Raw genomic sequence first — 57,671 nt, forward strand, 5'->3', positions numbered from 1 at the left:
TAATTTTAAATAATTGATAATTAATTCATTGAAATTTATTGTTGAGGAGGTTTTGTGCTTTATTTAACTACTGTTTATTTCTGTTATTTCTTCTTTGGCTACAGCCAAATCAAATGTGATGAATAATTTTTTTTCGAAATATTTAATTATCGATTAGATAGTTCTATTTTTGCACCAACAACACTACAACCATGTATAAAGTATTCATTCGTCCATTTCTATTTTTGTTTGATCCGGAAAAAGTTCATTATTTTACTTTTTCATTAATTCGATTTTTGTCCAAAATTCCAGGTTTTACTGCCCTTTTTAGATTGCTTTACGAAGTAAAAGATACACGATTAGAGACTGAGGTTTTTGGTTTAAAATTTAGAAATCCTGTTGGACTTGCTGCCGGGTTTGATAAGGACGCTAAGTTATATAAAGAATTATCTAATTTTGGTTTTGGTTTTATCGAAATAGGAACGATAACTCCAAAAGGTCAGGATGGAAATCCTAAAAAACGATTGTTTCGTCTGAAAGAAGACAGCGCAATTATTAATAGAATGGGTTTCAATAACGGCGGAGTTCAAGAAGCGGTAGAACGTTTGAAACAAAATAAAGACGTTCTAATAGGTGGAAACATTGGTAAAAATAAGTTGACACCAAACGAAGAAGCGACTTCAGATTATGAGTTTTGTTTTGATGCTTTGTATGATTATGTTGATTATTTTGTGGTGAATGTAAGTTCTCCAAACACGCCAAATCTTCGAGCGTTACAAGACAAAGAACCGTTGACACAATTGTTACAAACATTACAAAATAAGAATTTGGCAAGGCCAAAGCAAAAGCCTATACTCTTAAAAATCGCTCCTGATTTGACTGATGAGCAATTATTGGATATTATCGATATTATCAGGGAAACTAAAATTGCAGGAGTTATTGCGACTAATACCACGATTTCTCGTGAAGGATTGCAATCTGAAAATAAAACAGAAATAGGTGGATTATCTGGAAAACCATTGACAAAACGTTCTACTGAAGTCATCCGATTTTTATCTGAAAAAAGTAATAAAGCCTTCCCAATTATTGGAGTAGGAGGAATCCATTCTGCAGAAGATGCACTAGAAAAATTAGACGCAGGAGCAAGTTTAATTCAGTTGTACACCGGTTTTATCTATGAAGGTCCGGCTTTGGTGAAAGCCATAAACAAAAAGATTTTAGAAAGATTGTAATACTCCATATTTCACTAAAATCCCTGTCAATAAAGCAATGCCAAAGCTCAATAAGGTTCCAATAAGAACATATTCAGTAAGTTTTCGGTCTTTGGCTTCTTTTAAATCTCCAAATCGGAAAATAGATTTTGCAGCCAATAAAAAACCAATGGCTTCAAAATTGGCACTTACGACAAAATAAAAAACAAATAAACGTTCTAATATTCCAATGTAATTTCCAGCATTCGATAAGGAATCGTCACTTGTTTTGTTTTCAGGAGTCCAAATCGAAATGATATTTTTTATAAGTATCGATGTAGGTTTTGTCAATAAAAGTATTCCAGTTGCAAAGATCCAAAATTGGTTGTCGAATGCTGTAAAATTAATGCTTTCGTTATTGTAAAATAGTGTAATTCCCATGATTACAATAAGATGCAACAGTTGGTCAATTACAAACCAGTTGCGTTTTGTTTTATTTTTTTGAAAATGTAATTTCAAAAAATCAATTCCTCCATGCGTTACCGCCAGCACAACTGCAAACCAAATAAAATCGGTTCCGCCAACTAAAATCCAAGCCAGAATAAAATGAAGGAGTGTATGGATATAAAGATAAATGCTTTTGTGTTTCCTGTTTTCTTTGTCTAAAACCCAAGATGTAGGCTGTAACAAAAAATCACCAAGTAAATGTGCCAATAATAGTTTTACAAAAATAATCATACACTTAGGGTTTTAATTTTTTTTCTGAAATGATTATCTAATTCCAATACCAAATCAAACTGCGCTCGTTTTCGTCTGCGACTTACTGCGGCTTGATTTATGCCAAGTTTAAAACCTATTTCTTCTTGAGAAAGCGATTCGTTTGCTATGGATACCAAAACAAATTCAGCCGATTGTACTAGCCAACTATCCATAAAGGTCAGCCCTAAACGAAGCATTAAATTTATTTCAGTATCTAAATCGCTATTACCGGAATTAATAGCTAAGGTCGTTTTTAGTTTTTTTAAAGTTTCAAAAAGCTCTCCCGAACGAACGAACGCAGTTCCATTACTTTCAGAAATTGTTGCTGCGAAATAGGTTTTATCTCCAAAACCAATACTCATTCTCGCGTCGAGTTTTAGTGTTTTTAGATAAGCCTTAATTTGCAAAGCTGTAAGCAGGGCTTCTTCGGGATTTATAATTTCTATCTGGAATTCGTCTCCTCGATAAATTTCCCATTCACTCGGGTTTTTACCTTTGGTATTCAATAGTTCTTTCAAACCGTCAATCCATATTGTAGAAGGTAGTTTTCTCGAGTTAATAATGTCTCCTGTGATGATACTTATCATAATTCAAATATAATTAAAAAATCAAGTTTAATTTTAAAAGGTTAAAATCAAATTATTACCAAATTACGTAATAATATTTGTTATTACCAAATTACGTAATATTTTAATTTATTACCAAAATAGGTAATAATATCAATTTTAGAAAATTTAAAAATCATAATTTAAAAATCTTAATTGTTTTTCTATCTTTGGCTTTCTATGGAGCCAATAAAAATTATAGAATGTCCACGTGATGCCATGCAAGGCATAAAGCCATTTATTCCTACGGCAAGAAAAGTGACTTATATTCAGTCTTTATTGCGTGTGGGTTTTGATACTATAGATTTTGGTAGCTTTGTTTCGCCAAAAGCGATTCCGCAAATGCAGGATACCGCTGAGGTTCTGGCACAACTTGATTTATCTCAAACCAAAAGCAAATTATTGGCAATTATTGCTAATACTCAAGGAGCAACTCTAGCTTCAAATCATTCTGAAATACAGTATTTAGGATTTCCATTTTCGATTTCTGAGAATTTCCAAATGAGGAATACCCATAAAACGATTGCTGAATCATTAATTACGTTACAAGAAATTCTTGAAATTGCCGATAGTACAAATAAGGAAGTTGTAGCCTATCTTTCGATGGGATTTGGTAATCCTTACGGTGATCCTTGGAGTGTAGAAATTGTAGGCGAATGGACTGAAAAATTAGCATTGATGGGAGTCAAAATCCTATCACTTTCGGATACGGTAGGAAGTTCAACACCAGATGTTATTTCGTATTTGTTTTCGAATTTAATTCCAAAATACCCCAAAATAGAATTTGGCGCGCATCTTCATACAACACCTGATAAATGGTTTGAGAAAATCGATGCAGCTTATAAAGCAGGTTGTCGTCGTTTTGATGGAGCTATTCAAGGTTTTGGCGGATGTCCAATGGCAACAGATGATTTAACGGGTAATATGCCTACAGAGAAACTATTATCTTATTTTACGTCTCAAAAAGAAAAAACAGAGATGAGCCCTATGAGTTTTGAAAGTGCTTACAATGAGGCCTCTAAATTGTTTGGTGAATTTCATTAAAATTAAAAAATGATACTTGTAGTTGAACTCTATATCTTGAAATAATAAGTTTATGAATGATACGTTAGTTATACAGTTCCCCAATTTACTTTTAATAGACTAATTATGATGAAACTACGGACCATCCATAGAATCTTAAGTGTACTAATTCTGATCTTATTTTCGTCTTCATGCGCAAGTGATTTAGATTATAATCAAGTAAATGATATAAAATTAGAACCAGTAATTATATCAAATTTAGCTTATTTTGATGTTCAGGCCAATCAGTTTGTAACTGGAGGAGTAGAACAAAACGTAATTTTTGATGCGCCAACTGTTGATGTTTTCAATGAAAAATTTTTCACGGAAAAGTTAAATAAGGTTGATCTTTTTTTTGAAATTAACAATACTATAAATAGACGCTACAGAATGGATCTAGTATTTCTGGATAGAAATAATCAGCCTGTTCATTCCACATATCTTATTGTACCTGCTTACTCTGGTGCAGAAAATATAGTTACTAAAACCGAAATGTTTCAAAATGCTACTCTGGATTTATTAAAAAGAACATCTAAAATTACATTTACGATTACCATGTTTGCTGGACCGCCATTAAGCGAAAGTAGCGTGGGAAGTTTAAAACTACGTTCAGGAGTAACCGCTTATTTTATAGTAGAATGAGAAAAATATTTTTAATTTTTGTTCTATTTCTAACAATAGGTTCCTTTTCACAAAACAAACAAATTTTATATAATTTCACTTCAGTGCCACAGTCCTTGTTGACAAATCCAGGCTCTGATGTGAAGTACAATTGGTATTTTGGGATTCCTTTATTGTCTGGTATTTCTGCAAATGTTGGTTCGAGTGGATTTTCGGCATATGATTTATTTGCGGATAACGGAGTCGATTTTAATGTAAAATTGCGAAATGTAGTATTATCCACAACACGAAAAGATAGAGTAGCCCTAAACGAACAAATAGAATTATTTAATGGCGGTTTTAAAATAGCTGGAGATCAAGGAGATTCCTATATTTCTTTTGGGATGTACCAAGAATTTGATTTTATTAGCTATGTTCCTAAAGATATTGCAATTTTGGTCTTAGACGGAAATAGAGATTATTTGGGTAAAGTATTCAATTTAGGAGATTTGAATATAAAAGCAGAAGTGCTTTCAGTTTTTCATCTGGGATTTCATAAAAAGGTAAATGAAAAATTAATTCTAGGAGCGCGAGGAAAGATCTATTCCAGTATTTATAATGTCAATTCCACTAATAATTCAGGATATATTTACACCATTCCTTCTACACAAGGGGTTTATGAACAAATGATTTATTCGGATTTGCAATTCAACACATCAGGGATTGCTAAATATGATGATGAAGATTATGACCCAAATGTGATAAAAGATATTACTAAAAGAGCTTTTTTAGGAGGTAATTTAGGTTTGGGATTTGATGCTGGTTTGACTTATTATCCAAAGAAAAATATTCAATTAACAGCAAGTGTTATTGATTTTGGTTTTATAAAACATACTAAAGAAGTAGAAAGTTTGACTTTTAAAGGTAGTTATAAATACGAAGGAGTTATTCCCAAATTCAGTTCTGGAAATTCAGCAGAAAATGGATATCAAGAATTTAAGGATGCTGTTCCTTTGGATACCTTGTATGCCGATTACACTACTTGGCGACCTACAAAATTCAACTCTTCCATTCAATTTTCATTCGAAGAAGAAGTTTCCGAAGATTGTAATTGTCTTAATTATGATCCTGAAACTATTTATAAAAGTGCTGTGGGGGCTCAATTATTTGTAATGTCTACCCCAAGAACGCCTTTAGTTGCTTTTACGACTTATTACAGAAGAAAAATTTTCAATTCGTTGCAAATGAAAGCGACTTATACCATAGATTCCTATTCCTATAAAAATATAGGATTGGGATTGTCCAGTATGTTTGGACCGATTAATTTCTATGTTCTTGCCGATAATCTTCTGGAATATAAGGATGTAACTAAAGCCAATAGCATGTCTTTTCAGCTAGGGCTTAATGTTATTTTTAAAAACAATAAAAAATAAATACTATTCTAAAATTGTACTTTTCTTCGTTTAAATCCTTTGTAAATTTCTATCCAAAGTACCGAGACAAATCCCACTAAAATACTCAGACAAATTTGAAATCCAGTAACTCTTTCGAACTCGAAAAAATGAGCAAATAAAGGAACAAATAATAATAAAACAGTAATTAGAATGGTTGCGCCTATAATCATTGGAACTAAATTATTTTTGTAGCGTAAAGTTGTAAATATAGAATAGTAAAAAGAACGGTTGGTGAGTGTCAAGAAAATATTGGAAGCAATCAAAGTGAGGAATACAACAGTTCTTGTAGCGCTTTCAGAGCAATTCTCAGCCACACAATATTGGTAGACAAATAAAAGTCCTGCAGTAATAGCAAGTCCTTGAATAATACTTATCGTTATTTCTTTGAGTTTAAAAAAAGTCGTGGTAAATGGTCTTGGCTCGAGGAGCATCAAATTGCGTTCCATGGGTTCATTTTCATAAATTATAGAACACGTAGGTCCCATAATTATCTCCAGAAAAATTACATGAACCGGAGAGAAAATATTTGGATAAATCCATCCTAAAGCCAAAGGAATAAACACAATCATGATAATAGGAATGTGAATGGAAATGATATATTGAATCGCTTTTTTTAGATTGTTATATATTTTACGACCCATCGCAATGGCATCAATCATTTTTGAAAAATCATCCTCAATAAGGATAAGATTTGCTGCTTGTTTGGCAATTTCGGTTCCCTTTTTACCCATAGCAATTCCTATTTGTGCTGACTTTAAAGCGGGTCCGTCATTCACCCCATCGCCAGTCATGGCTACAATTTGATTGTTGTCTTTCAACGCTTTTATGATTTTTAGTTTAGCTTCCGGAAACATCCTCGTAAAAATCGCAGTTTCCATTACTTTTTCTTTCAAAGTGGCATCGTCCATTGCCATTAATTCATCTCCGTTGAGTGTTTTTTCTACGTTTCGAAAACCAATTTGTTTAGCGATTGTGGCTGTTGTCGCTGCATTATCACCAGTAACTATTTTTATTTGAATGCCTGCTTTGTAAAATATTTCAAAAACTGATTTTATATTTGCTTTTGGAGGATCATAAAAAGCGACCAGTCCTTTGAAGTCAAAAGCAAATTCTTGTTGCGTTTTAGGATAATTTGTTCCTGAAAATTGAGCAACGCCAACACCCAAAACACGAAATCCTTCCTTAGCCATAGTTGTCATTGCTGTAAGGATTTGTTGAGTTTCTTTTTCGGATAGATTAGAACAGGCAATTAATGCTTCTGGAGCGCCCTTGGCAGCAATAATTCTCGTTCCATTTTGGTTTTCAAAAACATGGGTCATCATGGGCGGTTTTCCGTACAATGGATATTCATGTATTAATTTGAAATTGGGGCGTTCATCTGGAATATCTAATTTTGAATAGGCCTCATGTAAGGCAATTTCCATTGCGTCAAAAGGAATGGGTTCGCTAGCCCACATGGAAAGTGTTACTACTTCCAGTTCATCATTATTAAGGTGTTTCTTTGGATTAGATATTTCATTTGATGAAAAAGTGTACCATTGCGCCAGACTCATTTTGTTTTCGGTGATAGTTCCCGTTTTATCAGTGCAAATTACGGTGGCACTCCCCAGAGTTTCTACTGTTTTCGTTTGTTTGACAATTATTCCCATATTCATTAAGCGCCAAGCACCAAGGGCCATAAAAGTGGTAAAAGCCACTGGGATTTCCTCAGGAATGATACTCATTGCCAAGGTTAAGGCTTTTAGTAAGCTGTCAAGAACGTCTTTAGAATTATAGTAATTAATAATCCAAACCACACCAAAAATTGCCAGTCCTACAAAAGACATCTTTTTTACAAAGTTTCCTATTTGTATTTGCAAAGGCGTTTTTTCTTCGATAATTGTTTCTAAACTTTTTCCTATTTTGCCTAATTGAGTTTGGTTGCCAATAGCGGTAACTTCACAAATAGCTAAACCGCTGGTGACAATTGTTCCAAGATATACTTGATTGTTTTCGGACGTTTCATTTTTAAATACAGCCAGTGACTCACCAGTAAGAACAGATTCATTTATTGAAAAATCATTAGATCGGATAATGACACCATCTGCAGGGATAAAAGTTCCTTCTTCCGTTTGGATAAAATCACCCAAGACAATTTCCTCGCTCGGAATTTCTATAATTTCGCTATTGCGAATGACTTTACTTTTGGGTTGGGATAGTTTTTTTAAAGCTTCGATTGCGTTTCGGCTTTTTGATTCCTGATAAAGTGATATCGTAGAAACTAATATAATAGCGACCGCCATAAAAATTCCGTTACCAAAATCGCCAGTAATAAAATAAATACTGGTAGCCGTCAAAAGCAACAAAAACATAGGTTCTTTAACCATTTCGATTAGAGAAGTAAAGAAATTATTGTTGTCCTGATGTACTATGGAATTTACTCCATTTTTTGTTCTTGATTGCAAGACTTCATCATTTGAAAGCCCTTTTATTTGTTGTTGTGGTTCTGTCATATCAAAAAATAAATGAATCAAATTTTACAGATTATAAAAACGGAAGAAGTTGGATTAGAGAAAACTCTATAATGCAATTTAATCATTTATTATAAAATTTACTCGTTTTTTTGCATAAGATTGTCTATATTTGCACGCAATTAAACTCCAACTACAATTGCAATGATCGCACACAACTCTAAGATTATCGGTGAAGGATTAACTTACGATGATGTTCTATTAGTTCCTAACTACTCAAATGTGCTTCCTCGCGAAGTGAGTATTCAATCAAAATTTTCAAGAAATATAACGCTTAACGTTCCAATTGTATCTGCAGCTATGGATACTGTTACCGAAAGTGCAATGGCAATTGCTATGGCGCAAGAAGGTGGAATTGGTGTTTTGCATAAAAATATGACTATCGAGCAACAAGCTGCGAAAGTTAGAAAAGTAAAACGTGCGGAGTCTGGAATGATTATCGATCCAGTTACTTTGCCTTTGACTTCTACTGTTGCAGATGCTAAAAGTGCAATGAAAGAATTTGGTATTGGAGGTATTCCAATTGTAGACGAAAACCAAATATTAAAAGGAATCGTTACCAATAGAGATTTGCGTTTCGAAAAAAATAGTTCAAGACCTATTGTTGAGATAATGACCAGTGAAAATTTAGTAACTGTTGCTGAAGGGACTTCTCTGGAACAAGCAGAAGTCGTTTTGCAAGGTCATAAAATTGAAAAATTACCGGTTGTAAATGCAGCTTATAAATTAGTGGGTTTAATTACGTTTAGAGACATTACTAAATTGACTCAAAAACCAAATGCAAACAAAGACAAATACGGACGTTTACGTGTTGCTGCTGCATTAGGTGTTACTGCAGATGCTGTTGAAAGAGCTACTGCTTTAGTTAATGCCGGAGTAGACGCAGTTATAATTGATACCGCTCACGGACATACAAAAGGAGTGGTAGATGTACTAAAATTAGTGAAAGCTAAATTCCCTGACTTAGATGTTATTGTTGGTAATATTGCCACCGCTGAAGCAGCCAAATATCTTGTTGAAAATGGTGCTGATGGGGTAAAAGTAGGAATAGGACCAGGTTCTATTTGTACAACTCGTATTGTTGCCGGTGTTGGTTTTCCTCAGTTTTCCGCTGTTCTTGAAGTGGCTGCCGCTATCAAAGGAACTGGAGTTCCAGTAATTGCAGATGGTGGAATTCGTTATACAGGAGATATCCCTAAAGCGATTGCTGCAGGTGCGGATTGTGTAATGTTAGGTTCATTATTAGCCGGTACTATGGAATCTCCTGGTGAAACTATTATTTTCGAAGGAAGAAAATTCAAATCATACCGTGGAATGGGATCTGTTGAAGCGATGCAAGAAGGTTCAAAAGATCGTTATTTCCAGGATGTGGAAGATGATGTAAAAAAACTGGTTCCGGAAGGGATTGTAGGTCGTGTTCCTTACAAAGGAGAATTGAACGAAAGTATGCAACAATTCATTGGTGGTCTTCGTGCAGGAATGGGGTATTGTGGTTCAAAAGATATTCCAACATTACAGGAAACAGGGCGTTTTGTTCGTATTACTGCTAGCGGAATCAACGAAAGTCATCCACATAATGTGACCATTACAAAAGAAGCTCCAAATTATTCAAGATAATTTTATAGTTTTAATATTATAAAAAAAAAGCATAATTAATTCCGTTTTAGGGTTTTAATTATGCTTTTTTTATTGCTATAAATTTTAGTCTTGCAATTCTGATGAGTCAGACAAGTCAGCCAAATTATTTTTCAAGTGTTGACTGTCCCAACTGTGATTGGTAGCAGCAACTTGGGAATATATATCACTCTTTAATAATTGTTCCTGTAATTCAATTTCCTCCTTAATGGTAATCAAATAGGCCATTTTATCATGGCGTTTTTCGGCCAGTTTACGTGTGGTAATTTCATCGTATTTTATAAATTGTTGACCTTGTCTGGTAGCTGTATATTTCCTATGTCCTAATTCGACTAATGCATCAACACCCATATTGACTGCGCTATATAAAGTTTCCCTGTAAATATGTTGCACTTTATGATCGATTAATTCGTAGGCATCATTTCGATTTCGGGCACGAGTTAAGATTTTTAAATTTGGAAAATGTTTCTTTAAGGTTTCAATTACTTGAAGATTTACGGTTGGATTATCGATGGCAGCAATGAAGACTTTTGCATTTTCACAACCGGCAGCTTTCAATAGCTCCAATCGGGTTGCATCTCCATAATAGACTTTAAACCCCATCTTTCGTAATAAATCGATTCGGTCTGAATCATAATCCAGAATTGTTGATTTAATTTGGTTTGCTCTTAATAAACGCCCAACGGTACTTCCAAAATGTCCAAAACCAGCTATAATAACGGGATTGTCTTCGTCAATATAATCATTATCTTTTTTTACTTCTTTTTCCTGAGTTCGGGTGTTTGGATAAATTATTCGTTCATTTATTAGCAACAGGAAAGGAGTTGCAACCATACTCATGGCTATAACTGCCATTATTTGATTGGCTAAAACATTAGGTACAATATTCAATTGCATGCAAAAACTCATGATTACAAAACCAAATTCTCCCGCTTGACTTAAGCCAAAAGCAAACAGTAGATTTTGATCTAATTTCTTTTTATAAAATCGACTAGTCATAAACAATACCACAAACTTCACTAATGTTAGAATCGCCCCAAAAGCAAAAATAAATAATGGATTATCAATAATTAATTGAAAGTTTATTGAGGCTCCAACACCCAAAAAGAATAAGCCTAAAAGCAATCCCTTAAAAGGTGCAATATCGCCTTCTAATTCATGACGGAATTCTGAGTTGGCTAATACGACACCGGCCATAAAAGCACCAAGCGCTGGACTTAATCCAATTAATTGCATCATGTATGAAACACCCACCACAAGTAATAAGGCTGAAGCAGTGAATAATTCTTGTAACCGGGTTTTTGCGATTATATGCAATAAAGGAACAAACAAAAAGCGGCCTGCAAAATAGATTGTTGAAATAATCCCGATTACAATTACCGTTTGTAACCAGCTCGCATAACCTGTAATTAATGACTGTGGCGCATCATTTGTTGCCTCAAGATTTACTGTTGACAAAAGAGGTAAAAAGGCTAAAATTGGGATTACAGCAATATCTTGAAAAAGTAAAACTGCAAATGAGGAACTTCCCACGGAAGTATTTGATAATCCTTTTTCTTTTAAGGTTTGCAATACAATAGCTGTAGAAGATAAAGCTAGTGCTAGCGAAATCGCTAATGTAGTTTCCCATTTCCAGTCCATAAAAAAAAGACATCCAAGAAATAGTATTATTGTGGTTCCAATTAATTGCATGGAACCCATTCCAAGAATGAATTTCCGCATTTTCCAAAACTTACTCGGTTCTAATTCAAGACCAATTAAAAAAAGCATCATTACCACACCAAATTCGGCAAAATGCATTATATCCTGACCTTCCTGACCTATAAACCCAAGAACAAAAGGACCTATGATTATTCCGGCTAATAAATAGCCTAAAATAGAACTCAAGCCTAATTTTTTAGCAATTGGCACACAAATTACGGCAGCTGTTAAATAAATGATTGCCTGAAGTAAAAAATTAGTATCCATGTTATGTCAGTATTGTTGCAAACCATTCATTCAAATAATGGTGTTGCAAAATTTCATCCGAATCTATATCATGATTCTCTAAATAATCTAGAAAATAGCCATAAATTAAACCATTTTTTTCATAATCTTCATTGGTCATATTATGTGTTCCATGTACTACAAAAGGAGGTAAGTAAATCATATTACACACTTTTGCAGTTTGATTAAACGGTTCCAATAATTCAAGAATACTATAACGATCACTTCCCGTTTCACAATAATTTTCCTTGTCTCCACCAGTTGTAATTACCTGAAAAATAATTTTATCCTGTAATGCTTTACCCTTTTTTCCATAAGCCCAGTTATGCTCCAGTACCATATCAATCCATTGCTTCATCAATGGCGGGCAACTATACCAGTACATAGGATGGTGCCAAATAATAATTTCATGCTTACTTAATAAATCTTGTTCGTATTTTACATCAATATCAAAATCTGGATATTGCTCATATAAATCATGAAAAGTAATGTTTTCAGAATCGGGAATATTCTGCACCAAAGCTTTATTCGCATGAGATTTCTCGAATAGCGGATGTGAAAACAAGATTAAGATTTTATTTTTTGGCATAAATTTTTTGTGACAATTTAAAAGGGTTATCGTGTTGATTTACAATGTTCTTTATAAGAAGAAAACTGCTCTAAGGTATAAAATATTGCTTAATCATAATGATTTAGGATCGTTCAAATAGTTTTTTTTTATAATAAACAGAAAATCCCGTCTAAACAAAATCTAAAGTTTCGTTCAGACGGGATGTATTTAGAATATTTATTTTAAATTAATTCTACCAAAATGGAATTGTAATAAATAAATCTCCTTATTTAATTTTTGGAAAGATTAGCTAGTAATTTTTTGCTACCCACAATCCAAAGAATATCATTTTTTTCTAAAATCAATTTTGACTCTGGGTTGAGAATTCTTTTTCCTCCTCTTTCTAAACCAACAATCAAACCACTTGTTTTTTCACGTAATTCAGAATCACGTATACTTTTTCCAATAAATGCTTCGTTGATTAGCTCTAACTGCTGTAAAACAATATCAGATTCAGTTGCCAATGGTGAGACATCAATCTCATGTTGGTCCAAATATTTTTTAAATGCTGCTACTTGAGTATCAGTACCAATGACACAAATTTCATCTCCTGGAAAAAGTCTTTCGTTTCTGCTAGGAATATTAATGGTGATTTCTCCGCGCTTAACAAAAGCGATATTAATTCCTAATTGCTCTCGAATACTTAATTCTTCGAGTGTTTTTCCGGCAATATTAGAGGTTGGAGCAATTTCAAAAGTAGTCATGTGGCCATCCCAAGGTGTTAAATCACTACGGCTTCTTACCGCTTTTTTAAGTTCTCGCGCATTTAAATTTTTCAAAAAATGGTCTTCAATTTTGTGATATTGCGCATTTAATTTTTTGGGAAAAACAAAATACACGACAACGGCAACAATCAGCATTATAAAAGCGATTCCGGGAGAAAAAAAGATATTTAATAAAAAACCGATGTAAAAAAGGGTCAATACCATTCGCATTAAAATCATCATCAGTATTGGTCCGCGATATTTACGTTCCTCTCTCAAAATGGCTACTTCTTTTACCGCGACGCGACGCAAGGATAGCGCCCATAAAAAAGGAGATAGTATTACGATTGTAATTAATGCCGCAAATAGGTTTCCAAATTGTGATCCTTCGACTAAAGGTAAAATGAATTTTGATGAAAGTAAAATAATGGCCACTATAATTACGGAATGGATGATTACTTGCGTCAGAAAAGCGCGCACAACTATTTGCCAGTTGCTTACTAATTTTATTGATTGTGCATTGGCACTGTATCGTTCAATTTTTTTAATCCATTTTCGAGGCAGTTTTTTTTCCAGATATTCTGAAAAAGGAGTGGCAAATTTCACCATAAATGGAGTCGTAAAAGTGGTCACTGCTGACACTGCAACTACAATTGGATAGAGAAAATCACTGGTTACATTCAATGTCATTCCCAGTGTTGCAATAATAAAGGAGAATTCTCCAATTTGCGATAAACTCATTCCGGTTTGCACCGATTGTTTCAGTGGTTGACCAGAAAGTAACGCACCAATTGTTGAGCTTATTGATTGTCCTAAAATCACGACTAAGGTTAAAATAGCAACCGGCAAGGCATATTCATATAAAGTTCCGGGGTTAATTAACATACCAACAGAAACAAAGAAAACCGCCCCAAAAAGGTCTTTAACAGGTTTTACCAAATGCTCGATGTGTTCTGCCTGAGTAGTTTCGGCAATGATGGAACCCATTATAAAAGCGCCTAATGCAGGGGAAAAACCAACATTGGCTGCCAAAATAACCATCATTAAACACAAAGCAAGTGATATAATTAACAGCATTTCGTCCGTCAATATATTTTTGGCTTTTTTAAGTAAAGTCGGGATAAAAAAGATACCTCCAACAAACCATATCGTCAAGAAAAAGATAAGTTTAAATACGGATAATAACAATTCACTTCCTGAAAACTGTTGACTCACTGCAATCGTAGAAAGCAATACCATCATTAAAATGGCAACTATGTCTTGAACGATAAGCGATCCGATAACTATTCCCGCGAATTTTTGGGTTTTTACGCCGAGTTCGTCAAATGTTTTTAGGATAATAGTAGTAGATGAAATCGAGAGTATAACTCCTAAAAAAATACTGTCCATCTGTTTCCAACCAATCCATTGGCCGGCTAAATAGCCGATGGCAACCATTGAAATAATTTGTGTTACAGCAGTAATCGATGCTGTTCCACCCACTTTCATCAGTTTCTTAAAACTGAATTCCAGTCCTAAGCTAAATAATAAAAAGATTACCCCAATCTCTGCCCAAACTTCTACACTTTTAATATCTTTTACCGAAGGAAAAAAATCAAAATGATTTCCTGCCAAAAATCCGGCAATTAAATACCCCAGAACGAGAGGCTGTTTGATTTTTTTAAATAACAAAACGGCCACAGCGGCGGTCATTAGGATTAACCCTAAATCACTAATTAAAGGTTGTAAATGGTGTGAGGCGTTTGCTACTGTTTCTGCTGTATTCATAGGCGTTTACTTATTTTTTTAAGGTATTTGTGTATTGTTGTAAGATATAAAAAAACTTTACTTTTGAAAGTATAATTAGCGCTAATAACAGTTTTTTATGATTTTTTAGCAACAAAAATCCCGTTGAAAAGAATTTTGACTTCCTTTTCAACGGGATTTTATAAATTTAAATAATTTACTAAAACTTATATTCCTAAGAAATTACTTGGAGTGATTTGCATCAATTCGGCTTTAATTTCATCCGAAACTTCTAAAGTTGCAATAAAACCGTGAATTGCGTTTTTATCAATCGCTTCATTGGTTCTGGTCAATCCTTTCAATGCTTCATACGGATTTGGATATCCTTCACGACGTAAAATAGTTTGAATCGCTTCCGCAACTACAGCCCAGTTTTTCTCTAAATCTTCGTGGAATTTTGGTTCGTTCAATAACAATTTGTTCAATCCTTTCAAAGTAGCTTCAAAAGCGATTAAGGTATGTCCCATTGGTACGCCAATATTTCTCAAAACCGTACTATCTGTTAAATCACGTTGTAATCTTGATAATGGCAATTTAGCCGATAAATGTTCGAAAATAGCATTGGCAATTCCTAAATTCCCTTCTGAATTTTCAAAATCAATTGGGTTTACTTTGTGTGGCATTGCCGAAGATCCTATTTCTCCCGCTTTGATTTTTTGCTTGAAATATTCCATCGAAACGTACGTCCAAATGTCTCGGTCTAAATCAATGATAATCGTATTTATTCTTTTCAACGCATCAAAAAATGCAGCGAAATGATCGTAATGTTCAATTTGTGTAGTAGGGAAGGAGTGGTGTAATCCAAGGTTTTCCTCTACGAATTTTCCACCAAATTTTCTCCAGTCAATTTGTGGATACGCCACGTGATGTGCGTTATAATTTCCGGTTGCTCCGCCAAATTTAGCTGCAAAAGGAACATTAAATAACAAACGCATTTGCTCTTCTAAACGTTCTACAAAAACACCTATTTCTTTACCCAAACGCGTTGGAGAAGCAGGTTGTCCGTGCGTGCGTGCAAGCATTGGAATGGCCGCCCATTCGATACTTAAATCTTTCAATTTTGATGTCAAAGTAATCAAAGAAGGCATGTACACTTTCTCGAAAGCTTCTTTTGTAGAAAGCGGAATCGCCGTGTTATTAATATCTTGGGATGTTAATCCAAAGTGGATAAACTCTTTATATTCTGATAATCCTAATTTTTCAAAAGCATCTTTGATGAAGTATTCCACCGCTTTTACATCGTGGTTGGTCACTTTCTCCGTTTCTTTGATCCAAAGCGCATCTTCAGTAGAGAAGTTTTTATAAATGTCACGTAAACTTTCGAATAAGTTCGGGTTTACGTTTTTTAGTTGTGGCAAAGGCACTTCGCACAAAGCAATGAAATATTCAATTTCAACCAATACGCGGTATTTGATTAAGGCTTCTTCAGAGAAAAATGGAGCCAGAGAAATAGTCTTGTTTCTATATCTTCCGTCGATTGGCGATATAGCATTCAATTCGTTTAAAGTAGTCATTGTTTAGTTGTTTGTTCGAAAGGCACAAAAATAGTTATAAGTTATAAGTTATGGAGTATAAGTTTATATTTTTATTGCAATTATGATTGATTTTTTGCCATTGTCATTGTGTTTGTCATTGCAATTGATTGAGTAATTTTTCTTTCATAAAAGCAACACCTGTTGAAGCCACTTCTGGAATGACTTCCAATGGGTTTCTAAGATTTGGGATTTTTATCGGTTTTGGATCAATATAAAAAATAGGTGTTTCCCGACTCGTAAAATCAATTAATCCTGCCGCAGGATACACTTGCAAAGAAGTCCCAATTACAGCAAAATAATCCGCACTTTGAGTAAGAATTATGGCTTCATCAAGCGCAGGAACTTCCTCGCCAAACCAAACGATATGCGGGCGTAATTGATTTTTGTTTTCGTCTAAATCGCCAAAATTTAAATCGTCCTGCCAATCCAGAATATAATCTGGGTTTTTGGTGCTTCTGACTTTCAATAATTCGCCATGCAAATGCAACACATTAGAACTTCCGGCGCGTTCGTGCAAATCATCCACATTCTGTGTGATTATGTACACTTCAAAATCATTTTCTAATTCCGCGAGAATCTGATGACCTAAATTCGGTTGTACTTCCTTGAGTTGTTTTCGTCTTTGGTTATAAAAATCCAAGACCAAAGCCGGGTTTTTATGCCAACCTTCGGGTGTTGCGACGTCCAAGACATTATGACCTTCCCAAAGTCCGTCACTATCACGAAAAGTTTTGATGCCGCTTTCGGCACTGATTCCTGCTCCAGTCAAGACTACTAAACGTTTTTTCATTTTATATAAATTTGGGCGTGACCACAAGGGTCGGGCTTTCGGCTTTATCTTTTTGGCTAAAAAGCCCAAAAAGGATATCGCCTCTATCCCTCACGCGATTTCCGTAAACATTCATAATTTCATTTCAATTGAACAAACCTAAAAGCTGTTGTCACAATCTACTTTTGAAGGTATAAAGCTAGTCTTTTTTACTATTTTTGCAAAAAAATAATCCGCAATGATTGATATCGATTACCTTAATTTTCTCGAAAATATCCTGACAGATAATCGCAAAGAAAAATTCCTGAAAGTATTGGAAAACAGAACCAAACATTTTACGATTGCTGTCGAAGATATTTTTCAAATGCACAATACGAGCGCGGTAATGCGCAGTTGTGAGATTTTTGGAATTCAGGAATTGAATGTTATCGAGCAGCGTTACGGAAAAAGTATCGACAAGGAAATTGCGATGGGCGCTCAAAAATGGGTTGACATCAATACCTTCGACAGCATTACGAATTGTGTCGATACGTTAAAAAGTAAAGGCTACCAAATCATTGCTACCACGCCACATGAGAATGATTGTTTGATGGAGGATTTTGACATTTCGAAACCCAGCGCTTTGTTTTTTGGAACAGAAAGAGACGGATTATCCGAGGAAATTTTACAACGCGCCGATGGTTTTCTAAAAATCCCGATGGTAGGTTTTACCGAAAGTCTGAACATCTCGGTTTCGGCGGCGATAATCATTCAAAACTTGACGAATCGATTGCGCAACTCGGAAATAGACTGGCATTTATCTGAAAATGAAATTTTAGAAAAGCGTTTGGCTTGGGCCAAAAATTCCATAAAAGACATTAAGCGAATTGAAGCACGGTATTTTGAAGAGCATTAAAACGTAGTTTCGCTTTCCAGTTGTATGTCTTTTATGTCAATTGGATTCATTTTATAACGATATACGCCTTTGTTCCCAATGGCAAATAAGGTATTATCGCGTACAATTAAATCAAAACAATTTTTGTCAATGGCATGCACCAAAACGGGTTCAGCAGGATTTTGAATGTTAAATATTTTGATAACATCATCGCAAACCAGTAAATAATCAGCGGTGTAAAAACTGATACCTTTAGGTTGCGAAAGTGTTCTGCTGTGAATTAGTTTTGGATTAGTTAAATCTTTGGTGTCATAAACTTGCAAAACGTTAGTGTTGTTGCCACAAGTGGTGTTTGAATTCAATGTCACGTAGGAGTGCGTGCTATTGGCAATGACAGGGTCACAGGCAGTAAAGTGTTGTACGCTTGACAATTTTGTTGGATTTTCAGGATTGCTGATCGAATAGATAAACATTCCGTTTCTAGATCCAATGAATAAATTATCTCCGTATGAAAACAAGGTTTCAATGTCAAAACCGATAGGAATCTCATTGACTTTTACGGGCTTTTCCGAATTGATTAGCGAGAATACATTCAATTTCATCTGGTCAACACCGTACAGATAATTCCCTTTTATGGCAAAAACAGCAAGTGAACCACCTTGCCCTATGTCGCCGTTTTGTGCGCTGTCACTATCCGAACAACCCATTATAAATACTAATAATACGAAGGATATAATTTTTTTCATGTGTTACTTGATTAAAGTCCAATCGATTATTATTTCATTTTCTTTGGTGTAGCCATATAAGCCGTTTGGAGCTTGCTTTTGCGGAAATACATTTTTGTTTCTGTTGGTAACCGTGAAAATTTTTGTGGTAGGATTGAAAGTGGCAGTGACTAAATCGACTGCTTGATTGATGTACACCGTATTTCCTTTGATGGCTAAGTCAGTAGCTCCAGGAGCTTTTATAAAATGGAGTCGGATTGGTTTCTTAGGATCCGTATAATCATAAACATGAAACCCTTTATTGATATCATTGATAAACATTAAATCGTCCTTGATATAAATTTTTCCCGATTTAATAATGGGTTGCGCATTTTGAAAAGCAATCGAACTTTCAAGAGCGCTGCGGGCAATAATCACTGGTTTGTATTCTTGACGCACAAAGTCACCGTTATCTGTAGTTGGCCAACAAGAAATGAATAAAAATGAAACCAGCAGGAGAAGTACTATTTTTTTCATTGCGGAATGTTTTTATAAAGATATCCAAAACCGCTTTTGGTTGCGTGCACCGTGCATTAAATTTATGTAAAGAAGTTTTAGTGTTAGCAAGCGTAATTCATTAATTTTTCAATTTGTAGAAAATTCGGTGCTTTCAATTCCGCTATTTTGTTTAATTATTTCCACGAGTTTTTCCAAATCAATACTAGCAATGTTATGGATTTCGAATATTTTGTCGCTTCCGGATTTCTGAATGATTTTTAAATTAGTGTTGTCTAATTCTATTTTTGTGACATTTTTAAAAGTTATAGACTTACTGATTAATCTATTTATTTTGATGTTCATTCCTTGTTTATTCCATTCAACATAATTTTTGTACCAAAACATTTTACTGTAATAGGCTGCTTGGATAAAAAAACCAATGGAAGCCAAAATTTTATTCGTTCTTTTATATTCAAAGGCAATAATTTCAAAACTCCCCATAAGAATAAAAACCAATGAGATTAACATTAAAAGTGATGTCCAGTTTTTAAATGTTAAGTGATTGAAGTGTATTTTTTTCATTTGGTTCAGTTGTAGTTTATGCTTCAGTATTTTTAAATGTTGATGAAATTCAGCTTCTTTATGAAATTTTAATATTATAAAAATTGCGCAAAGTCAGAGACATTTGCGCAGCATTTAGGAAAAAAATAGGTGTTCTCAAAAGTGTTTTGCGAAGCGGGTATTATTTTCTCTGACTTTGATTAAATATCTTTTTCAAAATACAAATGAATATAAATGGCAGAACCAAAATTTGTTGATGTTGATGTAGTTAATCTATATCCTTTTGAGGCGTATTTATCTAGTAATTGCTGAATTTCTTTTTTAGAGTCATTAGCAATGTGCTTTGAATCTAAAGTCAATTTAGAGTAATAAATTAAACTTTCTACCTTGTATTCTTTCATAATGTTTTTTTTTGGTAATTAAACAGTTTTCTAACTTTGCATTTAAATATAAACGATTTTGCTTACAAAAAAAAGTTGCTATTTCTTATTTTTCAAAAATAACTCAAACAAGATACACGATGCATTTGTAATGAATGCGGGGATTCTTTTTACTAAAACACCTTTGAAAATCTGAGACATTTGCGCAGCATTTACGAAAAATTCATGTGTTTTCAGGGATACTTTTCGGAGCGGGAATCCATTGAAACATGTGTTAGGCGTTCAGTATTTTTAAAGTTAATTTTCTATTTCGACTCAAATTAATAATCCGTTTTCTTTCAGATGTTTAAATATAATTTTATCAACTTCCGATATTATATCTAAATCTGTATATTTTAACCATTTAATTTCTTCTATTTCATTATTGGCTTTCGGTTCTCCAATGTAATCAGCATTGTAACACGTCATTTTTACAATTACTCCTTCAATAGCTCCGTGTGATTGGGCTTTAAACGTTCCTATATATTTAATAGATTCATTTATAATTTCAACACTTAATTCTTCTTGAATTTCTCTGATTAAAGTTTGTTGATCAGTTTCATTATTTTCTCTTTTGCCTCCTGGAATATAATATTTGTTTTTACCTTTTGATTTAGTGCTTAAAATTTGGCCATTTTCAATTTTTATTAAAGCTATTTTATCAATTTCTTTCATATATTTTTTTATTTTAGACAGATGCTTAAAGGTTTGGGGCTTGTCGAGGTAGTGTGTTTTTTAAAATATTTCTATACTAGTTAGCCGCGTTGCAAACGCTAAGATTTGTTTTTATAATTTAATTTGGCACTCCTTGCAAACGTGCGCCAGTGGGGATCGTATTCTGATTAATATATATCTTCAACCTCTAGAATTACATCTCTATTCATATTTTATACTCGCATATCCGACCCAGTGTTTTTGAGTGGCTATAGCTGTAGTTCCCATACCTAAATCTTCTACTTTTATAAGGTCATGATCTACACTTGATGCGTAATCTAAAAAAGTTCCTGTCAAAGGTTTGTTGTATAATGCCTGATTTAATTTATTGGCGAAGCTCAATCCAAAAGGCACAGAATAACGACCGCACCAAACCCATTTATATTCTTTGTAATCCGTATTTTGTACGGTGTATTCTGTAAATGTTTTTATTTTTTCAGTACTAATTTCGTTTACTAAACACTTCTCAATAATCTCCATATCTAAAGCTCTAGCTTTTTTAGTGCCTTCATCATCAACTCCAAAAGGGGCTAAATCGCCACTCCAATTTTCAGTACCATAATGCACCGCATCGTTAGAAATGACAACTGCGACATCCTTTCCATATTTAAGATGCTTTTCTTTTAAAATTTTTGATACAACATCAGAAAGAGTATTGCTAATGCTTTCAATTGTTTCGTAATTGATATAAGGCACCAGTATTGGAATAATCTGTAGGTTCTTGTTTTTGCGATGTAAAAAAGGTACTATAGCTTCTAATGAATGTTCTAACTCTTGCATATCGTTATGAACTAGGTAGGAAGCTTTTGGCAGTTGCGCCATAATTTCAGCATTTAAATCAGACACTTTTAAATCACCATAAGGCGATTTCCAATGTGTGAAATCTCCAAAGATGATTTTGTCTTGAAGGGTAAAGTTTCGAGCGCGATGTGCGACACCAATCAAAATAATCGTGTTGGCATTAATGCCTTTAAGCGATTCGTAATACAAACGTCCAGCGTATTTATAATCATCATGCGGACTTATAGCTGCTTTCCATTGCAAATTGTTTTTAGAATCCTGAATTCCTAAACGGTTATAAATAGAATCTAATTGCCAATTGTATTTTGTAAAACCAATAGTATCATGCACAGGCCTAATTCTCTTTTCTAGTGCTAGGTCTGGTACTGCATTTTTTACATTTTTTTCAATTTTACAACTGAAACAACACAAACAGATAAAAATAATTAGTAATCGCATATAAAATTTTATTTCAAGCAATTTACGCTAAAAAATGCTATCTGATAGCGGTCGCAATTTTTAGGTAAATTTTTGTTTTTATGTCGCTGTTTGGTTTAAGATAGGAGAAATGCTTCTTTATGTCTTTCTCATAAATTGCTAAATTTTTAGGGGTGTTTTTGTTTACTTTGTGGGCACGAGCGAGACGCTCGCGCTAGCGGTGTTACCAGCTGGCTTTCTGCATAATGTTTATCGTTTTAGATTTCATCAACTTGAAATCCTTCTCTTTTTGCCAAAGCAACTATTTCGGAAATATTATGTTTTCCCCATTGAGTTGAAACAACAAATTTAACTCCATCCGAACTTTCTAAAATTTCATCATTAGCTGTAAAATGCCTTTTGTCAGATTTATTCGCATATTTTGTTTGCACATATGCAACTTCGTTAATTACTCCAGTCGAACCTTGATATTCATCTTTGAATAAGTTTTTTAATGTCGAAAAACTCGAGGGTTTATTTTTCATATATTGTCTTACCAATTCCAAAACAAATCTGTTTTTAGCAAGTCGTTTTCCATTACCATTTAAACTATATTTGGTAGTATCTCTTGATTGATTGCTATCTGAAGTTTCCCAATTATTGTTTGTTGGTTTAAAGTTTTGAATTTCTATTCTTTGGTTTCCAGAAATGTTTATTGAAATCTCTTTGAAAGCGTTGTCAATCAATTCTGCATCATACTCGTTTAAAAAATCCTGCTTTATCAATTCCAAAATAGTAATTTTGTATTCTTCCGATAAAATTTTATTTATCAATATTTTTTGGTCGGTTTTACGATTAATCTTTTTAAGTGAATTTTGAGTAAAAGCGTGCAACTTTTCAAAACTGAAATTGTCTTTAGTAAAAAGTTCTACAAAATTTTTCCCCTTATTGTCTTCAGTATTAATTTGAATTGTTTCAAGTAAAACTGGATCGTCGTGTTCTGTTAAATCGCCATCATAAAAAACTTGAATTGATTGACCAATCAAAATTCCATATTGAAGTCTTAAATGACGCATATAAGAAAACAACTGTTGTTGAAAATTGGTTGTCAATGGAATATTTGGTTGCTTAATTTCTATTACAAACAGATTTTTCTTTTCAGCCGAATTTATTACAAAATCGGGCATCATTCTATTTGATGCTCCAAATTGAAATGAAGGTCGGATTTGAATATCGCCTGTAAATTCTTTCCAATTTAAAACTCTTAATGCTTGGATTACATTTTGCTCAAATTCACTTTCACTAATCTCTCTTTTTATATTTTCAGATAGCAAAAAGCATATTTCTTCCCATTTTTCATTCATTTTTTCGTCTTTTTTTTGGTGCTTGCTTGTAGCGTGTGTTATACCGCGTTTTTATTTTCTTTTCTCAATATTTTCTATGTAATGTCTTTTTTTAAATTCTCGATCTAATTCTACCATTATTAAGTCAATTAGTTCTTTTAGGTGTTGAACGTTAAATTCTTCAAAAAGTTTATTGTAATGAGTTTGGTCATTTCCAAGCCAAGTTGCTCTTTCTAAAATGTCTTTTAGTTCCCCTGTAAAATGATTTCTGATAATAGTTGAGAGCCAGTCTTCTAATATTTTCTCTTTCGCATCAGGATTTGTTTGAATAGCCCAATCTTTCACTAAATATTCAATGGCTTTTCGGAATCCCATTCCAGCAATTTCACTAAGTCCATTTGATTCAGCTTCTAAACTTTGTAAATAAGTCGTAATAAATTTTGAATCTTCTTCCTTTTCTGTACCAACAGTTTGACCATTCTTTAAATTTAATATTGGTTGTGGCCAATTTGGACCTTTTGGGAAACCATTTAAATTCCTTTCGATAGTGAAACTAGACCATTCATTTTCATAATGAGAAACAATAAAAGTTTTTCCACATTTGTTGAAAGTACAATTCCACAAACTGAATAGTTTATCTACTTGGCGGTCGTAATAATTAAAAATCAAAGTTGGTTCTATGGCGACATGGCAATGTGGGCAAATATTTGGGTCTTCTGCAGTGAAATTAGTTGCTCTGTCATTATTATATTTTGAAAATTGCATGTTGTTAATATTTAGGTGTTAAAATGCGGAATAACGTTTCCTTGCTACAAGAGGTTTGGGATTAAATTAAGCCTTATTTTCGGATTTGTCTAAACTTCCCAAATACAAGACCATTTTTAAATTAAGCCAAATGCCCAAATCTCTTGTAGCAAGTGTTGTGTGACGTAATTTTATTCGAATTCTTTATAGATAGATTCTAGAAATTCAATTATTTTTTTTTCATATTTATTCAAACTAGTTATTCTTATTATCATATTTTTGAACTTTGATAATGAATATCTTTGAAATGAATGTTCTTCTTTTACTACATTTTTGTTTTTGGAGATATATTCTTTAATAGTTTCTAATGTCTCTAATTCAGCATCATTTATATAATTAAAAAATTTGAAAAGAATATCATCATCATATCGGAAAGAATAATCTTTATCAATAAAAATTCCTGCAATAAAGCCTTTTTTGATATTATTTGAAAAACGATAATCAATATTGTTTAGTACATCTTTAGCTTCGTAACACCCATTTTCAGCAGCTTTAACAATTCTTCTTCCAATTTCAATTGATTGAATGCTATCAATTTTTTCTTGAAAATCTTGACCGAAATCAGTCTTCAATATTCTTATTGTGTCTTGTTGTCTATAAAAATCACCAGAATTTAATTCTAAAATAAATCTATCATATAAAGTGCTTTCATTTTTATAGAATTCATAAGCTTCAACTATTTCTAAAGTTGAAACATATTCATTGAATTTTGATTCAAAACTTTTATCAAACAACCCTTTTTTTAGAATTTTCCCTAATAGAATTAATGTGTGATGTTTTGCTGAAGAATTTTTATTTTGGATTATATATTGTAATGTTAAATCTTTTGCTCTTTTGGGTATTTTTTTCCAAATACGATAGTCACAAGTTCCAAGTACAAATTCATATGTGTAATTAAGAGCCAAATCTTCCATTCTCCATTTAGTATCGTTAAATGTTTGATTTGTTGATTTTAATAAATTAACCGAGAAGATTCTTAATCTTTTAAGATATATTTTCTTTGTCTCATCATCTTTAATTTCCCCTATTTTATTAATCAATGATTTATAAAAATATGAGTGTAAATCTTTGTTTATTTTCGGTATTGTGTTTTTCGCATAGGATTCAATTACTTCATTATCATTTGAAAGAAAGTGTGGTTTATTTACTAAATTTTCAATTAATTCATTTATGTAGTTTTTTTTGAATTCTAACTTCTTACTTAAAGTTATATCTAGAGATTGTTTTATTATAAAAATTAATTCATCTTCTTTAGGTTCTTTTTCATATGGATGAGCAAAAAGACATCTTTGATTCCAAAAAAACTCTAGCTTTTTATGTTCGTCAGGTTCAATAAGACTTATTTTTAGAGCTTCTGTGACTATTTGAATGTCTGCGGATTTCTCATCTTTTTCTAATTTTTCAATTTTCTCAAATGATTGTCTTGATTGAATGTCGCCAGTATTTGAAAGAATATTTATTTTTCTCTTCAAAGATTCCACAATAGATATCCAAGCAACTATATATCCTGCACGATATGTCTTAGCATATAAACAATTAACCGCTTCTCTAAATAAAATTTTATCAAAATCAATTATTATCTCACTTTCTAAATTTGATAAATCACTCATAAGTTTGTTTTTAGATGCAGTTTTGGTATTATGTCACACAATTAGTATATAGGTCTTACAATATCGGACTTATCACCCCAAAATTGGGTAGATTGGTCTGATAAACATCATCCTTTATTTATTTTCAAATATATAAATAAATCGCTGAAAATACTTATAAAAATATAACAGCTATTCATTTTTTTTGAAGATATATTCTTTCATTGGTGGATCATTACGGGAAACCATAAACGGAGTTATTTAACGCAAAATCCCTAGCCCCGACAGCAGTGGAAATCCTTGTGGGGCTTTGGTATTGCCCCACAAGATTGAAACGTATGGCGGGAATAGCTCCAAAAAAAATTCCCCAACTACTTTCGTAATTGAGGAATGTAATAGTAAGGAATTGTAAACGGTTATTAGTTCACGATAACCCATTGTCCTGAAGCGATTAAGCTTTCGGCTTTTTTGTATTTCATTTCTTGTATTTGTCCGTTGGCCACGTTTTGAATCGTAACATTATCGTTGCGATTAATTTTTGGCATGTCGCGAGTGATAGTTTCGGTTACTTGGCGTTGTTGCGTTTGACCAGCTTCACGGTTTGCCGCTTCGCTACTTACGATTTCATCTTTTGAAGTCGTGTAATCTTCTACCGGAGCAACTTCTTTCGCTTCTTGAATTTGTTGGTTTTCCTGAGCTGGCAAATCCCCTTTGAACAAGAATGAAATCACCTCTTTATTTACATTATCAATCATTGCTCTAAACAAATTGAAAGCTTCCAGTTTGTAAATAAGTAATGGATCTTTTTGTTCGTGAACCGCAAGTTGAACGGATTGTTTCAACTCATCCATTTTACGCAAGTGTTTCTTCCAAGCTTCATCTACAATAGATAAAGTGATATTTTTTTCGAAATCAGCAACAAGTTGAGCTCCCTCTGTTTCGTAGGCTTTTTTCAAATCAGTAACCACATTCAACGATTTTATTCCATCCGTAAAAGGAACTACAATACGCTCAAATTGGTTGTTTTTATCTTCGTAAACGCTTTTTATAATAGGGAACGCTTCTCTGGCACTTCTCTCGGTTTTCTCCGTGTAATATTCCAGCGTAGCTTTGTATATTTTACCGGTTAATTCCATTTCACTCAATTTACTGAATTCACTTTCAGTAACTGGCGAAGTAATAGAGAAATAACGGATTAATTCGAATTCAAAGTTTTTGAAATTATTCGCTACTTTGTTTTGATCAACAATCAATTCGCAAGTGTCATAAAGCATGTTTGCAATATCTAATTTCAAACGCTCTCCAAACAATGCATGACGACGACGTTTGTACACTACTTCACGTTGCGCATTCATAACGTCATCATATTCCAATAAACGTTTACGAACACCAAAGTTGTTTTCTTCTACTTTTTTCTGAGCACGTTCGATCGATTTAGTCATCATAGAATGCTGAATCACTTCACCTTCCTGCAATCCCATTCTGTCCATCACTTTAGCCACTCTTTCAGAACCAAACAAACGCATTAGGTTGTCTTCAAGAGATACATAAAACTGAGAACTTCCCGGATCACCTTGACGTCCTGCACGACCACGTAACTGACGGTCAACACGACGCGAATCATGACGTTCCGTACCTACAATTGCTAATCCACCAGCGGCCTTTACTTCGGCAGATAATTTAATATCGGTACCACGACCAGCCATGTTGGTTGCAATCGTTACCACACCAGGTTTTCCAGCTTCTTCAACAATTTGTGCTTCTTGTTTGTGCATTTTTGCATTCAAGACATTGTGTGCAACGCCTCTCATTTTCAACATTCGGCTTAACAATTCTGAAATCTCTACAGAAGTGGTACCAATAAGAACTGGTCTTCCTGCTTTAGATAATTCCGTTACGTCTTCGATTACGGCATTGAATTTTTCACGAGTGGTTTTATAAATAAAATCCTCTTTGTCTTTTCTTGCCATTCCTCTGTTAGTAGGAATTTCTACAACGTCTAGTTTATATATTTGCCATAACTCACCCGCTTCAGTGGATGCTGTTCCAGTCATTCCTCCCAGTTTGTTATACATTCTGAAATAATTCTGTAACGTAACTGTTGCAAATGTTTGTGTAGCGGCTTCGATTTTTACATTTTCTTTGGCTTCAATCGCTTGATGTAATCCGTCAGAATAACGACGACCGTCCATGATACGACCGGTTTGCTCATCAACAATCATGATTTTGTTATCCATGATTACATATTCTACATCTTTTTCGAATAAAGCGTAAGCTTTCAAAAGTTGTGTCAAGGTATGAATACGCTCACTTTTTATACCAAAATCTTGAAACAATTGTTCTTTTTCTTCAGCTTCAGTGTCTTTATCTAATTTTTTCTTTTCGATAGCGGCAATTTCAGTTCCAATGTCCGGAAGTACAAAAAAGTCAGAGTCGGTATCTCCAGAAAGGTATTTAATTCCATTGTCAGACAATTCTACTTGATTGTTTTTTTCTTCAATAACAAAATATAATGCCTCATCAATCTTGTGCATTTCTCTTTTGTTATCCTGCATGTATTGATTTTCGGTTTTTTGAAGCAATTGTTTAATTCCTTCTTCACTCAAAAATTTAATTAATGCTTTGTTTTTTGGTAATGCTCTGTAAGCTCTTAACAATTGGAATCCACCTTCTTTAGTATTTCCTTCTTTGATTAATTTTTTTGCTTCAGATAAGAAACCGTTTGCCAACTGGCGTTGTAAACTAACTAAGTTTTCAATTTTTGGTTTCATTTCCATGAATTCATGACGATCTCCTTGTGGAACCGGACCTGAAATAATCAATGGTGTTCTAGCATCATCAATTAAAACTGAATCGACCTCATCGACAATAGCATAATTGTGTTTTCTTTGAACTAAATCTTCTGGCGAATGTGCCATATTATCTCTTAAGTAATCAAAACCAAACTCATTATTGGTTCCGTAAGTGATATCAGCATCGTAGGCTTTTTTTCTTCCTTCTGAACTTGGTTGGTAATTGTCAATACATTCAACAGTCATACCGTGAAATTCAAATAATGGCGCTTTCCAAGTACTATCTCTTTTTGCCAAATAGTCATTCACAGTTACAAGATGCACACCGTTTCCTGTCAATGCATTTAAGTAAAGCGGTAAGGTTGCTACCAATGTTTTTCCTTCACCTGTTTGCATTTCAGCTACTTTTCCTTCATGCAAAACCATTCCGCCAATTAATTGTACGTCATAGTGAATCATGTCCCAAGTAATTTCTTTTCCTGCAGCACTCCATGAATTTGCCCAAATTGCATTATCACCATCTAAGGTAATGTAGCTTTTAGTAGCAGAAAGTTCACGGTCTTTAGGTGTTGCAGTTACAACAATTTCTGTATTGTCTTTGAAACGTCTTGCTGTTTCTTTTACAACGGCAAAAGCTTCCGGAAGAATTTCCATCAACGTTTTTTCAGAAATATCGTAAGCTTCTTTTTCAAGTGCATCAATAGCAACATAAATATCTTCTCTTTTGTCAATGTCTTCAATGCTTTCCACTTCTAGTTTCAATGCACCGATTTTAGCATCTTTTTCAGCGCGTGCCTGTTTGATTCTATCTTTGAAAAAAGCAGTGCGTCCTCTAAGTTCATCATTAGATAATGCCATCAGAGGAGTTTCAAAAGCTTTAATTTTGCTAAGATACGGTTGTAAAGCTTTGACATCTTTTTGGGATTTATCCCCAACAAAGACTTTAATAATACTATTTATAAAACTCATAATATGTTTTTATTTCTGTTTGTGTAATTCTGTAAATTTAAACAAAAAAAAAGCCTCTTTTGAGACTTTTTCTTGGTTTACTTTTTAATATTCATCCTCGTTCCAAAGATAATCTTCGTCCGTAGGATAATCTGGCCAAATTTCTTCCATTGATTCATATATCTCGCCTTCGTCCTCTATAGATTGAAGGTTTTCTACTACTTCTAATGGAGCTCCTGCTCTAATAGCGTAGTCAATAAGTTCGTCTTTGTTAGCAGGCCACGGTGCATCGCTTAAATAAGATGCTAATTCTAATGTCCAATACATGTGATGTCGATTTAGTTTTGTGCAAAAATAAATTTTTTACTGAAAAAGACAAGTAAAAAATGATTTATTTTTAGTTAAAGTTAAGAACGTTTTATTTAGTTTAAAGTTTCAGGTTTAAAGTTTAAAGTTTTCGTACTAAAAACTGCATCTGAAAACGACCAACTACTTCCTCGGAATCCATTGAACTTCGGCAGCGTTTAAATCATGAGACAACTTTCGTGCCAACACAAAAAGATAGTCAGAAAGTCGGTTTAAGTACTTGATTGCGATTTCAGCAACGGGTTCATTATGGCTTAAATGGACCGCTAAACGCTCTGCTCTGCGACAAACGCAACGTGCAATATGACAATATGACACGGTAGTATGTCCGCCCGGAAGTACAAAATGAGTCATTGGCGGCAATGCTTCTTCCATAGCGTCAATTTCATTTTCTAATAATTCAATATCAGATTCTATAATTCCCAGATTTTTCAAACGAAGTTCTCCGTTTTTCATCACTTCTTTTTCAGGTGGCGTTGCTAAAATAGCACCAACAGTAAACAGACGATCCTGAATTTCGATAAGAATTTCTTTGTAGTGCACGTTCATTTCCTGATCGCGAATCAGGCCAATATGAGAATTTAGTTCGTCAACGGTTCCGTAACTTTCAATTCGTGCATGGTCTTTTGGGACTCTGGTTCCGCCAAAAAGTGCTGTTGTTCCTTTATCTCCAGTCTTTGTATATACTTTCATCTACGGTTTATTTGATTTAAAAAAAAACAAATTTAGGGTATTAATTCCACTATTGCTGAAACAAATCGTTCCAGTGCGTTTTCACTGAGATTGAAATATAAATCAGGTTCAATGCATTCAATTTCCATTAAATAGAGTTCGTTCTCAATTAGAATTCCGTCTACTCTGGCATACAGTAAATTCTCTGGGAAGGTGTCAGCAATTTTTTGCGCTTTATTAATTAGTTCCTGACTGGGTTGAACCAAATTGTATTTTCCTCCAAAAAGGGATTGTACTCTAAAATCGCCGTCAACGGGTTTTTTATTGACCGCGTGTGAGAATTTTTTATTGAAAAAGATAAAAGAGGTTTCTCCCAATGTTTGAATCTCGGGCATGAATTCCTGTAAAAGCAACTCTTTCTCTGCGGCAATACTTTTATATTTTTCGCTTATTGCTTGAATTTCGGAAATTTCAAAAACTTCGGTGAGATAGGATCCTGCTGAAAATGCGGGTTTTATAACCGCTTTTTTCCAATGCGAAGGAATCAGTTCTGCAAGATTAAGGGTGTCTGTTTTGTCAATAAAAACAGTAGGCAAAATTGTGATTCCTTGCTGCTCCATCTCACGCAAGTAAAACTTATGGATGTTTTGCTTGATGATTTCAATAGGATTAAGTGTTTTTATACCTAATTTTTCTATTTGGTCAAGCCAAATTTTAAACTCGGTTTCTTTCTCGAAATAATCCCAAGTATTTCGAAAAATTAAATAATCAAAATCAGTCCAATTGATTGTTTTGTCGCTCCAGATAGCGGCGCTGGCTTCTATATTATGTTGGGCTAATGCTGGAATTATTTTTTGGTCTTCGGGATTTAGGTCGGGAAGCTTTTCGCAGGTTAGTATGGCGATTTTCATTTTTTGATAGGTATTATTTGGAGATTTAAATGCAATCGTAATTTGGATTTCCTAGCCCGGATAAAAGCGGTATCCTCTTTCTTGTCATTCAGACGAAGGAAGAATGGCAAGAAAGAGATACAAGCGGATAGCCGGACACGAGCGAAGCGAACTGACGAAGTAAAAAGCTCCTGAAAAAACTATTTAGAGGTGTCGCTTTCTATAAGTCCGTCACGCAAACGAATTACGCGATTGGCGTAAGCGGCAATTTCTTCTTCGTGAGTTACCAGAATTACAGTGTTTCCATTGGCGTGGATGTCTCCAAAAAGTTTCATGATTTCTAATGATGTTTTACTGTCCAGATTTCCGGTTGGTTCATCGGCAAGAATGATGGACGGTTTGTTGACCAAAGCACGGGCAATGGCCACACGCTGGCGTTGTCCACCCGAAAGTTGATTGGGTTGGTGGTCCATTCTGTCCGCAAGATTTACTTGTTCCAAAACTTCGGTAGCTCGCGCTTTTCTTTCCGATTTTGAAAATCCGGCATAAATCATGGGTAAAGCCACGTTATCTAATGCTGTGGTTCTAGGTAAAAGGTTGAAAGTCTGGAAAACAAATCCTATTTCTTTATTTCGAATTTCGGCTAATTCATCGTCTTTCATTTGGCTGACATCTTTTCCGTTAAGGATGTAACTCCCGGAAGTAGGCGTGTCTAAACATCCTAATAAATTCATTAAAGTTGATTTTCCAGATCCTGAAGGTCCCATTAATGCTACATATTCGCCTTTATTTATTTCTAAATCAATGCCTTTAAGAACATAAACGATTTCATTTCCAAGTACAAAATCTCGTTTGATATTGGTTATTTTTATTAGCGGGTTTGCCATTAGAATATATGATTTTTAACCTTCGACCGAGCGTAGGATGCTATTAAATTAGATTTTAAAAGTACAAAAGACTTTTGAATTATTGATAAGTAGTTGTTTCTTAAAATTTGTTACATTTTGAGTTTCAATTTTAAATAAGAACTAACTTTTTTAAAATCAACCCATTGTGTTTTTTGCTGATTTCTTTTAAAATGCAATATTTAATACATAGAATCAGCCGTAATTATTTATATTATTTCAAGGTTGATTTATATAATTCACACTTTATTTCTTTTTATTTCATAATTATATGTATTATTTATAAGATTTTTGGATTATAATTATGAATCGATTAATGTTTCTTAAATTTACATAAATAATATTAATCAAATCAAGTAGTTATGAAAAGTACAAAAATGGTGTTAGGAATAGCGGTAATCGCTTTAGGATTTACTTCATGTAAAGATGAAAAAGCTCAACAAGCAGAAAAAACGGTAGATACATATGTTATGTATGTTGATTCATTAGGAAATGTTGCTTCAGAGGATGCTAAAGCAAACTGGCAAGGAATTGAAGCTACGTATCAATTAAGAAGCGGAGATGCTAAAGTAGCATTAGCTAATATGAAAGATAACGCCGAAGCGCAAGAACGTCTTGATGCTGCAACTGCTAAATATGAAGCGTTAAAAGCTAAATATGAAGCTGAAATTCAAGAAAATACTCAAGCAGCTGTAGCTACAAATCCAAAACAACAACTAAGAAATGCTTTGTTTGGTGAAGGAAAAATAGGGGATGACATGAGTTTTACTTGGGTAAACAAAGATAATATCCTTGGAGTTTATCAACAATTTGTAAGTACAGTTGATACCAATAAAGATGCTTACTCTCGTGAAGACTGGGATGAAATTAAATTGATGTATGAAGCACTTGACAGCAGAAAAAATACTGTTGAAAAAGAAGGACTTTCAGGTGATGATAACAGAAAAATTGCTAGTTTAAAATTGAAATTTGCACCAATGTATACTGTAAACAGAATGGGTGCAAAATCAGGTGAAATGAAAAGAGCTAAAGAATAAGGAATAATTAATTCAATGTTAGAAATGACAGTCAGGGATGGCTGTCATTTTTTTTGCGTTATACTCTAATTATAAAATGCTCTTTAGGTTGCTCTCTCCTAAAAAAGACCAATCCCCATTGAAACGTGTCAATTGTTACCGTCACTTTTGGATGTTTTTTGATGATTTTCCAAGTTTCTTCCATTTCTGCTGACCAATGGATATCGTCGAATATCCAAACGGTTTCATTCGTAATTGTAGGAAGTAATAATTCGAAATAGTCTAAAGTCGCTTTCTTGGAGTGATTGCCATCAAAATAGATAAGTTTAAAGTTTAAAGTTTGAAGTTGTATGTCACCCAAAAAACTACTAAATTCTGTTACAATTGGATTTACATTATCAAAATTTAATAATTGTAATTGACTTTTTGCAATTGCCATTGTATTAGGACAACCTTCCAACGTTGTGATTTTTGCTTTTATCCCAACGCTTCGGGAGCCTAAAGAAAGCGCAGCAGTCGCTAATCCTAACGAAGTTCCAATTTCTAAAATAGAGTCAGGCTGAAAATAATGAGTGACTCTAAATAATAATTCGGCTCGCTTCGAAGTAATCCCCGCAGTTTTAGCAATCTTGGAAATGACTCTTGTATTCGATTTGAAAACTTTTGAACCTGAACCAAAATCAGTGACTTCAATCGTATTGTTATTTGCTAAAAGCGATTTTCTATACTTTCTTAAAACAGCATATTCAGGTTTTGATTTTTTGTCATAAAAACATTTTGTCAACAAACTAAATACAAATGGGGAATGTACGGCATGCTCATTTTTTGAGTGCCAAAGGAATTGTAAATACGATTTTATTTGAAACAGCATAGTGATAGTTGCAAGGTAGGCGCGAAGATACTAAGATAATAGTCGAAAGTCAAAAGATAGAATGACTTCATCTTTACGCTTGGACTTTCGACTTTATGACCTTGAAACTTTACGACTTTAAAAAGTCTATATTTGCGCCCTTGGAATTTGCACAAGAATAATATCCATTTTTACGATAATGACTGAACAAATAGAACATAAAAGTGCCATAAGCTCGGAAGAAATTGACCGATGTATCGCTATTTTGGCACAATTGAATACTGATACCGACCAAATATTTGATATCCCAAAAGAACAAAGAACGGCTTTAATCAAAGCAGCAGGAATGTTTTCCAGACCCGACCGTGATGAGCTTTCCCGTAGAAAGAAAGACGGAAAAGTGGCTGCCAAACGCAAAATGGAAAAACGCGATCGAACCGCCCGTAAGGAAACCGGAATTCGGCATGCGCGCGAAGCAAGTGTTTTTATGGCGCCCAAATTATTGGCGTACAATGATCTTGTGAACAAAGAACAATTGGAACTGGAAACACCCAGAAATTGTTACGTATGTAAAACGGAGTTTACAAAAATGCACCATTTTTATGATACAATGTGTACGGATTGTGGTGATTTTAATTATGCTAAACGTTTTCAAACTGCAGATGTAAAGGGGCAAGTTGCTGTAATTACAGGTTCTCGCTTAAAAATTGGCTATCACATTACGTTGATGCTTTTACGAGGAGGAGCAACTGTTATTGCTACGACTCGTTTCCCCGTCGATTCAGCATTGCGTTTTTCTAAGGAAGACGATTTTATGGATTGGGGACATCGTTTGAAAATTCACGGATTGGATTTACGACATATTCCGAGTGTGGAGATTTTCTGCAACTTTATAGAGCAAAAATACGAGCGTTTGGATATTCTGATTAATAATGCGGCGCAAACCGTGAGACGTCCTGCCGGATTCTATACCCATTTAATGGAAAACGAAGAGCGATCTATCGCTTCTTTGCCACTACAAGCGCAAGAATTATTACTGGATCATACTAATTGTTTAGATGAATTAAAAGTATTGACAGCAGGTGCTTCCTCTAATCAGAATATGCCAGTGACTTGGCACGGACCAGAACCTGGAATTGGGTTGCGGGCTTCCGCCAAATTATCGCAGATTCCGTATTCGTTTGATAATGCGCTCGTGGCAAACGAAGTTTTTCCGGAAGGAGAACTCGATGCCGATTTGCAGCAAGTCGATTTAAGAAAAACCAACAGCTGGCGCTTGCGATTGGGACAAATAGAAACCACGGAGATGATTGAAGTACAGTTGGTAAATTCCGTAGCGCCATTTGTATTGTGCAATCGCCTTTCGGAAGTCATGAAGAAAGACAACACTGGAAAAAAACACATCATCAATGTTTCAGCAATGGAAGGGAAGTTTCATCGGTTTTTTAAAGAAGACCGCCATCCGCACACCAATATGGCCAAAGCCGCTTTGAATATGTTGACGCACACTTCCTCAGGAACTTTGGCAAAAGATGGCATTTTTATGAATGCGGTTGATACCGGTTGGGTAACCGATGAAGACCCCGCAGAATTAGCCAAAAGAAAACAGGAAGAAGAAGATTTTCAGCCTCCATTAGACATTGTTGATGGTGCGGCACGAGTGATGGATCCGTTGTTTGACGGAATCAATACAGGAAAACATTGGTGTGGAAAGTTTTTGAAAGATTACAATCCGATTCCTTGGTAGAAACGATATGTTTATAAAATGAAAAACCACAACGGAATTTAATTTTGTTGTGGTTTTTTGTTGCTGTTGATTAGCGTTTGAGATAAAACTGCGCAATCACGGTTTACGGTTTACGATCCAGCGAACGGTGTCCCGAAAAGACCGACTGCAAGTTCTATCCAAATGAGAAGAAGCACTGCCAGAATAACTCCACAAAGAATGATTCGATGATTGGTTTTTTTTACCTTTCTCATGACAAGTTCACAGATAAGACCAGTGCCGAGCAATAGGACGCCAGCAACTACAAAATCGGATAGGGTCCAGTTTACTTCATTTGTGAATTGCATTGCTATTAATGGGATGAGTAATAAAAAAACTACTGTGAGGACAATGCCAATAAGCCTTTTGTTTTCCATAATCATAATTTTCAGTTTTATATATTAATTTGGTTGAACGTAATACCAAAGTGAGGCCTTAAAAAGATTAAGATTTTAAAAAAAAACCACAACAAAATCAAAATTTTGTTGTGGATCTAATCCTAAATAGTAATAATGTTCGATGCTGTAAACTGCGACTAAACACTCAATACTATTTTTATCCTTCTATTTTCGCACTTAGCTCAAACCATCTTTCCTCTTTCTCTTCAATTTTATTGATGATGTTTCTCAATTCGTTCGCTTTCTTTTCAATGTCAGCTTCCCCAATTTTTCCGTCTGAGAATAATTGTTCGATAGCTACTTTCTGAAGCTCTAAATCCTTGATTTCTCTCTCGATTTTCTGGAATTCTTTTTGCTCGTTGAACGTCAGGTTTCCTGTTGGGTTGTTTTGCTTCCAGTCTTTCTTTTCCGCTTTGTTTTCCTCTTTTTGCGCTACATCAGTACTGTCTTCATACGCTCTAAAATCAGAATAGTTTCCAGGGAAATCCTCCACCACACCATCACCTCTAAAAATGAATAAGTGATCTACAATTTTATCCATGAAATACCTGTCGTGAGAAACCACTAAAAGGCAACCCGGATAATCCAAAAGGAAGCTTTCTAAAACATTTAGCGTAACAATATCCAAATCATTCGTAGGCTCATCCAGTATCAAGAAGTTGGGATTCTGAATTAAAACGGTACACAAGTACAAACGTTTTAATTCTCCTCCGCTTAATCTGTCCACAAAATCATATTGTTTTTTTGCATCAAACAAGAAACGCTCTAACAATTGCGAAGCCGAAATCAATTTTCCTTTCATCAACGGAATAAATTCTCCGTATTCCTTAATCACATCTATGACACGCTGACCCGGTTTTGGGTTTATTCCGCTTTGTGTGTAGTAACCCACTTTTATGGTTTCACCAATCACTACTTTTCCACCATCAAGCGGCAAAGTTCCGGTCAATAAATTTAAGAAAGTAGATTTTCCGGTTCCGTTTTTTCCAATGATTCCAATGCGTTCGCCACGTTGAAAATCAAAACTGAAATTATTCATGATGACATGATCCTTGAATTTCTTAGAAATTTTATGAAGCTCGATAATCTTGCTTCCCATGCGTTCCATGTTAATTTCAAGCTCTACTTTATTTTCGCGACGGCGACTTTGTGCTTTTTCTTTAATTTCATAAAAATCATCCTGACGCGATTTCGATTTGGTCGTTCTCGCTTTTGGCTGACGGCGCATCCATTCCAGTTCTTTCACAAAAAGATTCTGCGCTTTATCCACACTCGAATTCTCTGAGGCAATGCGTTCTTCTTTTTTCTCTAAGTAATAGGAGTAATTTCCTTTGTATTGGTATAATTTTCCGTTGTCTAATTCGATGATTTCGTTACAAACACGCTCCAAGAAGAAACGGTCGTGTGTCACCATAAACAACGTAATATTTTCTTTGGCAAAATAGCTTTCCAGCCATTCAATCATCTCTAAATCCAAGTGATTCGTAGGTTCATCCAAAATCAATAGGTCAGGACGATTAATCAAAATGATAGCCAGTGACAATCTTTTTTTCTGTCCACCTGAAAGATTTTTCACTTTCAATTTGAAATTTTCCAACTTCAGTTTGAACAAAATTTGCTTGTACTGCGTTTCAAAATCCCATGCATTGTGCTGATCCATTCCGTCAAAAGCTTTTTGGTAGGCTTCTTCATCTTCGGGATTTTCTAATGCTTTTTCATACGCTTCAATCACTTTCAACGTCTCATTGTCTGAAGCGAAAATGCTTTCCTCAATCGTCAATTCCTCCTGCAAGTTGTTATTTTGCGAAAGGAAAGCCATTTTTATGCCTTTTCTTAAGACTACTTGACCAGTATCTGATTCTTCAAGACCATTAATGATGCTCATAATAGTCGTTTTTCCAGAACCGTTTTTGGCTATGAAGGCAATTTTTTGATCTTTATTTATACCAAACGAGATGTCTTTAAACAACGTACGTTCACCAAAAGATTTCGAGATATTTTCTACAGAAAGGTAATTCACAAGGCTAAATTTTTTGCAAAAGTAAGCTATTAAATTTCGATTTGCCAATAGTTTAGTTGAATCTAAGTTTACATCAACAATTATTGTTTCAGATAATTTGGATAGTATGCTGCGAAGCAATCATATTGGCCAAAACTTGAATAGAAAGTTAATAAAACAGATTTGTCTATAAATACTTATTTTACTCGTCGTTATTTGAGATTTGCAAGTCTAAATTGCGTTTTTTTTTTAAGCAATTAATTTGTTTTTCTTTTTTATTGGGCCACAATGGTTTGGTGAAAATAAATTTAACTAATTCTATTAAATTTTTTTTAAAAAAATAGAGAAAAAAAAACTTCATTTATTATTTTTAGTGTTAATTTGATTAATAATTTTATTATAATAAAACCAATGTCCACGCTAAAAATTTTTCTCGTTGAAGATGACCTCTTTTTTGGAGAAACACTTAAATATCACCTAAAATTAAATCCTGATTTTGATGTATTTCTTTTTCAGACAGGAAAGGAATGTATTAGCAACTTATATCAAAAACCGGATATTATTTGCTTAGATATTGGATTGCCTGATATTACTGGTGATATGCTGTTAAAAAAAATTCAAGAAACTAATGATAAAATTCCGATCATTATTATTAGTGGACAAGAGGAGATTCAAGTTGCTGTTGATTTTTTAAAATGTGGAGCCACAGATTACTTAGTCAAAAATACGCATACAAAAGATTTACTTTGGAATTCGATAATTAAAATTAAAGAAAATCTAAAATTGGTTCAAGAAGTTGAAGAATTAAAAGAAAAACTAGAAGAAAAATTTAGCTTTGAAAAAACAATAATTGGTCGAAGTAATGGAATTAAAAGCGTTTTTAACAAAATAAATAAAGCAATCAATACCAATATAAATGTTTCTATAACCGGAGAAACAGGGACGGGAAAAGAAGTTGTTGCAAAGGCTATTCATTATAATTCTGATAGAAAAAACAAACCTTTTATTGCTATAAATATGGCTGCCATCCCTAAAGATTTAATGGAAAGTGAGTTTTTTGGACATGAAAAAGGAGCATTTACTGGAGCCACTGACAGGAGTATCGGGAAATTTGAGCAAGCTGATGGAGGAACTATTTTTTTAGACGAAATTGCTGAATTAGATTTAAATCTTCAGAGTAAATTATTACGTGTACTTCAAGAAAGAGAAGTAGTGCGCTTAGGCGGTAAAACAGGAATAAAATTTAATACCCGATTAATTATTGCAACCCATAAAGATTTATCTCAGGAAGTCAAGAAAGGGAATTTTAGAGAAGATTTATTTTATAGAATAATTGGTTTGCCTATAGTTTTACCTCCTCTTCGAGAACGAGAAAATGATACCTTGCTATTAGCAAAACACTTTATCGATTTATTTGTAAAAGAGAATAAATTTAAACCAATCATATTATCCAAAGAAGCTAAACAAAAGCTAATGAAATATCCTTTTTATGGAAACATTCGAGAGCTAAAATCAGTGATTGATTTGGCATGTGTTATGTGTGAGGGAAATGAAATATTGGTAAATGATCTAACCTTTATAAACATAAATGATACTGGTTTTTTCCTTTCGGAAGAAAAATCATTAAAAGAATATACAACAGAGATAATATTACATTACTTAAAGATAAATAATAATGATGTTGTTAAAACTGCAAACAAATTAGATATAGGGAAATCTACTATTTATAATTTAATACAATCTAAAGTAGTTTAAATAGAAATAGTTAAATGTTGACGAAAAATCGATTTATCCAAGTTTTCCAAATAAGCGGTGAATCGTTTTTTTTCAAATTAAGATAAATTTTTAGAGCCTAAAAAAAAAATACTTTTAACAAATAAATGGATGATCAATTTTCATAAACTTTTGCAAAAACAAATAAATACAAACTTACCAGCTGATTGTTTAGAAAACCCTTCATTTAAACTTTTTTTAGAAGCAATCAACACTACTTATTCTAATTTTGAAAATGAAAAAGAAAGGAGTAATTATGCCTTTCTTCAAAAAGAAAAGGAATATAAGTTAGCGTATAATAAATTAAAGGGAGAGCATGCACAGAAAAAGAAAATAATTAAAAATCTTGACGAGAGTCTCCAGAATTTAGATTCTAATTATAAAGGAGTTAAAGAGGATGTAGATAATAATGATTTACGTTCAATTTCAAAATATTTGAAACAAGAATTATTAAAAGGGAAAAATACTGAAAATGATTTTTCTAGAAATATTGAATTATTAAAAACATTATTAGCTAATATACAATCAGGTATTCTAGTAGAAGATGAAAATCAAAAAATATTATTTACAAACCAATTGTATTGTGATACATTTTCAATTATATTTAAACCAGAAACAATAGTTTATAGTGGTTGCTCAAACTTGGCGGAAGGTTCAGATGAATTATTTAAAAATCCTGAATCGTTTAAACAAGGAATAAATAGAATTATAGACAACCAAGTCATAATAACTAATGAGCTACTTGAAACTGCTGATAACCGATTTTTAGAAAGAGATTATATCCCCATTTTTATAAATGAAGAGCATAAAGGCCATCTCTGGAAATATACTGACATAACTCAAAGAATAAAAACTCAAAGACTTTTAGAACAGAGTGAGATTCGAAGTAATCTAATAATGAACTCCTCTTTAAATGGTATAATAAATATTGATAGAGATGAGAAGATTATATTTTGGAATAACCAAGCAGAAATTATTTTTGGATGGAAAAAAGAAGAAGTTTTAGGTAGAAATTTATCCGAAACTATTTTTTTAAATCAACATATTGATTTTCATAGTAATGCAATTAAAAAATATTTAAAAACGGGGAATATTTCTACTTTAAATAAACACATTGAGTTATCAGCATGGAACAAATCAGGAAATGAATTCCCTATAGAAATAGCTATAATTCCAATAAAACAGGATGATAAAATATTTTTTTGCTCTTTTATTCAAGATATTTCTGAAAGAAAAAAAGCGGAGTTAAGTTTAAAAAATCAAGAAGAAAAATATCGAAACATAATTGCTAACGTAAATTTAGGTTTAATAGAAATTGATAATAATGAGATTATACAATATGTAAATCAGAGTTTTGCATTGATGTCTGGTTATGAAATCAATGAGCTTTTAGGCAAAAAATCATCTGACATTTTTTATTATGGCAGCAATTTTGAAATTATTAAATCAAAAATTAATGTAAGAAATCAGGTTGATACAGAATTATATCAATTTCCCATAATCAATAAAAGAGGAGAATTAAGATGGTGGGCAATAAGTAGGGCACCAAATTTTGACGATGCAGGAAAATTAGTTGGTGCAATAGAAATTCATTTAGATGTCACTAAACAAAAACAGTTAGAAATTGAATTAGAAAGCGAAAAAATAAAAGCCGAAAATGCGTCGATAGCTAAAGAAATTTTTCTGGCTAATATGAGTCATGAAATACGTACTCCGTTAAATGCAATAATTGGTTTTTTAAGAGAATTAGAAAAACAAGAACATACAGAATTGCAAAAAAAATATTTGGAAAATAGCTCAATAGCCTCAAAACACTTATTAGCTATAATTAATAATATTCTTGACATTTCTAAAATTGAGTCCGGTGAAATGCAAATTGAAAATAGAGATTTTGTTTTTGAAAATTCATTAAAAAATGTTACGGCAGTACTACAACCTAAAGCAGAACAAAAAGGGTTAACTCTTAGTACAATAATCTCAAAAAAGATTCATAAAGTATTGATGGGAGATACCTTAAAATTAGAACAAATATTATTTAACCTTATTGGGAACGCATTAAAATTTACCCAAAAAGGACAAATAGTGGTAAACTGTGAAGTTGTTACTGAGGATTCTTTCTCTCAAAAATTACGTATTTCTATTTCGGATACAGGTATAGGGATGGATAAAATTTACTTGGATTCTATTTTTAAAAAGTTTTCGCAAGAAGATAAAACGGTAACCAGAAAATTTGGTGGAACAGGTTTAGGTATGGCCATAACTAGGGAATTAGTTGTACTTATGAATGGCGAAATTGAGGTAGAAAGTAAAAAGAATGAAGGAACTACAATTCATATCAATATTTATTTTAAAAAAGGGAATGCAAAGAATTTGAAAGAATTACAAGTAGTAAAAAAATCAATTCGAATAGACAACTTATCCATTTTATTAGTAGAAGATAATGAGATGAACCGAATAGTTGTTCAAAATTCTCTGTCGGATTTTAATTGTAAAGTTACTGAGGCTGAGAATGGCCTAGAAGCATTGAAAATATTGAAAAATGAAACATTTGATATTATTCTTATGGATATTCAAATGCCAGAAATGGATGGTATAGAAACAACTAAAATAATACGAGACGAGCTAAAACTTACAATTCCAATAATTGCGTTAACTGCTAATGCTTTTAAATCTGAAATTGAGAACTGTCAAAACGCAGGAATGAATGATTATGTAACGAAACCATTTGATGATTTAATTCTAATTGAAACAATTTCCAGAAACACAATAAATAAAACAAAAACTGCCAATAAAACGAATCATTCTGTTGCTGAACATCTTTATAGTTTAAACACATTGCAAATTATGAGTAGAGGAAATAAAGATTTTGTAACTAAAATGATTACCATTTTTATGGAACAAATAACTGCTAGTTTAGCCATAATTGATAAAGGAATTATGGTAAATAACTTTAATGAATTGAATCGATTGATGCATAAAATTAGACCTAGTGTGGAAAATTTAGCCATAGTAAGTATAATTCCAGATATAAAATACCTTGAAAAAGCTACTGTAACAAACAAAGATGATAAAGATCAAATTATAATGGTTTACTCCAAAGTTAAAAAAACTTTGAAAGAGGTGATTTCTCAACTTCAAATGAATGAAATTTAATCTCCAATCGCATTTTTAAATGGGATTTTTTTTCCAAAATTTGGAAAAAAATAAAAACTAAAGTAAATTAAATCGCTGTAAATCAGTAAAAAAATAAAAAGGCATGGATTTAGATTAACCAATTATTAAATAATTTTTGTGTTATGAAAAATATAAATCAATTCAAATTTTTTATTGTTGACGACGATACCTTCTGTGCTAATATCTATGAACAGTATTTGATCGGTATAGGCCACACCGATATTACTTATTACAATAATGGAAACGATTGTCTTAATAATCTGGATAAAAAACCAGATATTATCTTTTTGGATCACAACATGGATGGGATTACAGGATTTGAAGTTTTAAAAAAAATAAAACGTTACGATCCTAATATTTTTGTTGTAATGATTTCTGGACAAGAAAATATTAAAACAGCCGTTGATGCTTTAAAATATGGAGCTTTTGATTATCTAGTAAAAGATAATAATGTTAATGATAAAATTACGGTCATTATAGATAAAATCATTGCGATAAAAGAAATATTACGTAAATCTAATCCCACCGTCCTACAAAGATTTCTTTCCTACTTTTAAATTTTAAAAGAATCAATATCATAGACTTATGAAATTAATAATAAAAGCACTATTATTCTCGCTCCTTTTTGTTTCTTGCAAAACATATAATTTGTTTGAGACAAAATCCCCTGTTTTAAATGATACTTTAACTTTTGTATATGATGATAATTATCAATATAAAATAAGAAAAGACGATAAACTAACCATTTCTGTTTGGGGAGAGGAGAACCTAAGTGTAGGCTCAGTTTATGGAATATACAACTCCAATGAAGTTTATGGGAAATGGTTACTTGTAGATACCGATGGAAATATTGAAATACCTAAAATAGGCACTACAAATGTTATAAATAAAACCATTCCAGAACTAAAAGAACTGATTAAAAATCAGCTCAAAAAAGAGATAATAAAACCTATCATAGACATAAAGGTACTTAATAAGGAAATTACAATTCTGGGAGAGGTCAGGAGTCCTAATGTAATTGTGGTCGATAAAGATCGTAATACACTTCTAGAAATGATTACAAGAACAGGCGGATTTGAATTTTACGCCAATTTAAAATCAATAAAAATTCTACGACAAGAAGGAGAAGATGTAAGAATAACCAACATAGATTTGACAAAACCGGATAATATTCTTAATAAAAACATTCAGCTACATCCTGGAGATATAGTAATTGTACCTTCAAAAAAGAATAAAGAATTTGACAGAAGAGTTTCAATAATTATTCCTTTTACCACCACTATTAGTGCAGCTGCGATTATAATGGGAATGTTTTAAATATCCATGAGACAATGAACGAAAAAATAAGATTACTTAGGCCGTTTTTTAAAGGATTACCAATCATTATCTTGGTAATGATTTTGGCTTTTTTAGCAGCCGAAAAATATTTAGAATACATTACTCCAATGTATGAAAGTACTGCTAAACTTAAATTAGCCGATAATCAAGAAGGTGTCCCAAGTACTGCTTCAGAAAATAACGTGGATATATTTACGTCTAATACTAAAATTGCGACCGAAATTGAAGTCCTAAAATCATCCACATTAATTGAGAAAACGCTAAAAGAATTGCCATTTGAATTGGAAATTTATAGAAAAGGAGATTTTAAATTAGAAGAGTTATTTAGAAACTCACCAATTCTGGTAAAAGCTACTTTTTCATCTGACAAAATATTTGACAAAAGGTATTCTATAAATGTAATTTCAAAGGAGAGTTTTATTTTTTCTATTCCTAATCAAGATAGAGAAATTCAGGGAACCTTTGGACAACCCATAATCATTGAAGGGAGTAAGATTTTGATTTCGCTTAACGATGCTTTTATAAAATCAAGAAAAGAAGTGCCTATAATAGACGAATATGAGATCGAATTTTTGAGTAAACAAAAATTAAAAGATAAGATTATTACTAATCTGGATATTATGGCTGTTGAAAAAGATGTCCCTGTAATACGTATAAACTTTAAAAGTAATGTCCCGGAAAAAGCAGCCTTATTTGTTAATAAATTAGCGGAGACGTACATAAAGGACTATATAGAGACTAAATACAGAGCCGCTAATGTAACCGTTAATTTCCTTAAAACAGAAATAGACAAATCAAATACTAAACTCAAAAATTCCGAGAATAATCTTCAGAATTTTAGAGATAAACAAAATATTATTAATGTAAAACAAGAAACTGAAACCGATTTAAGACGAATTGCACAACTAAAAGTTCAGCAAATAAATGTAAAAATGAGTTTAGATGCTATAAAAGCGCTAAATAAATATATAGCTTCTGGCAAAAAAAATTATTTTGAATTAGCACCTAATTTTGAAGCCTTTTCGGATCTACTCTCGACTGAGTTGACAAAAAACATGAAGAAACTTCAAGCCGATAAAAAAGATCTTTTACTAACTTATACACCTGAAAGTGAAAAAGTAAAAGTAATTGATGCAAAATTAAAAGATCTTGTTGATTATCAAATAGAAAGTATTAAGAATAGCCAAAGGGATTTACAAATAAAATACAATGAACTATCCAATGATATTTCTCAAACAGAGAAAATATTTATAGGATTACCAGAAAAAGAAAAAAACCTAACAATTCTAAATAGAAATTTTAATCTATATGAGAATTCATATAATATATTGAATCAAAAGCGAATAGAAACAGAAATTGCTAAATCAGCCAAGATTATTTTTCATAAAATAATTACTCCAGGAGAGATAGCCAAAAAACCATTTTTTCCTATCCGATCTGTAATATTAATCGTTTCGGTTTTAATAGGAATGTTTGGTTCTATATTTTTAATATATTTAATTCATTATGCTAAGGCTAAAGTAAATGATAGTTATACGATAGAGAGTAACAGCACTATTCCTATTGCAATTACAATTCCATTTCTAGAATCTGAGGAAGCGGTAACTTACAGTTTTTTGACTAATGTTATCCAAATGGAGTTGAAAGGAATTTTGCAAGAAAAAAACATTTTGGTTATAAGTTCTTATGATGCTGCAGAGGATCATTTATTTCATTCAAAAAACTTAGCCATTGCTTTAAGTCAACAAGGACGTAATGTTTTAGTTATTGATGCTACTGGAAAATTAAAAGATAAAATAGGGACTATAGATTATTTAGATTATTCAAATTTAAAATATTTGAGTTTTACAAAAATAGCTTTTCAGAATGATATTAATGAAAGAGTAAAAAAATACGATTTATGTATCATTAACAATCAGGCGGTAAAAGAAGAAAAATTATCATTGCTTTTTATGAGTCTGGCTTCAAATAATTTATTTATCCTGGACAGTAAAAAAACAGCAGAAAAAACAATCATTAAAGTTGAATTACTCAAAAATGAGTATCAATTACCTAACATGTGGTTTGTATTAAATAAAGCGAACTTCCACCCTAGTATTTTTGTAGAGTTGAAAAAACACTGGAACAATTACCAATTGAAAAAACAATCAGCTTAGATATGAATTTCATTAAAAAAATAATGCCATCTCAAGCGGTTTTAGTTTTTATAGATCAAGCAATTTTTAGCGGAACAAATTTTTTGCTGATGCTATTTTTGGCTCAAAAATTAGATATTAAAAGTTTTGGTATATTTTCAACATTATTTTTGATAGCCTATTTAGGGATGAGTGTAACTAATGCGCTTATTATTCAACCATTTCAAGTGTCACATTTTAAGGTTTTAAATAAGAAAGAATATTTTGTTTTTTTATTTTTGGGACTACTTTGTTTGTTGTTTTTTTTTAATATGTTAATTGAACTATTGTTTGTTTTTTTACCAATATTAAAAGGATACAGTTTATATTCAAAAGCTATAGTTTGCTTTGTAAGTGGTTTATTAATCCAAGATTTTTTCAGAAAATTTTTTTTAGGATTCACCCAAATTTTGAATGTGCTACTCATTGACAGTCTTTTTTTAATACTAATTGTAATCTTGTTTTATTTCTTTAAAGATGATATTCAGTTAACAAATACACTATGGATAATAGGAATTTCAAATCTGGTATCTTCCATTTCAGGATTGTATTTTATCTTTAAAAATTACGAAAAACCACTATCCTGGAAATTGTTTTTACAAAATCATCTTTCTCAAGGGAAATGGTTGTTTTACAGTGCTTTTTTACAATGGAGCTCAAGTAATTTTTTCGTGTTAGTGTCAGGTATTTATCTGGGTATAGAGGCACTTGGAGCTTTGCGATTAGTACAATCCGTTTTTGGAGTACTTAATGTTGTTTTAATATCGATTGAGAATTATGTATTACCCAAAGTAGTTTTCCTTTATAGCGAATCAGTTACAAAAGCTAAAAAATATTTAGTCAAAATTTCGTTATTTGGAGTGCTGTTTTTAGGAGTATTACTCCTTCCAATTTTTGTTTTTTCAAATGAAATTATTATCCTAGCAGGAGGTGTAAAATACCAAGAATATGGCTATGTTGTGAAAATTATGGCTATTCTTTACTTTTTTATTTTCATGAATTATCCTATTCGAATCGCTATAAAAGTACTTGTTCTCAATAAAATATTTTTTTATGGATATGTAATCTCATTTGTGTTTTCAGTTATTTCCTTTCATTTTTTTCTTAAATATTTTGGACTTTACGGAGCTGTTTTAGGGCTTGTTATTAATCAATTTTTGATGTCCATATATTGGCAAAATCAACTTAAAAAGAATCAATTTTAGTTATGGATATAATTCACATAGTTTTAGGAAAAGCCAATCCAGAACGGATGAATGGTGTCAATAAAGTAGTCTATGAGCTCACAACGAAACAAGTAGAAGCTGGATTGAAAGCATCCGTATGGGGAATTACCAAAGACAAAGAAAAAAACTTTCAGGCACGTAACTTTGAAACACAATTGTTTTTACAACAACGCAATCCTTTTAGTGTTTCAAAAGAATTGAAAGCTGCAATAAAATCCCAAAAAAAACACACTATTTTTCATCTTCATGGTGGTTGGATTCCTGTTTTTTCTTCGGTGGCAAACCTATTGCATCAACAAGAAATTTCATTTGTTTTCACACCTCATGGTGCCTATAATAGTATTGCAATGCGAAGAAATTTTTGGATAAAAAAAATCTATTTCTTTTTATTCGAAAAAAAAATACTTAAAAAAACAACCAAAATTCATTGTATAGGAAAAAGTGAAATTACTGGATTGTCAAAATTATTTTCTGTTACAAAATCTATTTTATTGCCTTATGGATATGAAAATAATAAAGAAATATTAAATCAAGATTCGTTAAATGAAGCAGTTATTTTTGGATTCATAGGAAGATTAGATATTTATACAAAAGGATTGGATACGCTAATCGATGCTTTTAAAGTTATAATCAATACAAATCCAAAAGCCCAGCTTTGGATTGTTGGTGACAGCGATGAGAAAAATGATTTAGTTGAAAAAATAAAAAAGGAACATCTGGAAGATCATATTACACTTTTCGGAAGTAAATTTGGGCAAGAGAAAATTACTCTTTTATCAAAAATGGACGTATTTGTTCATCCTTCCCGTAATGAGGGGTTGCCGCTTTCAGTCATTGAAGCAGCCAGTTATGGAAAACCATGTGTAGTCACTGATGCAACTAATATTGGGGATTTAATTACTGAATATCAAGCAGGAAAAACTATTTATTCGCAGGATAGTAAGGAGCTCGAAGTAGCAATGTCATCATTGGCCGCCATTTGGAATAATCCAGCAGCTTTTTCTAAACTTCAAAAGAATGCTATGAATATGGTAAATGAAAATTACAATTGGAGTAAAATCATACTACGATTTAATGCTGAATTATATACTTAAAATGACACCAGAAACTACAATTATACATGCACCATTTTTAAAGAAAATCGACAAATACTTGTTTGTTATTCTAGTGTTGATGATCGCTTGTTTCTTTACTTGGAGCGAGAATATTATAATCACCAGAACAATAAAAGTAATAGGTCGTATGGGGATTATGATTTCTTCAATTATAGTATATCATAAAATCATTCGATATGGGTGCGTAAACTCTTTGGGGTATAAAAATATTTTATCTCCTATGTTTTATCTGTTTTATTTAGCTTTAGGATTTATTTCGTTTTTATGGAGCACAAAACCAGATTATAGTGCATTACAATGGCTAATGACTTTTCAAAGTTTAGTTTTTGCATTCTATTTTATAAAAAGCCTCAAAATTTTGGATTACTATTTTGAGGGTCACTCTATTCGGTTATATCATTTACTGGGTAATTCGGTTTTTGTAATTCAACTGATATTTGTTGTAGGAATGTTTATATCTCCTGTTACTTTTTTTCGATTAACAAATGGTGGTGAAGAAGCCAGATTAGGTGGAGTTATTATGAATCCTAATGAGTTAGGAATGCTAGCGGGAGTAGGTATTGCTTGCCTTATATTTGACTTGTATGTAACCAAATATAAAACATGGACTATAGTGAAAATTTTGGTTCTGTTTTATGCACTGTACATGACAGGCTCAAGATCATCACTGATTGGCGCTTTGTTGATTGTTTTTTTTCATATTAAAGAGACCGAAGGGAAAATGGTTAAAGTACTATTTTTAACAGGTGTATTATTAATTGCTCCTATTGCAATTAATAAAATGATTTTAAAAGGTGGTGATAGCTCCCGTTTAGAAGAAGTTATGAGTTTAACAGGAAGACTCCCTTTTTGGAAAGCTCTTATTACTGAGGGACTGCCCAGGGAACCATTACTAGGATTTGGATACATGCGTATTGATTACAAGGACTATTTTCAAGGCGTTAATACCTATCCCGGGAATATGACACACAATACCTTCATACAGGTACTTATGAATTTAGGTTTTATTGGATTTATAATAGCCATATTTCAATTGACCTTTACTATAAAGGCTATTATTGCACAAAATAATGAAACAAAATTGATGCTTATAGGAATATTTATTCCTGTTTTAATCAATTCGTTTACTGAGTTTGGAATTTTTGGGGACAGTAACTTCGGGATTTTATTCTACCAAATGATTATTTTCTCGGTTGCGTTCAAAAATAATTCTCACCTTACAACTATTCAAAAATTTTATTTAAAGAAAAGAAGACCGGAGTTATTGGTTTAATATTTTTCCAAAAAAATAATTATTTTCCAAAATATGGAATAATTGTATTTTATTTAATGTGTAACCTTTTGGTAATCAACTATTTTTAATTTGGCATATTTTTTCTTATAGCTTTAGTATAAAAATTTTGTCATGGAAAAAATTTTCGAAAAAATTGGATACTCATTGTCTTCTGTTAGCAATAAGCAAGAAGAGGTAAATATGGATTTATTATGTATTAATAATCCCGATGGCTTACCCAGATGGATTTGGAACGCAAATTGTAAGCAACCACTATTTTTAAAATTCTATAACATAGGAAGTGTCAGAGCGCTAATTTTTGCAACTTTAATAAGAGTAGTTTTTGTTATGAAACTACAAAAAATTGTTTTTCATAAAAAAAAATATTTTTTCTCTAAAGTGGGTACTCCTCTTTTTGGCACCACTGCTGATTGGGCTATATTTATGGGGACCATTGGTCTAAATAGTAAGGCCATTTTGTACGCTAATGATTGTTTTTACAAAATTGCCACAAGCGAAACGGTACAAAAAATGATTGCAACAGAATTAGAAATTTTAAATGAAATAAAGTTAAACAACACGGAGTTTATTACACCAATCGCTAGAGCTGTAAATAAAGACATTCTCCAGCTGACGGACATCTCCAGCAACGGAGTAAGAACAAAAACATTCAATGTTTCGCATCTAAATGCACTTGTAGAGATGAGCTTGATGGGGAGAAAAACTGTTTTTGTAAGTCAATGGGAACTATTCAATAACTTAAAAAAAGATTTTATAAAAATTGATGACAAAAGAGTTCCCACAAATATAATTCGAAAAATTAATACTATAATTCAAAATACTGCTCCTAATGAAACAGTAGAAATTTGCCTTTCTCAAGGTGATTTCACACAGTGGAACATGTATGAAAACAATAAAAAGTTAGCAATATATGACTGGGAATTAGCCAGTTTTGATAGAACAAAAGGATTTGATTATTTTCATTACATCATTCAACAGGGAATTCTTGTTGAACGTAAAAACTGGAGACTTATATACAGTGACATCAAGGAGTTTTGGCGAAAAGAAAATGGAAATCAACTTTTCAATACAGATTTAGATCATTATTTAAAGTGGTATTTATTGCTTACTTGTATGAATTACTTGAATGTTTATGCTGAACATCCCAAATGGTTTGCACAAATTCACTGGTCTTTGCAAGTTTGGGACGAGGCTTTGAATCTTTTTCTTGACGAAGAATATAGTCAACGACAAATGGTAATTATGGATTTATTTGATATGTTGCAAAATCAAGATTACGCCGCATTAAAATATCCTAAAGAATCTCCTGAAAAGTTCAGTATTAATTCGGATATTGATATGGTTATTGACAAAAAAACGAATAAAATAATTGTAAAATACCTTAAAAATCATGCTTTAGTTTCAAAAATAACGGTCAATCAGAAATCTTTTATGAATACTATTCAGGTTTTTACACTTGAGGGAAGTATTTTATCAATTGATTTAATATGGAAATTAAAAGTAAAAAATAATGAAATATTAAGTGCCAATCAAGTAATTGCAAATAATTATGTAAATAATTACGGTATAAAACATGCCTCTGATATTGATACGGCAAGATTCATCATTCTATTTTATGTGCTCAATAAATCAAGTATTCCTGAAAAATATTTATTCTACCTAGAGGCTATTAAAAATTCAAATGATTCACTGGATTTAATTTTACAAGACTACTTTAATAAAGAAACAAAAGATAGTTTGAACATTGAATACTTTGTAAAAAAAAAAAAGAGAACAATAATTTTCCCTTTATTAGAAACACCTTCAACTACTTAGTTGATTCCTTGAAAAACCTTAACCAAAGCAAAGGGTTTACAATTACTTTTAGCGGTGTAGATGGAGCTGGAAAATCAACGGTGATAGAACAATTAACCCATAGAATTGAGAAACAATTAAGAAAACCGGTGGTTGTTTTAAGGCACAGACCATCCCTGTTACCTATATTAAGTGTTTGGACAAAAGGAAAGGAAAAAGCCCATCAGGACTCCATAGATAAGCTGCCAAGACAAGGGGGAAACAAGAGTTTAATATCCTCTTTTTTTCGATTTTCTTATTATTATTTGGATTATTTGATAGGTCAGTTTGTTGTTTATTTCAAATATATTTTAAGAGGTTATGTAGTAATTTACGACCGTTATTACTTTGATTTTATAAATGACAGCAAGCGTAGTAATATTGTTTTATCCAAAAAAATTTCCTCTTTTGGGTATCAATTTTTGTTGCAACCAAAATTTAACTTTTTTCTTTTTGCGGATGCTTCTATAATCCTCAATCGAAAAAAAGAATTGAGCAAATCAACTATAGAGCAATTAACAAATGACTACACAAAACTTTTTAAAACATTAAAATCCAAAAACCCCTTAACTGTTTATGAAAGTATTAACAATGAGGATCTTGAAGTCACGCTGCAATATGTGGTAACAACTATAATTCAAAACGAAAAATGAAACGAATACTGGAAAAAATTATCCAATTAAGAAATGCAAATTTTAAATTTGATGACACACTATCTTTAGTTCCCATTATTCAGTTTGTCTGGATGCAAGTATGTTGTTTATTAAGAGGGTTTAAAGTGCTGTTTTTTTTACGGAAACCAAAAGGAATGATGCTGGGTAGAGGAGTTACTTTTTTTTATTTATCTAAAATAAAATGGGGTAAATTTCTTCGATTAGGTGATTTTGTATATGTATCTGCGTTGAGTAAAAACGGAATCCATTTTGGGAACAATGTGAGTATTGGAGCTTTTAGCCGAGTAATAGTCTCCACGACACTAAATAATTTAGGAGATAAAATGATTATAGGAGATAGTGTAGGCATAGGCGAGTACGCCTCATTAGGTGGAGCTGGCGGATTAGAAATTGGTTCGGAATGTATTATAGGTCCTTATTTTAGTTGCCATCCTGAGAATCATAATTATGGGGATTTAAACGTATCCATTAGGCATCAGGGAGTAAACAGGAAAGGTATAAAAATAGGTAAAAACTGCTGGATAGGCAGTAAAGTAAGTATTCTCGATGGAGTAGAATTGGGCGATGGTTGTGTGATAGCGGCAGGTGCCGTTGTAACAAAATCTTTTCCAGACAATAGCATAATTGGCGGTGTTCCTGCAAAACGTATTAAAACTAGAGATAATGAATAAGAAAACGATTTTAGCAACTTGTTACGCTGTCAATCCATACAAAGGTTCAGAAAATGGAATGGGATGGAATTTTGTTTATCAAATTGCAAGATTTAATAAAGTCATTGCGGTTACTCGAGAAAACAACAAGGAAATGATAGACAAGTATATGAACCAGAACCCTGATAAGGTATTTGAAAATATTACTTTTTTATATTTTGATTTACCGTATTGGATGCGTTTCTGGAAAAAAGGAAGCCGTGGAGCTATGCCTTATTATTATCTATGGCAAAAAGGAATTGTCTCTTTTATTAAAAAGCAAAACTTGAATTTTGATATTGCACATAATGTAAATTTTCATAATGATTGGACTCCAAGTTTTTTATGGAAATTGAATAAACCTATGGTTTGGGGACCAATAGGGCATCATCCTGAAATTCCCATCCAGTATTTAAAACCCTACTCCAGAAAATATTTATACATAGATAAAGCCACTTGGTTTGTTAAAAAATGTTTTTGGAACTATTCCTTTTCCTTGCGCAAAACCATAAAAAATGCGCATCATACATTAGGGATGAATTCGGGGGTTTCAGTAGCTTTAAAAATAAATAAAGTGCCATTTTCAATAATGCCATCTGTAGCTACTGAGGATAATTTTTCTGAAATTGATATTAAAAAACAAAATTTCAGTGTAATAAGTGTGGGTCGTTTTGTTCCACTAAAAGGATTTGATTTAACAATTTTAGCCTTTGCAAGTTTTATTAATTCAATTGACAAGGAAAAGAGATCCACTTGTAAACTAACACTTGTAGGAACAGGACCTGAAAAAGAATTTTATAAAAAAATCATTGCCAAAAACAATATTCAAGCTTATGTTGAAATAATAGAATGGATTGATCGAAAAGAGTTGATGAAACTTTATGGAAAATCATCCTTGTTTCTATTCCCATCTCACGAAGGTGCCGGTATGGTGGTTGCTGAAGCATTGTCATTTGCATTACCCGTTATTTGTTTGGATAATGAGGGGCCAGGAGAATTTATTAATCCAAAATGTGGCTTTGCTGTCAAACAATTAGAATATGACAAAACAGTTTTAGGACTGAAAGAAGCACTTTCTAAACTCTATTTTGATAAAAAATTACTAGATCAAATGAGTATTGAAGCACGAAAACATTACTTGGATAAATTTACTTGGGATAGTAGAGGAACGCATTTAAAAACAATTTATGCTCAATTATAAAATGAAAGTAGTTGCCGTTCATTTATTAAATAATTATAGTGGAAGTCCAAAGGTGTTAATGCAATTGATAAAGGGCTGGACTAAAAACAATATCGAAACGCACCTTTATACTTGTGGAGGTGAAGGTTTTTTATCCGATATACCAAAGGTTAACTCACATTTTTATTGGTATAGTTTCTCTAAAAACAGGATAGTCCGATTGTTATTTTTGGTAACAAGCCAGGTACTTTTAGCTTTTAAATTAGTATGTAATTTAAAGAAAAATGATGTTTTATATATCAATACCGTATTCCCCTTTGGAGCTGGAATAGTTGGTAAAATGATTGGCTGTAAAGTGATTTATCATATCCATGAAACGGGAGTGAAACCTAGAATATTAAATGAATTTCTTTTCGGAATTGTGAAATGGTGTGCTACTGAAGTGGTTTATGTGTCTCACTTTCTAGCGGAACAAGAATCTATTGAAATTAAAAAAAGCATCTTATATAATGCGTTAGAAAACAGCTTTAGAAGATTGGCCTTCAATTATTTAGGTAAAATAAAATCATCAAAAATTGTTTTGATGATTAGTTCCTTAAAAGTATATAAGGGGGTAAATTTATTTGTAAAATTGGCCCATTTATGTCCACAATATACCTTTAAATTAGTGCTAAATGCAAGTCAAAATGAGATTGATGTCTATTTTAAAAATGAGGATTTGCCTTCTAATTTAATTTTATACACAAGTCAAAAAGAAGTGCATTCATTTTACCAAGAAGCGAGTATTGTAGTTAATCTTACAATTACCAAATTATGCAAAGAAACATTTGGGCTGACCATTTTAGAAGCGATGGCCTATGGCTTGCCTACTATAGTACCGCCGGTGGGAGGTATTGTTGAGTTAATCGAGGATAAAAAAAATGGATACTTGATTGATAGTGAGGAATTAAAACTTATTTCTGAGAAAATAAATGAGCTGTTTGAAAATCCATCAGTGTACCATAAAATGAGTCAATGCGCCATAACAAAAAGTACTTTATTTAGTGAAGACAATTTTGAAAATGAATCTATGCGAATTATTTCCAATTAAAAGTAGTTTTTCCAAAATATGGAAGCATGTCAATGACACTTGATTTTTAATGTTTTAAAAGTTAGGCATTTAGAATTTAAGTATGGTTTTTGGCTTATTAATAATAGTAAAAACTAAACCATGAAAAAAGATAGAATAGCAATAATAGGAACAGTAGGTTTACCAGCTAAATATGGTGGATTTGAAACGCTGGCAGAACATTTGATAGCAAATTTATCTTTGAAATATGAATTCACAGTATATTGTTCTAAAAACAAGTACACTAAAGAAGAACGTGTTTCTAATTACAAAGGAGCTGCTTTACGATACATCCCGTTAGAAGCTAATGGAATTCAAAGTATTCCTTATGATACAATTTCAATACTTCATGCTTTAAAAAACAATGATGTATTGCTAATTCTAGGTGTTGCTGGTGCTTGGATATTACCTTTTGTTCGGTTTTTTACGAATAAAAAAGTCATTATTTCTATTGATGGTATTGAGTGGAAAAGAGATAAATGGCCACTGCTAGCAAAGCTATATTTATGGTGGGCCGAAAAAATTGCAGTAAAATTTTCTCATATTGACATCTCCGATAATGAGTCTATTCAAGACTATACGGCACTTCGTTACGAGACTTTAAGTAGGGTTATTGAATACGGAGCAGATCATACTTTACAAGTAAAACCCAACAACAAAGATTTTAAAAACTATCGTTTTTTAAAACTCGATTATGCAGTAAAAGTTTGTCGAATAGAACCCGAAAACAACGTTCATTTGGTTTTGGATGCGTTCAAAAAAATATCAAGTATGAATCTAGTAGTTGTAGGGAATTGGAATAATAGCGAGTATGGTAAATCCTTAAAAGAAAGTTGTAAAAATTTTGAAAATATTTTTCTTTTGGATCCAATTTATAATCAACGAGAAATTGATTTGATTCGAGGAAATGCGGCGTTATACATACACGGACATTCTGCGGGAGGTACAAATCCTTCTTTAGTTGAAGCTATGTTTTTAGCACTTCCTGTTATTGCTTTTAATGTTTCGTATAACAAAACAACGACTGAAAATAAAGCATTATATTTTTCTTCTTCAGAGGATTTAATAGGTCATTTAAATACTATTTCTGAGCTAAAATTATTAGAATTACGTTGTGAAATGAAATCCATTGCAACTCGAAGATACACTTGGAATGTAGTTTCAAGACAGTATGAATTATTAATAAAAGAAGCGCTCTCGATAGATCTGAAAAACAGTGTTTTTTCGGAAGTTCAAAAATTAAATTCAACGGTATTGCAGGAATATCAATTATCCCATTTTCAAAATAGTACTTTGTTTTACGAAAAATAGATAACCATGAAGATGATTTTAGAATATATTTCTTTGGGCACATTGTCATTATTATTGACTCTTTTATGTATCCCAATAATAAAAAGAATTGCAATTAAAGTGAATCTAGTTGACCGTCCTAACTCTAGAAAAGTGCATATTAATAATATTCCTCTTATTGGAGGGGTTTCCATTGCTTTTTCGGTTATTATAATAATATTAATATCAGGAAATAGTCTCATCTTTTTCAAGGAGTATCTGTCTATCTTGAGTGCTGCCTTTATGGTTTTGATAGTAGGTATAATTGATGATAAAA

The 57,671-nt window shown here is 32.5% G+C and carries 48 protein-coding genes (1 of these 48 cut by a window edge); 23 read left to right on the forward strand and 25 right to left on the reverse strand.

Annotated elements, in window-relative coordinates:
• Positions 1-191 precede the first annotated feature (191 nt).
• Positions 192-1,211, forward strand: a complete 1,020-nt coding sequence (locus tag ACXX80_RS10400; protein WP_458553121.1) for a quinone-dependent dihydroorotate dehydrogenase — start codon at positions 192-194, stop codon at positions 1,209-1,211.
• On the opposite strand, the gene ACXX80_RS10405 is transcribed toward ACXX80_RS10400, so the two are convergent.
• Both ACXX80_RS10405 and ACXX80_RS10410 read right to left on the reverse strand, forming a co-directional pair.
• Positions 1,197-1,907: a DUF3307 domain-containing protein gene (locus ACXX80_RS10405; RefSeq protein WP_458553122.1), complete on the reverse strand. Its 711-nt coding sequence runs from the start codon at positions 1,905-1,907 to the stop codon at positions 1,197-1,199. The genes ACXX80_RS10400 and ACXX80_RS10405 overlap by 15 nt on opposite strands.
• Positions 1,904-2,515, reverse strand: coding sequence for a hypothetical protein (locus ACXX80_RS10410; RefSeq protein ID WP_458553123.1), 612 nt, complete (start codon positions 2,513-2,515; stop codon positions 1,904-1,906). Before ACXX80_RS10410 ends, ACXX80_RS10405 begins: the two co-directional genes overlap by 4 nt.
• 198 nt (positions 2,516-2,713) lie before the next feature.
• Here ACXX80_RS10410 and ACXX80_RS10415 point away from each other — a divergent pair, with 198 nt between their 5' ends.
• From ACXX80_RS10415 to ACXX80_RS10425, 3 genes are all read left to right on the forward strand, one after another.
• The gene (locus ACXX80_RS10415) at positions 2,714-3,577 is read left to right on the forward strand and encodes a hydroxymethylglutaryl-CoA lyase (protein ID WP_458553124.1); all 864 of its coding nucleotides are present in this window, start codon (positions 2,714-2,716) and stop codon (positions 3,575-3,577) included.
• Between the two features lie 105 nt (positions 3,578-3,682).
• Positions 3,683-4,237: a hypothetical protein gene (locus ACXX80_RS10420; protein WP_458553125.1), complete on the forward strand. Its 555-nt coding sequence runs from the start codon at positions 3,683-3,685 to the stop codon at positions 4,235-4,237.
• The gene (locus ACXX80_RS10425; protein ID WP_458553126.1) at positions 4,234-5,628 is read left to right on the forward strand and encodes a DUF5723 family protein; all 1,395 of its coding nucleotides are present in this window, start codon (positions 4,234-4,236) and stop codon (positions 5,626-5,628) included. Before ACXX80_RS10420 ends, ACXX80_RS10425 begins: the two co-directional genes overlap by 4 nt.
• Positions 5,629-5,636: 8 nt before the next feature.
• Here ACXX80_RS10425 and ACXX80_RS10430 read toward each other — a convergent pair whose 3' ends face one another.
• Complete coding sequence (locus ACXX80_RS10430) at positions 5,637-8,141, reverse strand: cation-translocating P-type ATPase (protein ID WP_458553127.1); 2,505 nt, start codon at positions 8,139-8,141, stop codon at positions 5,637-5,639.
• A gap of 162 nt (positions 8,142-8,303) precedes the next feature.
• On the opposite strand from ACXX80_RS10430, the gene guaB reads away from it, so the two are divergent.
• Entirely contained in the window at positions 8,304-9,776 is a 1,473-nt protein-coding gene (gene guaB, locus ACXX80_RS10435) for an IMP dehydrogenase (protein WP_315210183.1), read from the forward strand.
• An 84-nt stretch (positions 9,777-9,860) separates the two neighbouring features.
• Here the strand turns inward: guaB and ACXX80_RS10440 are convergent, their stop codons facing one another.
• The 5 genes from ACXX80_RS10440 to ACXX80_RS10460 all read right to left on the reverse strand — a co-directional run bounded on the left by ACXX80_RS10440 (position 9,861) and on the right by ACXX80_RS10460 (position 17,204).
• On the reverse strand, positions 9,861-11,762 hold the full coding sequence (locus tag ACXX80_RS10440; protein ID WP_458553128.1) for a monovalent cation:proton antiporter-2 (CPA2) family protein: 1,902 nt from the start codon (positions 11,760-11,762) through the stop codon (positions 9,861-9,863).
• Position 11,763: 1 nt separating this feature from the next.
• Entirely contained in the window at positions 11,764-12,369 is a 606-nt protein-coding gene (locus tag ACXX80_RS10445) for an NAD(P)H-dependent oxidoreductase (protein WP_458553129.1), read from the reverse strand.
• Positions 12,370-12,620: 251 nt separating this feature from the next.
• On the reverse strand, positions 12,621-14,861 hold the full coding sequence (locus tag ACXX80_RS10450; protein WP_458553130.1) for a cation:proton antiporter: 2,241 nt from the start codon (positions 14,859-14,861) through the stop codon (positions 12,621-12,623).
• A gap of 185 nt (positions 14,862-15,046) precedes the next feature.
• Entirely contained in the window at positions 15,047-16,393 is a 1,347-nt protein-coding gene (purB, locus tag ACXX80_RS10455; RefSeq protein WP_417980629.1) for an adenylosuccinate lyase, read from the reverse strand.
• 115 nt (positions 16,394-16,508) lie between these two features.
• Complete coding sequence (locus ACXX80_RS10460) at positions 16,509-17,204, reverse strand: SIR2 family NAD-dependent protein deacylase (RefSeq protein WP_458553131.1); 696 nt, start codon at positions 17,202-17,204, stop codon at positions 16,509-16,511.
• 217 nt (positions 17,205-17,421) lie between these two features.
• Here ACXX80_RS10460 and ACXX80_RS10465 point away from each other — a divergent pair, with 217 nt between their 5' ends.
• Positions 17,422-18,078: a TrmH family RNA methyltransferase gene (locus ACXX80_RS10465; RefSeq protein WP_458553132.1), complete on the forward strand. Its 657-nt coding sequence runs from the start codon at positions 17,422-17,424 to the stop codon at positions 18,076-18,078.
• On the opposite strand, the gene ACXX80_RS10470 is transcribed toward ACXX80_RS10465, so the two are convergent.
• The 14 genes from ACXX80_RS10470 to ACXX80_RS10535 form a co-directional block, all read right to left on the reverse strand.
• Positions 18,075-18,803 (reverse strand): LVIVD repeat-containing protein, encoded by a 729-nt coding sequence (locus ACXX80_RS10470; RefSeq protein WP_458553133.1) that lies wholly within the window; start codon positions 18,801-18,803, stop codon positions 18,075-18,077. The two genes, ACXX80_RS10465 and ACXX80_RS10470, sit on opposite strands and share 4 nt — an antisense overlap.
• A gap of 3 nt (positions 18,804-18,806) precedes the next feature.
• The gene (locus ACXX80_RS10475) at positions 18,807-19,298 is read right to left on the reverse strand and encodes a hypothetical protein (protein WP_458553134.1); all 492 of its coding nucleotides are present in this window, start codon (positions 19,296-19,298) and stop codon (positions 18,807-18,809) included.
• Positions 19,299-19,406: 108 nt separating this feature from the next.
• Positions 19,407-19,841 (reverse strand): hypothetical protein, encoded by a 435-nt coding sequence (locus ACXX80_RS10480; protein ID WP_458553135.1) that lies wholly within the window; start codon positions 19,839-19,841, stop codon positions 19,407-19,409.
• A gap of 179 nt (positions 19,842-20,020) precedes the next feature.
• On the reverse strand, positions 20,021-20,221 hold the full coding sequence (locus ACXX80_RS10485) for a DUF4177 domain-containing protein (protein ID WP_131909291.1): 201 nt from the start codon (positions 20,219-20,221) through the stop codon (positions 20,021-20,023).
• Between the two features lie 294 nt (positions 20,222-20,515).
• Positions 20,516-20,914, reverse strand: a complete 399-nt coding sequence (locus tag ACXX80_RS10490; protein WP_458553136.1) for an NUDIX hydrolase — start codon at positions 20,912-20,914, stop codon at positions 20,516-20,518.
• A gap of 201 nt (positions 20,915-21,115) precedes the next feature.
• On the reverse strand, positions 21,116-22,192 hold the full coding sequence (gene amrB / locus ACXX80_RS10495; RefSeq protein ID WP_458553137.1) for an AmmeMemoRadiSam system protein B: 1,077 nt from the start codon (positions 22,190-22,192) through the stop codon (positions 21,116-21,118).
• 236 nt (positions 22,193-22,428) lie between these two features.
• Entirely contained in the window at positions 22,429-23,514 is a 1,086-nt protein-coding gene (locus tag ACXX80_RS10500) for a type I restriction enzyme HsdR N-terminal domain-containing protein (protein ID WP_458553138.1), read from the reverse strand.
• A 51-nt stretch (positions 23,515-23,565) separates the two neighbouring features.
• Positions 23,566-24,258, reverse strand: coding sequence for a DUF4145 domain-containing protein (locus ACXX80_RS10505; protein WP_458553139.1), 693 nt, complete (start codon positions 24,256-24,258; stop codon positions 23,566-23,568).
• A gap of 170 nt (positions 24,259-24,428) precedes the next feature.
• Positions 24,429-25,907 (reverse strand): hypothetical protein, encoded by a 1,479-nt coding sequence (locus ACXX80_RS10510; protein WP_458553140.1) that lies wholly within the window; start codon positions 25,905-25,907, stop codon positions 24,429-24,431.
• A 398-nt stretch (positions 25,908-26,305) separates the two neighbouring features.
• Positions 26,306-29,647 carry a preprotein translocase subunit SecA gene (gene secA / locus ACXX80_RS10515; RefSeq protein ID WP_458553141.1) on the reverse strand — a complete coding sequence of 1,114 codons (3,342 nt, stop codon included), beginning with the start codon at positions 29,645-29,647 and terminating at the stop codon, positions 26,306-26,308.
• Positions 29,648-29,731: 84 nt separating this feature from the next.
• Complete coding sequence (locus ACXX80_RS10520; RefSeq protein WP_007138072.1) at positions 29,732-29,953, reverse strand: DUF2795 domain-containing protein; 222 nt, start codon at positions 29,951-29,953, stop codon at positions 29,732-29,734.
• A gap of 162 nt (positions 29,954-30,115) precedes the next feature.
• A complete protein-coding gene (locus ACXX80_RS10525) occupies positions 30,116-30,685 on the reverse strand; it encodes a cob(I)yrinic acid a,c-diamide adenosyltransferase (RefSeq protein WP_417990934.1) in 570 nt (189 codons plus the stop codon).
• Between the two features lie 32 nt (positions 30,686-30,717).
• Positions 30,718-31,575, reverse strand: a complete 858-nt coding sequence (locus ACXX80_RS10530) for an ATP-grasp domain-containing protein (protein WP_458553142.1) — start codon at positions 31,573-31,575, stop codon at positions 30,718-30,720.
• Between the two features lie 179 nt (positions 31,576-31,754).
• Entirely contained in the window at positions 31,755-32,441 is a 687-nt protein-coding gene (locus ACXX80_RS10535; RefSeq protein ID WP_099715952.1) for an ABC transporter ATP-binding protein, read from the reverse strand.
• Positions 32,442-32,821: 380 nt separating this feature from the next.
• Here ACXX80_RS10535 and ACXX80_RS10540 point away from each other — a divergent pair, with 380 nt between their 5' ends.
• Positions 32,822-33,496 carry a DUF6565 domain-containing protein gene (locus tag ACXX80_RS10540; RefSeq protein WP_458553143.1) on the forward strand — a complete coding sequence of 225 codons (675 nt, stop codon included), beginning with the start codon at positions 32,822-32,824 and terminating at the stop codon, positions 33,494-33,496.
• A gap of 58 nt (positions 33,497-33,554) precedes the next feature.
• On the opposite strand, the gene ACXX80_RS10545 is transcribed toward ACXX80_RS10540, so the two are convergent.
• Positions 33,555-34,346 carry an O-methyltransferase gene (locus ACXX80_RS10545; RefSeq protein ID WP_458553144.1) on the reverse strand — a complete coding sequence of 264 codons (792 nt, stop codon included), beginning with the start codon at positions 34,344-34,346 and terminating at the stop codon, positions 33,555-33,557.
• 178 nt (positions 34,347-34,524) lie between these two features.
• Between ACXX80_RS10545 and ACXX80_RS10550 the strand changes: the two genes are divergently transcribed.
• Positions 34,525-36,072 (forward strand): SDR family NAD(P)-dependent oxidoreductase, encoded by a 1,548-nt coding sequence (locus tag ACXX80_RS10550; protein WP_458553145.1) that lies wholly within the window; start codon positions 34,525-34,527, stop codon positions 36,070-36,072.
• Between the two features lie 110 nt (positions 36,073-36,182).
• Here the strand turns inward: ACXX80_RS10550 and ACXX80_RS10555 are convergent, their stop codons facing one another.
• A complete protein-coding gene (locus tag ACXX80_RS10555; protein WP_458553146.1) occupies positions 36,183-36,473 on the reverse strand; it encodes a hypothetical protein in 291 nt (96 codons plus the stop codon).
• A 172-nt stretch (positions 36,474-36,645) separates the two neighbouring features.
• The gene (locus ACXX80_RS10560) at positions 36,646-38,508 is read right to left on the reverse strand and encodes an ABC-F family ATP-binding cassette domain-containing protein (protein ID WP_458553147.1); all 1,863 of its coding nucleotides are present in this window, start codon (positions 38,506-38,508) and stop codon (positions 36,646-36,648) included.
• A 390-nt stretch (positions 38,509-38,898) separates the two neighbouring features.
• On the opposite strand from ACXX80_RS10560, the gene ACXX80_RS10565 reads away from it, so the two are divergent.
• The 15 genes from ACXX80_RS10565 to ACXX80_RS10635 all read left to right on the forward strand — a co-directional run.
• On the forward strand, positions 38,899-40,242 hold the full coding sequence (locus ACXX80_RS10565) for a sigma-54-dependent transcriptional regulator (RefSeq protein WP_458553148.1): 1,344 nt from the start codon (positions 38,899-38,901) through the stop codon (positions 40,240-40,242).
• A 129-nt stretch (positions 40,243-40,371) separates the two neighbouring features.
• Positions 40,372-43,413 carry a PAS domain S-box protein gene (locus ACXX80_RS10570; RefSeq protein WP_458553149.1) on the forward strand — a complete coding sequence of 1,014 codons (3,042 nt, stop codon included), beginning with the start codon at positions 40,372-40,374 and terminating at the stop codon, positions 43,411-43,413.
• 143 nt (positions 43,414-43,556) lie between these two features.
• A complete protein-coding gene (locus tag ACXX80_RS10575; protein WP_458553150.1) occupies positions 43,557-43,991 on the forward strand; it encodes a response regulator in 435 nt (144 codons plus the stop codon).
• Between the two features lie 28 nt (positions 43,992-44,019).
• The gene (locus ACXX80_RS10580) at positions 44,020-44,751 is read left to right on the forward strand and encodes a polysaccharide biosynthesis/export family protein (RefSeq protein ID WP_458553151.1); all 732 of its coding nucleotides are present in this window, start codon (positions 44,020-44,022) and stop codon (positions 44,749-44,751) included.
• A gap of 14 nt (positions 44,752-44,765) precedes the next feature.
• Positions 44,766-46,928: a GumC family protein gene (locus tag ACXX80_RS10585; RefSeq protein WP_458553152.1), complete on the forward strand. Its 2,163-nt coding sequence runs from the start codon at positions 44,766-44,768 to the stop codon at positions 46,926-46,928.
• Between the two features lie 2 nt (positions 46,929-46,930).
• Positions 46,931-48,151 (forward strand): MATE family efflux transporter, encoded by a 1,221-nt coding sequence (locus ACXX80_RS10590; RefSeq protein WP_458553153.1) that lies wholly within the window; start codon positions 46,931-46,933, stop codon positions 48,149-48,151.
• Positions 48,152-48,153: 2 nt separating this feature from the next.
• Positions 48,154-49,266 (forward strand): glycosyltransferase family 4 protein, encoded by a 1,113-nt coding sequence (locus tag ACXX80_RS10595; protein ID WP_458553154.1) that lies wholly within the window; start codon positions 48,154-48,156, stop codon positions 49,264-49,266.
• Positions 49,208-50,560: an O-antigen ligase family protein gene (locus ACXX80_RS10600; protein ID WP_458553155.1), complete on the forward strand. Its 1,353-nt coding sequence runs from the start codon at positions 49,208-49,210 to the stop codon at positions 50,558-50,560. Before ACXX80_RS10595 ends, ACXX80_RS10600 begins: the two co-directional genes overlap by 59 nt.
• A gap of 132 nt (positions 50,561-50,692) precedes the next feature.
• Positions 50,693-52,396 (forward strand): hypothetical protein, encoded by a 1,704-nt coding sequence (locus ACXX80_RS10605; protein WP_458553156.1) that lies wholly within the window; start codon positions 50,693-50,695, stop codon positions 52,394-52,396.
• A gap of 8 nt (positions 52,397-52,404) precedes the next feature.
• Positions 52,405-53,067 (forward strand): hypothetical protein, encoded by a 663-nt coding sequence (locus tag ACXX80_RS10610; protein ID WP_458553157.1) that lies wholly within the window; start codon positions 52,405-52,407, stop codon positions 53,065-53,067.
• Positions 53,064-53,759, forward strand: a complete 696-nt coding sequence (locus ACXX80_RS10615) for an acyltransferase (protein ID WP_458553158.1) — start codon at positions 53,064-53,066, stop codon at positions 53,757-53,759. The genes ACXX80_RS10610 and ACXX80_RS10615 overlap by 4 nt, the downstream gene beginning before the upstream one ends.
• Complete coding sequence (locus tag ACXX80_RS10620; protein WP_458553159.1) at positions 53,752-54,978, forward strand: glycosyltransferase family 4 protein; 1,227 nt, start codon at positions 53,752-53,754, stop codon at positions 54,976-54,978. The genes ACXX80_RS10615 and ACXX80_RS10620 overlap by 8 nt, the downstream gene beginning before the upstream one ends.
• On the forward strand, positions 54,965-56,047 hold the full coding sequence (locus tag ACXX80_RS10625; protein WP_458553160.1) for a glycosyltransferase family 4 protein: 1,083 nt from the start codon (positions 54,965-54,967) through the stop codon (positions 56,045-56,047). Before ACXX80_RS10620 ends, ACXX80_RS10625 begins: the two co-directional genes overlap by 14 nt.
• A 120-nt stretch (positions 56,048-56,167) precedes the next feature.
• Entirely contained in the window at positions 56,168-57,376 is a 1,209-nt protein-coding gene (locus ACXX80_RS10630; protein ID WP_458553161.1) for a DUF1972 domain-containing protein, read from the forward strand.
• Between the two features lie 6 nt (positions 57,377-57,382).
• A protein-coding gene (locus ACXX80_RS10635; protein ID WP_458553162.1) for an MraY family glycosyltransferase crosses the window boundary here: on the forward strand, positions 57,383-57,671 show its beginning. 791 nt of this gene lie beyond the right edge of the window; only the first 289 of its 1,080 coding nucleotides appear in the window; its start codon is at positions 57,383-57,385; the stop codon falls past the right edge of the window.

This window comes from Flavobacterium sp. GNP002 (genome assembly GCF_054343795.1).

Bases quoted from the DNA above. Each gene is read 5' to 3' on its own strand.
- ACXX80_RS10540 (WP_458553143.1), top strand. From the start codon at position 32,822: ATGAAAAGTACAAAAATGGTGTTAGGAATAGCGGTAATCGCTTTAGGA.
- ACXX80_RS10590 (WP_458553153.1), top strand. From the start codon at position 46,931: ATGAATTTCATTAAAAAAATAATGCCATCTCAAGCGGTTTTAGTTTTT.
- ACXX80_RS10490 (WP_458553136.1), bottom strand. From the start codon at position 20,914: ATGAAAGAAATTGATAAAATAGCTTTAATAAAAATTGAAAATGGCCAA.
- ACXX80_RS10580 (WP_458553151.1), top strand. From the start codon at position 44,020: ATGAAATTAATAATAAAAGCACTATTATTCTCGCTCCTTTTTGTTTCT.
- ACXX80_RS10555 (WP_458553146.1), bottom strand. From the start codon at position 36,473: ATGATTATGGAAAACAAAAGGCTTATTGGCATTGTCCTCACAGTAGTT.
- ACXX80_RS10410 (WP_458553123.1), bottom strand. From the start codon at position 2,515: ATGATAAGTATCATCACAGGAGACATTATTAACTCGAGAAAACTACCT.
- ACXX80_RS10630 (WP_458553161.1), top strand. From the start codon at position 56,168: ATGAAAAAAGATAGAATAGCAATAATAGGAACAGTAGGTTTACCAGCT.
- ACXX80_RS10615 (WP_458553158.1), top strand. From the start codon at position 53,064: ATGAAACGAATACTGGAAAAAATTATCCAATTAAGAAATGCAAATTTT.
- ACXX80_RS10415 (WP_458553124.1), top strand. From the start codon at position 2,714: ATGGAGCCAATAAAAATTATAGAATGTCCACGTGATGCCATGCAAGGC.
- ACXX80_RS10505 (WP_458553139.1), bottom strand. From the start codon at position 24,258: ATGCAATTTTCAAAATATAATAATGACAGAGCAACTAATTTCACTGCA.
- ACXX80_RS10525 (WP_417990934.1), bottom strand. From the start codon at position 30,685: ATGAAAGTATATACAAAGACTGGAGATAAAGGAACAACAGCACTTTTT.
- ACXX80_RS10550 (WP_458553145.1), top strand. From the start codon at position 34,525: ATGACTGAACAAATAGAACATAAAAGTGCCATAAGCTCGGAAGAAATT.
- ACXX80_RS10575 (WP_458553150.1), top strand. From the start codon at position 43,557: ATGAAAAATATAAATCAATTCAAATTTTTTATTGTTGACGACGATACC.
- ACXX80_RS10485 (WP_131909291.1), bottom strand. From the start codon at position 20,221: ATGAAAGAATACAAGGTAGAAAGTTTAATTTATTACTCTAAATTGACT.
- ACXX80_RS10570 (WP_458553149.1), top strand. From the start codon at position 40,372: ATGATCAATTTTCATAAACTTTTGCAAAAACAAATAAATACAAACTTA.
- ACXX80_RS10600 (WP_458553155.1), top strand. From the start codon at position 49,208: ATGAAAATTACAATTGGAGTAAAATCATACTACGATTTAATGCTGAAT.
- ACXX80_RS10460 (WP_458553131.1), bottom strand. From the start codon at position 17,204: ATGAAAAAACGTTTAGTAGTCTTGACTGGAGCAGGAATCAGTGCCGAA.
- ACXX80_RS10595 (WP_458553154.1), top strand. From the start codon at position 48,154: ATGGATATAATTCACATAGTTTTAGGAAAAGCCAATCCAGAACGGATG.
- ACXX80_RS10520 (WP_007138072.1), bottom strand. From the start codon at position 29,953: ATGTATTGGACATTAGAATTAGCATCTTATTTAAGCGATGCACCGTGG.
- ACXX80_RS10420 (WP_458553125.1), top strand. From the start codon at position 3,683: ATGATGAAACTACGGACCATCCATAGAATCTTAAGTGTACTAATTCTG.
- ACXX80_RS10470 (WP_458553133.1), bottom strand. From the start codon at position 18,803: ATGAAAAAAATTATATCCTTCGTATTATTAGTATTTATAATGGGTTGT.
- ACXX80_RS10585 (WP_458553152.1), top strand. From the start codon at position 44,766: ATGAACGAAAAAATAAGATTACTTAGGCCGTTTTTTAAAGGATTACCA.
- ACXX80_RS10500 (WP_458553138.1), bottom strand. From the start codon at position 23,514: ATGAATGAAAAATGGGAAGAAATATGCTTTTTGCTATCTGAAAATATA.
- purB (WP_417980629.1), bottom strand. From the start codon at position 16,393: ATGACTACTTTAAACGAATTGAATGCTATATCGCCAATCGACGGAAGA.
- ACXX80_RS10440 (WP_458553128.1), bottom strand. From the start codon at position 11,762: ATGGATACTAATTTTTTACTTCAGGCAATCATTTATTTAACAGCTGCC.
- amrB (WP_458553137.1), bottom strand. From the start codon at position 22,192: ATGCGATTACTAATTATTTTTATCTGTTTGTGTTGTTTCAGTTGTAAA.
- guaB (WP_315210183.1), top strand. From the start codon at position 8,304: ATGATCGCACACAACTCTAAGATTATCGGTGAAGGATTAACTTACGAT.
- ACXX80_RS10625 (WP_458553160.1), top strand. From the start codon at position 54,965: ATGCTCAATTATAAAATGAAAGTAGTTGCCGTTCATTTATTAAATAAT.
- ACXX80_RS10445 (WP_458553129.1), bottom strand. From the start codon at position 12,369: ATGCCAAAAAATAAAATCTTAATCTTGTTTTCACATCCGCTATTCGAG.
- ACXX80_RS10545 (WP_458553144.1), bottom strand. From the start codon at position 34,346: ATGCTGTTTCAAATAAAATCGTATTTACAATTCCTTTGGCACTCAAAA.
- ACXX80_RS10510 (WP_458553140.1), bottom strand. From the start codon at position 25,907: ATGAGTGATTTATCAAATTTAGAAAGTGAGATAATAATTGATTTTGAT.
- ACXX80_RS10620 (WP_458553159.1), top strand. From the start codon at position 53,752: ATGAATAAGAAAACGATTTTAGCAACTTGTTACGCTGTCAATCCATAC.
- ACXX80_RS10465 (WP_458553132.1), top strand. From the start codon at position 17,422: ATGATTGATATCGATTACCTTAATTTTCTCGAAAATATCCTGACAGAT.
- ACXX80_RS10425 (WP_458553126.1), top strand. From the start codon at position 4,234: ATGAGAAAAATATTTTTAATTTTTGTTCTATTTCTAACAATAGGTTCC.
- ACXX80_RS10400 (WP_458553121.1), top strand. From the start codon at position 192: ATGTATAAAGTATTCATTCGTCCATTTCTATTTTTGTTTGATCCGGAA.
- secA (WP_458553141.1), bottom strand. From the start codon at position 29,647: ATGAGTTTTATAAATAGTATTATTAAAGTCTTTGTTGGGGATAAATCC.
- ACXX80_RS10405 (WP_458553122.1), bottom strand. From the start codon at position 1,907: ATGATTATTTTTGTAAAACTATTATTGGCACATTTACTTGGTGATTTT.
- ACXX80_RS10480 (WP_458553135.1), bottom strand. From the start codon at position 19,841: ATGAAAAAAATACACTTCAATCACTTAACATTTAAAAACTGGACATCA.
- ACXX80_RS10530 (WP_458553142.1), bottom strand. From the start codon at position 31,575: ATGAAAATCGCCATACTAACCTGCGAAAAGCTTCCCGACCTAAATCCC.
- ACXX80_RS10430 (WP_458553127.1), bottom strand. From the start codon at position 8,141: ATGACAGAACCACAACAACAAATAAAAGGGCTTTCAAATGATGAAGTC.
- ACXX80_RS10475 (WP_458553134.1), bottom strand. From the start codon at position 19,298: ATGAAAAAAATAGTACTTCTCCTGCTGGTTTCATTTTTATTCATTTCT.
- ACXX80_RS10450 (WP_458553130.1), bottom strand. From the start codon at position 14,861: ATGAATACAGCAGAAACAGTAGCAAACGCCTCACACCATTTACAACCT.
- ACXX80_RS10565 (WP_458553148.1), top strand. From the start codon at position 38,899: ATGTCCACGCTAAAAATTTTTCTCGTTGAAGATGACCTCTTTTTTGGA.
- ACXX80_RS10605 (WP_458553156.1), top strand. From the start codon at position 50,693: ATGGAAAAAATTTTCGAAAAAATTGGATACTCATTGTCTTCTGTTAGC.
- ACXX80_RS10535 (WP_099715952.1), bottom strand. From the start codon at position 32,441: ATGGCAAACCCGCTAATAAAAATAACCAATATCAAACGAGATTTTGTA.